This window comes from Paenibacillus hodogayensis (assembly GCF_039536325.1).
Taxonomy (GTDB): domain Bacteria; phylum Bacillota; class Bacilli; order Paenibacillales; family NBRC-103111; genus Paenibacillus_AB; species Paenibacillus_AB hodogayensis.
Genome location: NZ_BAAAYO010000010.1, coordinates 411,332 through 469,002, shown reverse-complemented (window position 1 = coordinate 469,002; position 57,671 = coordinate 411,332). Strand labels below are relative to the sequence as shown.

General features: G+C 55.8%; 46 protein-coding genes, 1 pseudogene and 1 riboswitch. Of the genes and pseudogenes, 38 read left to right on the top strand and 9 right to left on the bottom strand.

The window, feature by feature from the left end:
• Positions 1-66: 66 nt before the first annotated feature.
• Positions 67-3,705, top strand: coding sequence for a sugar-binding protein (locus ABD796_RS21115; protein WP_344911433.1), 3,639 nt, complete (start codon positions 67-69; stop codon positions 3,703-3,705).
• A 191-nt stretch (positions 3,706-3,896) separates the two neighbouring features.
• Here the strand turns inward: ABD796_RS21115 and ABD796_RS21110 are convergent, their stop codons facing one another.
• Positions 3,897-4,088 carry a hypothetical protein gene (locus ABD796_RS21110; protein ID WP_344911431.1) on the bottom strand — a complete coding sequence of 64 codons (192 nt, stop codon included), beginning with the start codon at positions 4,086-4,088 and terminating at the stop codon, positions 3,897-3,899.
• A gap of 821 nt (positions 4,089-4,909) precedes the next feature.
• On the opposite strand from ABD796_RS21110, the gene hisS reads away from it, so the two are divergent.
• The 8 genes from hisS (at position 4,910) to ABD796_RS21070 (ending at position 16,366) form a co-directional block, all read left to right on the top strand.
• A complete protein-coding gene (gene hisS / locus ABD796_RS21105; protein ID WP_344911429.1) occupies positions 4,910-6,175 on the top strand; it encodes a histidine--tRNA ligase in 1,266 nt (421 codons plus the stop codon).
• A 44-nt stretch (positions 6,176-6,219) separates the two neighbouring features.
• The gene (gene aspS / locus ABD796_RS21100; RefSeq protein ID WP_344912912.1) at positions 6,220-7,998 is read left to right on the top strand and encodes an aspartate--tRNA ligase; all 1,779 of its coding nucleotides are present in this window, start codon (positions 6,220-6,222) and stop codon (positions 7,996-7,998) included.
• Between the two features lie 203 nt (positions 7,999-8,201).
• Positions 8,202-8,972 carry a tRNA threonylcarbamoyladenosine dehydratase gene (locus ABD796_RS21095; protein WP_344911427.1) on the top strand — a complete coding sequence of 257 codons (771 nt, stop codon included), beginning with the start codon at positions 8,202-8,204 and terminating at the stop codon, positions 8,970-8,972.
• 239 nt (positions 8,973-9,211) lie between these two features.
• The gene (locus ABD796_RS21090; protein WP_344911425.1) at positions 9,212-10,156 is read left to right on the top strand and encodes an alpha/beta hydrolase; all 945 of its coding nucleotides are present in this window, start codon (positions 9,212-9,214) and stop codon (positions 10,154-10,156) included.
• Between the two features lie 16 nt (positions 10,157-10,172).
• Entirely contained in the window at positions 10,173-11,012 is an 840-nt protein-coding gene (gene nadE / locus ABD796_RS21085) for an ammonia-dependent NAD(+) synthetase (RefSeq protein WP_344911423.1), read from the top strand.
• Between the two features lie 88 nt (positions 11,013-11,100).
• Positions 11,101-11,604, top strand: coding sequence for an RrF2 family transcriptional regulator (locus tag ABD796_RS21080; protein WP_344911420.1), 504 nt, complete (start codon positions 11,101-11,103; stop codon positions 11,602-11,604).
• 342 nt (positions 11,605-11,946) lie between these two features.
• Positions 11,947-13,263 carry an ABC transporter substrate-binding protein gene (locus ABD796_RS21075; RefSeq protein WP_344911418.1) on the top strand — a complete coding sequence of 439 codons (1,317 nt, stop codon included), beginning with the start codon at positions 11,947-11,949 and terminating at the stop codon, positions 13,261-13,263.
• Positions 13,264-13,513: 250 nt separating this feature from the next.
• Positions 13,514-16,366, top strand: coding sequence for a ligand-binding sensor domain-containing protein (locus ABD796_RS21070; RefSeq protein ID WP_344911416.1), 2,853 nt, complete (start codon positions 13,514-13,516; stop codon positions 16,364-16,366).
• 223 nt (positions 16,367-16,589) lie between these two features.
• Here ABD796_RS21070 and ABD796_RS21065 read toward each other — a convergent pair whose 3' ends face one another.
• Positions 16,590-16,907: a hypothetical protein gene (locus tag ABD796_RS21065; protein WP_344911414.1), complete on the bottom strand. Its 318-nt coding sequence runs from the start codon at positions 16,905-16,907 to the stop codon at positions 16,590-16,592.
• Between the two features lie 62 nt (positions 16,908-16,969).
• Between ABD796_RS21065 and infC the strand changes: the two genes are divergently transcribed.
• From infC to ABD796_RS21050, 3 genes are read left to right on the top strand one after another with little or no spacing between them, the layout of a single operon-like run.
• Positions 16,970-17,449, top strand: coding sequence for a translation initiation factor IF-3 (gene infC / locus ABD796_RS21060; protein ID WP_344911411.1), 480 nt, complete (start codon positions 16,970-16,972; stop codon positions 17,447-17,449).
• A gap of 18 nt (positions 17,450-17,467) precedes the next feature.
• Positions 17,468-18,157 (top strand): 3'-5' exonuclease, encoded by a 690-nt coding sequence (locus tag ABD796_RS21055; RefSeq protein WP_344911409.1) that lies wholly within the window; start codon positions 17,468-17,470, stop codon positions 18,155-18,157.
• Complete coding sequence (locus ABD796_RS21050) at positions 18,147-18,587, top strand: GNAT family N-acetyltransferase (RefSeq protein WP_344911407.1); 441 nt, start codon at positions 18,147-18,149, stop codon at positions 18,585-18,587. The genes ABD796_RS21055 and ABD796_RS21050 overlap by 11 nt, the downstream gene beginning before the upstream one ends.
• 128 nt (positions 18,588-18,715) lie before the next feature.
• Here the strand turns inward: ABD796_RS21050 and ABD796_RS21045 are convergent, their stop codons facing one another.
• Positions 18,716-19,696 carry an N-acetylglucosamine kinase gene (locus ABD796_RS21045; RefSeq protein ID WP_344911404.1) on the bottom strand — a complete coding sequence of 327 codons (981 nt, stop codon included), beginning with the start codon at positions 19,694-19,696 and terminating at the stop codon, positions 18,716-18,718.
• Positions 19,697-19,828: 132 nt separating this feature from the next.
• Here ABD796_RS21045 and ABD796_RS21040 point away from each other — a divergent pair, with 132 nt between their 5' ends.
• On the top strand, positions 19,829-20,740 hold the full coding sequence (locus tag ABD796_RS21040) for a LysR family transcriptional regulator (protein ID WP_344911402.1): 912 nt from the start codon (positions 19,829-19,831) through the stop codon (positions 20,738-20,740).
• A gap of 348 nt (positions 20,741-21,088) precedes the next feature.
• Here ABD796_RS21040 and ABD796_RS21035 read toward each other — a convergent pair whose 3' ends face one another.
• The 5 genes from ABD796_RS21035 to ABD796_RS21015 are packed head-to-tail and all read right to left on the bottom strand — an operon-like array spanning position 21,089 to position 23,633.
• Entirely contained in the window at positions 21,089-21,850 is a 762-nt protein-coding gene (locus ABD796_RS21035; protein WP_344911399.1) for an ABC transporter permease, read from the bottom strand.
• 14 nt (positions 21,851-21,864) lie between these two features.
• Positions 21,865-22,611, bottom strand: a complete 747-nt coding sequence (locus ABD796_RS21030; protein ID WP_344911397.1) for an ABC transporter ATP-binding protein — start codon at positions 22,609-22,611, stop codon at positions 21,865-21,867.
• Between the two features lie 12 nt (positions 22,612-22,623).
• Positions 22,624-22,971 (bottom strand): DUF1048 domain-containing protein, encoded by a 348-nt coding sequence (locus tag ABD796_RS21025; RefSeq protein ID WP_344911394.1) that lies wholly within the window; start codon positions 22,969-22,971, stop codon positions 22,624-22,626.
• Between the two features lie 9 nt (positions 22,972-22,980).
• Positions 22,981-23,328: a DUF1048 domain-containing protein gene (locus ABD796_RS21020; RefSeq protein WP_344911391.1), complete on the bottom strand. Its 348-nt coding sequence runs from the start codon at positions 23,326-23,328 to the stop codon at positions 22,981-22,983.
• Positions 23,325-23,633 carry a PadR family transcriptional regulator gene (locus ABD796_RS21015; RefSeq protein ID WP_344912910.1) on the bottom strand — a complete coding sequence of 103 codons (309 nt, stop codon included), beginning with the start codon at positions 23,631-23,633 and terminating at the stop codon, positions 23,325-23,327. The genes ABD796_RS21020 and ABD796_RS21015 overlap by 4 nt, the downstream gene beginning before the upstream one ends.
• 241 nt (positions 23,634-23,874) lie before the next feature.
• Positions 23,875-23,953: riboswitch (ZMP/ZTP riboswitch) on the top strand.
• 192 nt (positions 23,954-24,145) lie between these two features.
• Here ABD796_RS21015 and ABD796_RS21010 point away from each other — a divergent pair.
• The 23 genes and pseudogenes from ABD796_RS21010 to ABD796_RS20895 all read left to right on the top strand — a co-directional run bounded on the left by ABD796_RS21010 (position 24,146) and on the right by ABD796_RS20895 (position 52,419).
• A complete protein-coding gene (locus ABD796_RS21010; protein ID WP_344912908.1) occupies positions 24,146-24,652 on the top strand; it encodes a GNAT family N-acetyltransferase in 507 nt (168 codons plus the stop codon).
• Between the two features lie 35 nt (positions 24,653-24,687).
• A complete protein-coding gene (locus ABD796_RS21005) occupies positions 24,688-25,209 on the top strand; it encodes a shikimate kinase (RefSeq protein WP_344911389.1) in 522 nt (173 codons plus the stop codon).
• A 52-nt stretch (positions 25,210-25,261) separates the two neighbouring features.
• Complete coding sequence (locus ABD796_RS21000; RefSeq protein WP_344911387.1) at positions 25,262-25,693, top strand: GNAT family N-acetyltransferase; 432 nt, start codon at positions 25,262-25,264, stop codon at positions 25,691-25,693.
• A 71-nt stretch (positions 25,694-25,764) separates the two neighbouring features.
• Entirely contained in the window at positions 25,765-26,913 is a 1,149-nt protein-coding gene (locus ABD796_RS20995) for an SGNH/GDSL hydrolase family protein (RefSeq protein WP_344911385.1), read from the top strand.
• A gap of 472 nt (positions 26,914-27,385) precedes the next feature.
• Positions 27,386-27,909, top strand: a pseudogene (locus tag ABD796_RS20985) (DUF6886 family protein).
• A 74-nt stretch (positions 27,910-27,983) separates the two neighbouring features.
• Entirely contained in the window at positions 27,984-28,856 is an 873-nt protein-coding gene (locus tag ABD796_RS20980; protein WP_344911381.1) for an aldo/keto reductase, read from the top strand.
• Positions 28,857-28,948: 92 nt separating this feature from the next.
• On the top strand, positions 28,949-29,836 hold the full coding sequence (locus ABD796_RS20975; RefSeq protein ID WP_344911379.1) for a TIGR01777 family oxidoreductase: 888 nt from the start codon (positions 28,949-28,951) through the stop codon (positions 29,834-29,836).
• A 148-nt stretch (positions 29,837-29,984) separates the two neighbouring features.
• Positions 29,985-30,467 carry a DUF2975 domain-containing protein gene (locus tag ABD796_RS20970; RefSeq protein ID WP_344911376.1) on the top strand — a complete coding sequence of 161 codons (483 nt, stop codon included), beginning with the start codon at positions 29,985-29,987 and terminating at the stop codon, positions 30,465-30,467.
• A 10-nt stretch (positions 30,468-30,477) separates the two neighbouring features.
• Positions 30,478-30,708, top strand: coding sequence for a helix-turn-helix domain-containing protein (locus ABD796_RS20965; protein ID WP_344911374.1), 231 nt, complete (start codon positions 30,478-30,480; stop codon positions 30,706-30,708).
• Between the two features lie 30 nt (positions 30,709-30,738).
• Positions 30,739-31,533, top strand: a complete 795-nt coding sequence (locus tag ABD796_RS20960) for a DUF817 domain-containing protein (RefSeq protein ID WP_344911372.1) — start codon at positions 30,739-30,741, stop codon at positions 31,531-31,533.
• Between the two features lie 256 nt (positions 31,534-31,789).
• The gene (locus ABD796_RS20955; protein ID WP_344911370.1) at positions 31,790-33,403 is read left to right on the top strand and encodes a response regulator; all 1,614 of its coding nucleotides are present in this window, start codon (positions 31,790-31,792) and stop codon (positions 33,401-33,403) included.
• A 2-nt stretch (positions 33,404-33,405) separates the two neighbouring features.
• The gene (locus ABD796_RS20950) at positions 33,406-35,196 is read left to right on the top strand and encodes a sensor histidine kinase (protein WP_344911367.1); all 1,791 of its coding nucleotides are present in this window, start codon (positions 33,406-33,408) and stop codon (positions 35,194-35,196) included.
• A gap of 144 nt (positions 35,197-35,340) precedes the next feature.
• Positions 35,341-36,711, top strand: coding sequence for an ABC transporter substrate-binding protein (locus ABD796_RS20945; RefSeq protein ID WP_344911364.1), 1,371 nt, complete (start codon positions 35,341-35,343; stop codon positions 36,709-36,711).
• A 30-nt stretch (positions 36,712-36,741) separates the two neighbouring features.
• The gene (locus ABD796_RS20940; protein ID WP_344911361.1) at positions 36,742-38,082 is read left to right on the top strand and encodes a hypothetical protein; all 1,341 of its coding nucleotides are present in this window, start codon (positions 36,742-36,744) and stop codon (positions 38,080-38,082) included.
• 43 nt (positions 38,083-38,125) lie between these two features.
• Complete coding sequence (locus tag ABD796_RS20935) at positions 38,126-39,982, top strand: hypothetical protein (protein ID WP_344911360.1); 1,857 nt, start codon at positions 38,126-38,128, stop codon at positions 39,980-39,982.
• Positions 39,983-40,255: 273 nt separating this feature from the next.
• Positions 40,256-41,368, top strand: coding sequence for an ABC transporter ATP-binding protein (locus ABD796_RS20930; RefSeq protein ID WP_344911359.1), 1,113 nt, complete (start codon positions 40,256-40,258; stop codon positions 41,366-41,368).
• The gene (locus tag ABD796_RS20925; RefSeq protein ID WP_344911358.1) at positions 41,365-44,346 is read left to right on the top strand and encodes an extracellular solute-binding protein; all 2,982 of its coding nucleotides are present in this window, start codon (positions 41,365-41,367) and stop codon (positions 44,344-44,346) included. The genes ABD796_RS20930 and ABD796_RS20925 overlap by 4 nt, the downstream gene beginning before the upstream one ends.
• Positions 44,343-45,314: a carbohydrate ABC transporter permease gene (locus ABD796_RS20920; RefSeq protein WP_344911357.1), complete on the top strand. Its 972-nt coding sequence runs from the start codon at positions 44,343-44,345 to the stop codon at positions 45,312-45,314. The genes ABD796_RS20925 and ABD796_RS20920 overlap by 4 nt, the downstream gene beginning before the upstream one ends.
• Positions 45,314-46,159 carry a carbohydrate ABC transporter permease gene (locus ABD796_RS20915; protein ID WP_344911355.1) on the top strand — a complete coding sequence of 282 codons (846 nt, stop codon included), beginning with the start codon at positions 45,314-45,316 and terminating at the stop codon, positions 46,157-46,159. Before ABD796_RS20920 ends, ABD796_RS20915 begins: the two co-directional genes overlap by 1 nt.
• A 14-nt stretch (positions 46,160-46,173) precedes the next feature.
• Positions 46,174-48,291, top strand: coding sequence for a YIP1 family protein (locus ABD796_RS20910; RefSeq protein ID WP_344911353.1), 2,118 nt, complete (start codon positions 46,174-46,176; stop codon positions 48,289-48,291).
• Complete coding sequence (locus ABD796_RS20905; RefSeq protein ID WP_344911351.1) at positions 48,284-50,545, top strand: DUF5696 domain-containing protein; 2,262 nt, start codon at positions 48,284-48,286, stop codon at positions 50,543-50,545. Before ABD796_RS20910 ends, ABD796_RS20905 begins: the two co-directional genes overlap by 8 nt.
• A complete protein-coding gene (locus ABD796_RS20900) occupies positions 50,542-51,423 on the top strand; it encodes a carbohydrate ABC transporter permease (protein ID WP_344911348.1) in 882 nt (293 codons plus the stop codon). Before ABD796_RS20905 ends, ABD796_RS20900 begins: the two co-directional genes overlap by 4 nt.
• A gap of 18 nt (positions 51,424-51,441) precedes the next feature.
• A complete protein-coding gene (locus tag ABD796_RS20895) occupies positions 51,442-52,419 on the top strand; it encodes a carbohydrate ABC transporter permease (RefSeq protein WP_344911346.1) in 978 nt (325 codons plus the stop codon).
• Between the two features lie 127 nt (positions 52,420-52,546).
• Here ABD796_RS20895 and ABD796_RS20890 read toward each other — a convergent pair whose 3' ends face one another.
• Entirely contained in the window at positions 52,547-53,458 is a 912-nt protein-coding gene (locus tag ABD796_RS20890) for a DUF4097 family beta strand repeat-containing protein (RefSeq protein ID WP_344911344.1), read from the bottom strand.
• A 495-nt stretch (positions 53,459-53,953) separates the two neighbouring features.
• Between ABD796_RS20890 and ABD796_RS20885 the strand changes: the two genes are divergently transcribed.
• Together ABD796_RS20885 and ABD796_RS20880 are read left to right on the top strand one after the other, a co-directional pair.
• Positions 53,954-54,409, top strand: a complete 456-nt coding sequence (locus tag ABD796_RS20885; protein ID WP_344911342.1) for a MarR family winged helix-turn-helix transcriptional regulator — start codon at positions 53,954-53,956, stop codon at positions 54,407-54,409.
• Positions 54,409-57,624 (top strand): efflux RND transporter permease subunit, encoded by a 3,216-nt coding sequence (locus tag ABD796_RS20880; RefSeq protein ID WP_344912904.1) that lies wholly within the window; start codon positions 54,409-54,411, stop codon positions 57,622-57,624. Before ABD796_RS20885 ends, ABD796_RS20880 begins: the two co-directional genes overlap by 1 nt.
• Positions 57,625-57,671 lie beyond the last annotated feature (47 nt).

The window sequence follows — 57,671 nt, the reverse complement described above, 5'->3', positions numbered from 1 at the left end:
ACTTCAATGAGCAGGCTAACCGACACGATAAGCTGCTTATATTCGATAATATGGGAGGATGTTATTTTGTATTCAAGACCTATTGTCCAATTGCTTGTGTGGATGCTTATTATTGGGCTGCTGCTGCCTTCTTTTCCGAATGAAGTGAAAGCGGATACATTCGGAGGGATCGTCCCGGCAACGGCAAGCATCCCTTCCGATACCGGGAATAACACAGTTCCCCATACGGTTTATCGTCAAGAACCGCTGCAAGAGTCCGGCGTTTCTCCCCTCTCCGCTTTTGCGTTGAACGGCACGGAGCCGGGGTTGATCGATAATCTGGACCATTTTCAATATTTGTTCGCCCGCAGCTCCAACATCGTGATCGACACGTCGAACCCGCAAAACTTCGGAGGCGATACCAGACGATTAACTCGCAACAGCACGGCGACAGGGTCTTTTACGTACAAGACCGACTACGATCTGGCTTCGTTTACGGTATCCGCCTATTTTTGGATAGGCACGGAGGTGAAAGATTTACAGTTTCTCGCTTCCTCGGACGGCGTCACTTATCATCCCGTTACGGCCCAAGCGTATACGTCCGGCCCTGTGGTGTCCAGCTGGCAAATGTACGTGTACGAAGCTTTTGCGCTGCCGCAGGGAACCCGTTATTTGAAAATCCAGCTAGAGGGGGCGGACAAAAGCTGGACGCCGCAAGTTTCCCAGACGATTCTGAACTTGAACACGGCATCGGTTGCGGCAAGCATCCCATCCGGTACGGCAGTTGACGGCCAAACGGCTCTGCATCTGTCCTCGAATACCGTGGGGGCGCAAATTTATTACAAACAGAATACGGACACGGCCTACCGGCTATACGTCGGAGCGATCCCGATTACGACCCAGACCGTCATCGATACGTATGCGCAAAAAGAAGGACGCGCTCCGAGCTTTGTCAAAACGCTGCGCTATCACTCCAAGGCAGATTGGCAAATCGACCGGTACGGCCAAGTCATTCACGCGTATTTTCCTACGAAAGTGACCGACGATACGCAGCTTCAGCAGGACGCGCTCGACGACCCGGCTTATTACAATAGCCTCGCCATTCCGTCCAACCGGGATGCGTACGGGGGCCTGCAGGGCAGCGCACAGCAGTACGGTCTATCGGGGAAGGGTTATTTCAGCATTCAGCAGGTCGGTGGCCGGCCGGTGATGGTCACTCCGTCGGGGAATGTGTTTTTCAGCTTGGGGGTTAATGCCATTTCCACAAACGAAACCTATACCAAAACAGACGGCAGGGAAAAAATATTCGAATGGATTCCTGGCAAAACAGGTCCGTTTGCCACGGCTTTCCGGCCGGGCAGCACCGACTTCTCTTCCTATATCGCCAATCGCATCCGCAAGTTCGACACCCCTTATAACGAAGAAGCCTTTGTCAAGGAAGGGATGAAGCGGATCAAGGGCTGGGGATTCAATACGGTCGGCGCCTGGTCGGGCAACTATGCGACGGGCGAGGCGGAGCCGCACGTGAAAATGCTTCCGACCTCCAATATGCCTTGGGCCCAAGTGGACGGCTTGCATTACTTCGATATTTTCGCGGACAATGCCGCGCAAAACATTGACGAAGCGTTCGCCCGTTACTTGCCGACTTACCGGGACGACCCGGCTCTGATCGGTTACTTTATGGACAATGAAATTCATTTCCATAAAATCGGCACGGTTATTCCGAAGGCCAAAGCCAGCAAGGTCGCTTCCAAACGCCGGTTCGTGGATCTGCTCAAGGAGCGGTACAACGATAATATCGGCGCGTTCAACAGCAGCTGGGGCACATCGTACGGGGGGTTCGGCGAATTGTACGAAACGGCGCTTACGGTCGTTACTCCGCAGGCGCAGGACGACTTGTACGCGTTCATCCGAATTTACGCGGAGAAGCTGTACGGCACCATTGCGGATGCCTTCCGCCGATACGATCCGAACCATCTGTTCCTGGGGGACCGCTGGCTGAATCAGGCCGCCCAAAATACCCGGCTGCGCGATCTGTTATCGGAAGTGGCCGGCGAATATTTTGATGTCATCAGCTACAATTATTACGCCAAAGATTTGGCCGTCAGCCAACTGCAGGCCATTCATGAAAAATCGGGGAACAAGCCGATCATGATTACCGAGTTTAACTTCGGCACAACGGAGCAGGGACTGAACTCCGGCGTCATCAAGACAGAAACTCAGGAGGAGCGCCAGCTGCGGTACCGCAATTACGTGGAATTGGCCGCGTCGCTCGGCTATATCGTAGGCACGCATTGGTTCAATTATCTCGACCAGCCGGCGACCGGCCGCTGGTGGGAAGGACTTACAGGAGAGCGGTACAACACGGGTTTGATCAATGTGGCGGACCGTCCGTACAAGGGCTTTTTACAAGGGGTCAAGCAAAGCAATGACGATATTTACCGCGTGCTGCTCGGGGAACGAGCGCCATTCCAGCACAGTTTCAATGAAATGGTGCGGCCGGCGAACCGTACGACCGAGATCGCCTATACGCTGCAACCGATCGCGATTAATGGCATCCGTGATGATGCCTACGATTCGTCGCGACAAATTTGGCTGCAAATGGACGATCGGATTACCGGTACTGGCGGGATGTTCATGAAGGCAGGCTTTTCGTTTGCCTGGGACCCTTCAAACCTGTATGTATTTGCCGAAGTGACCGACCCGACGCCCATGATGAATAGTTTTAAGAACGCGAATGTTTGGAAGGGGGACGCTATCGAACTGTTTGTCGGCTCCGAAGCGCCGGAACAAAAGGAAGGTCTGCTCGTGTCGGACCGTCAATTGATCATGAGTGCTGCAAATGACGGAGGGTACTATTGGCAATGGTTTAATACGTCGGGGCAGCATGCCATCGATATGGCGGTGCGCAAACATCCCGCCGGAGACGGTTATTCGCTGGAGGCAGCCATTCCATGGGTAGCGCTGCACACAACCGCCGAAGAGGGACGGCGGCTCCGGTTTGACTTTGGCTTTGACGACAGCGAGGACGGTATCGTACGGAAGCGGCAGTGGCTATGGAACGGCCTGGACGGCAATGCAAGCAATCGGGGCAACTGGGGAGAGGCTACGCTTATTGGCGGTCCTCCGGCCAATCCGGCACCGGGGGTGCCGGGAACGCCCGTACTTGCCCACGATAACGGGCACGACAACGGAATTATGGACGGGAATTATACCGTGAGCATGAATATGTGGTGGGGCTACAACGGCAGTACGTATAAGCTGTACGAAAACGATACGCTTATCGATACGCAGCTTCTGACGGATCTTTCGCCGGCGGCCCAAACGTCGGCTACCACAATCAAAAACCGCAAGAACGGCACGTACCGGTATACGGCGGAGCTTACCAATGCCCATGGGACGACGCGCAGTCAGACGCTAACCGTGCAGGTGACGCAAGCCGCTCCGGCCAAACCCGTTATTTCCCATAATAACTGGGCAGGCGACGGAAGCTTCAATATCAGCATGAATATGTGGTGGGGCACGAACGGTAGCCAGTACCGGTTGTACGAGAACGGAACCCTTGTCGATACGCAAACGCTTGCCGCTCTCACACCGAACGCGCAGACGGCTGTAACGGCCATTACCGGCAACCCTCCGGGCGACTATGAGTACAGGGCCGAACTGATCAATGACGCGGGTTCCGCGTTCAGCGACATCGTTGTGGTCCGCGTAACAAGGCCATAATTGCCGATCAAGAGGGCAGTATTGTTACCGTTGTCAAAATTGTAATACGACTGTAATCTGTTTTTCATCGTCCGTTAATGTGTGGCGCCTATACTAATTAGCGACCCCCTTTTTTCATATATAAAACATGGATAACCTGCGGAGCGTTTCCGCAGGTTTTTTTTTGCTTATTGCGGGTTCTCCGGTCGGGTTCAGTCGGCGGAAGGAGGCCGGGACGCGTTCTGACGATCGCTCTCCGGTTTGTCCGGTCCGTCCGTGTCCGGCTTCAGGGCGTCGAAGCAGGCATGGCAGTACAAGGCTTGGTTTTCCGTGACCCCGTCGAGGAAGCCGTCCCGGCAATAAACGGCGGCTTTGCAAAGGCGGCAATGACCGACAAGCTCCATGCGGATTATCTCCTTATAGCGTTCCGGTCCTTCAAACGACCGTGTCTGTTTCAAGTATAGCACGCGCTGGTGGCGACGTCTTGGGAGAGAACAGGGCAGCATTGGTCCGGATGCCCGCGCTTGCCGCAGCAGGGCAATTGCATGAGACACAGTCCGGCTATGCAGAGAAGGCGGAGGGGAGCCTTTGGGTCCGCAAAAGCGAAGCGGTCGCCTTTGAGATCGGATTCCGCCTGCTATGACCCAAACAGGGAATCCGATTTCAAGTGCGATTGGAGGAGCAAAGGGTCCGTAGCCTTGCTTTGCCGCCGATTTTTCTTAGGCGATTGCCCTGATTGCCGCAGGAAGGCCGCTTGACTTTGCCCGGATCGTCTTGGTACAATCATAACGATAACTTTCACGATTCGGTGATGGGACGGAGTAGTGCGAACCCAAGCCTAGCAGAGAGGGGAGCCCAGGCTGCAAGCTTCCCGGCGATGGACGGACGAATAACATCCCGGAGAACGGACGGGGAACTTCGCAGGAAGGCCGGACGACGTTTGCGCAACAAGTCGAAGCGCAGACGGAGCCTAGAGGAAGCCGGCAATCGTGCGGACAGTAGCCGTATCGCGTAGGGCGGGCGTTAACCGCATTAAGTGCGCGCTTTGCATGCAAGAGACGGATGGCTTTACCTTTTCGTCTCGCGGTCTGACGACCTCTTTGCAGCAGACGCGAATGCGGGTGGTACCGCGGGCATTTCGGCTAACGAACGTCCCGTCCCTGGCAAAGAGCCGGGGGCGTTTTTGTGTTTGCATCGAAACGACATCGACAGAAGGAGGGGGAACATGAGCATTCAAAAGCCGAAAGGGACGCAGGATTTGCTGCCGGGCGTCGTCGAGAAATGGCAATACATCGAGGAAAAAGCGCGGGACGTCTGCCGCCGGTTCAATTACAAGGAAATCCGTACCCCGATCTTCGAGAACACCGAGTTGTTCCAGCGCGGCGTCGGAGAGACGACGGACATCGTGGAGAAAGAGATGTATACGTTCCCCGACAAAGGGGACCGCAACATGACCCTGCGTCCGGAAGGAACGGCCGGCGTCGTACGGGCTTACGTGGAAAACAAGCTGTACGGCGAGCCGGACATCACCAAGCTGTATTACATCGGACCGATGTTCCGTTATGAGCAGCCGCAGGCGGGACGCTACCGCCAGTTCCACCAGTTCGGCATCGAGGCGATCGGCTCCGTCGATCCGAGCCTGGACGCGGAAGTGATCGCGATGGGCTACTTGTTCTACAAGGAGCTCGGACTCCAGGGCGTCAAGGTGGAGATCAATTCGGTCGGTAACCCGTCCTGCCGGGCGGTATACCGGGAAGCGCTGCAGACGTTTTTCGCTCCGGTCAAGGACAAGCTGTGCAAAGACTGCCAGTCGCGCTATGACCGCAATCCGATGCGCATTCTCGACTGCAAGGTCGATACGCAGTACGGGGCGGGCGCGCCGTCGATTCTCGATTTTCTCGACGAGGAATGCTCGACCCACTTTGCCAAGGTGCAGCGGCACTTGACCGACATGGGCATCGAATATGTCATTAACCCGCGGATGGTGCGCGGTCTCGATTACTATACCCACACCGCGTTCGAGTACAAAGCGGCCGGCATCGGCGCGATCGATACGATCAGCGGCGGCGGCCGGTACAACGGTCTGGTCGGTACGATCGGCGGCAGCGCGCTCGATCAGCCGGGCGTCGGCTTCGGCCTCGGCCTGGAGCGGGTACTGCTCGTGCTGGAAGCGCAGGGCGTACAGGTGCCGGGCGTACGACCGCTCGACGTCTACCTGATCGGCATGGGCGAGACGGCGGAGAACGAGGTAGCCCGCCTGCTGTTCGCGCTTCGCTCCGGCGGCTTGAAGGCGGAGAAGGACTATTTGAGCCGTAAGATGAAGGCTCAGATGAAATCGGCCGACCGGTTCGCCGCGAAGTTCACGGTCATCGTCGGGGAAGACGAGTTGAGCCGAGGCACGGCAATGGTGAAGACGATGGCGACCGGCGAACAGGAAGAAATCGAGCTGAGCCGGCTGGTGGAAGCGCTGAAGGCGAAGCTTGCCCCATAAAGGTTAGGATAATCGAACGAATCGATGGAGGATGAGAAAACATGATGCTGAAAACACATCATTGCGGAAGTCTGAGCAAAGCCCATGTGGGCGAAACGGTAATTTTGAACGGCTGGGTGGCGGTCCGCCGCGACCTGGGTGGCGTGCTGTTCATCGATCTGCGCGACCGGAGCGGTATCGTGCAAATCGTTTTCAACCCGGATTTCTCCGGCGAAGCGCTGGCAATTGCCGACAAGGCGCGTTCGGAATACGTGCTGGCGGTAAAAGGCAAGGTCGTCGAGCGCGATCCGGCTACCGTGAACCCGAATCTCGGAACAGGGGACATTGAAGTCCGCATTACCGAGATCGAAATTCTCAACTCGGCGAAGACGCCTCCGTTTTTCATCGAGGACGGCATCGAGATCGACGAGCAGTTGCGCCTGAAGTACCGTTATTTGGACCTGCGCCGTCCGGAAATGCAGAAGACGCTGTACCTGCGCTCGAAGGCGGCCAAAGTATTCCGCGATTATCTCGACGAGAACGGCTTCCTGGAAATCGAGACGCCGATCTTGACGAAGAGCACCCCGGAAGGCGCCCGCGATTATCTCGTGCCGAGCCGCGTTCATGCCGGCGAGTTTTTCGCGCTGCCGCAATCGCCGCAAATTTATAAGCAACTGCTGATGGTCAGCGGCTTGGAGCGGTACTACCAGATCGCCCGCTGCTTCCGTGACGAAGATCTGCGCGCCGACCGGCAGCCGGAGTTCACGCAGGTGGACATCGAAACTTCGTTCCTTTCCCGCGATCAGCTGCTCGAGCTGATGGAGCAGCTCGTCGCGCGTCTGTTCAAGGAGACTGTCGGCGCGGATATCGCCCGTCCGTTCCAACGTCTGAGCTATGCCGACGCGATGGGCAAATACGGCTCGGACAAGCCGGATCTTCGCTTCGGCCTGGAACTGGTCGACGTATCCGACCTCGTGGCCAATTCCGGCGTGCAAGTATTCGCCAGCGTAACGAAGAAGGGCGGCCAGGTGAAGGCGCTCAACGCCAAAGGCTGCGGCACGTGGAGCCGCAAGGAGATCGACGACCTGCTGCCGTTCGCGGCGCGCTACGGAGCCAAAGGCTTGGCTTGGATTCAAGTCAAGGACGGCGAGTGGAAAGGGCCGATCGTCAAGTTTTTCAGCGAGGACGAGATTGCTGCGCTTAAAGAGCGTCTCGGCGCGGAGGAAGGCGACCTGCTGCTGTTCTCCGCCGATACGAAGAAGGTCGTGGCCGACGTGCTCGGCAACCTGCGCCTGAAAATCGGCCGCGATCTCGGCCTCATCGACGAGAGCGTGTTTAAGTTCGCCTGGGTCGTCGACTTCCCGCTGCTCGGCTATGACGAGGAAGCGAAGCGTTACGTGGCCGAACACCATCCGTTCACCCGTCCGTTGGACGAGGACCTGGCTTATTTCGATACCGATCCGGGTCAAATCCGCGCTCAGGCTTACGATCTCGTGCTCAACGGCTACGAGGTGGGCGGCGGCTCGATGCGTATTTTCAAACGCGACGTGCAGGAGAAAATGTTCAAGGCGCTCGGCTTTTCGGCCGAAGAGGCGAACGAGAAGTTCGGCTTCCTGCTCGACGCCTTCGAGTATGGCACGCCACCGCACGGCGGCATCGCCTTCGGCTTCGACCGGCTCGTCATGCTGCTGGCCGGACGCACCAACCTGCGCGAAACGATCGCGTTCCCGAAGACGGCCAGCGCGACCGATCTGCTCATGAACGCTCCGTCGCCGGTCGACGCGAAGCAGCTGGAAGACTTGTCTATCCGTGTCGCCGTTAAGGAAGCCGCCGCGAAAGGCTGAGCGGGCCAAATGTTGGACGCCGATGCACGCATCGGAGCGGATAAGGTTTGATGAGGTGCTTGCCCGGGATGGCGTCTATCGATCGCCATCCCTGCGGCCGATATGCGGAAACCGTCGGCACATCGTGCGGGTGAAGCATGTGCGCCTTCTGCGCCAGCGGCTCGGAAGCCGAGAGGTTGTTACTTCACGTACGGAGGGATATTATGCTCCATCAGTTTTCGCGAACGGAACTGGCGATCGGCCCGGAAGGGCTGGACGTCATGAGAAAGAGCACGGTAGCGGTGCTCGGGATCGGCGGCGTCGGCGCCATGGCGGCCGAAGCTTTGGCCCGTACCGGCGTAGGCCGCATCGTGATGGTCGATAAGGACGTCGTGGACGTGACCAACATCAACCGGCAAATTCATGCGCTGACGACGACCGTCGGACAGCCGAAGGCCGAACTGATGCGCGATCGTATCAAGCTGATCAACCCGGAGTGCGACGCGATCGCGCTGCGGATGTTTTACACCGAGGAGACGTACGAGAAGTTTTTCGAAACGCCGCTCGACTACGTGCTGGACGCCTCGGATACGGTGACGTACAAGATTCATCTGATCAAAGAATGTTTACGTCGCGGCATTCCGGTCATCTCGTGCATGGGGGCGGCCAATAAGCTCGATCCGACGCAGTTTCGGGTGGCCGATATTTCCCAAACGTCGGTCGATCCGCTCGCCCGCGTCATCCGGCAGCGGCTGCGCAAGGACGGTATCCGCAAAGGCGTCAAGGTCGTCTTCTCTACCGAGGAGCCGGTCAAGCCCCGCGAGGACGTTACCCAGCGGATCGTGCCGGACAACGCGCCGGAAATCCGCAAGGCGCAGCAGCCGCCGGCCAGCAATTCGTTCGTGCCGCCCGTCGCCGGCCTTATTATGGTGAGCGTCGCCGTCAAGGATTTGCTGGCGAAGGCTGCAAGTAATCCGGACGGACAGCAGGGCTGACGTCTGGACAAAACCATCCCGCTCCGATCTCCGATCGGGGCGTTTTTTTGTCTATTCGTTCGGCCATCTCAGCACGCCGCCTCTGCCCATTTCCGCCGAAAAGCGCGCCGTTTCCGGCTGCCGTACGGCTTGGCTTAGCCGGGATACATTTGCTATGATAGTTCTATACGGCGATCCGCTTCATCCACCATACGCAATACATCGCCGACAAACCGAGAACAGGCAAAAGGGTGCTACCTATGTACGTGTGGATCGTCGTGATCGTCCTGGCCGCCATAACGGCCGCCAGCTTCTATTTTTACCGCGTTGCCGTAGCTCGCACCGAGAAAAGCTTCCTGGTCGGCAATCCGGATCTGAACAACGTCAGTGGCGCAACGGTCAGCTCGGCCGTCGGCACACCGTCAAGCGGCGAAGCGTGGTGGGGGAAGCAAGCGTTCGCGGAATGGAGTCTGCTGTCCGCCGACGGATTGAAGCTTCACGCCTATTACTTGGCAGCCGCCCGGCCATCGGACAAGACCGTCATTCTGGCGCACGGTTATGCCGGGCATGCCGGAATGATGGGCAATCTGGCCGAAATGTACAGGGACTCGCTCGGCTTTAACGTCCTGATCCCGGACGCCCGCGGACATGGCCGAAGCGAAGGACGGTATATCGGATTCGGCTGGCCGGAGCGTAAGGACTACATCGGATGGATCGATAAAGTCGTCGCATACTCGGGAAGCCGCGAGCAAATCGTCCTTCATGGAGTATCCATGGGAGGCGCGACAGTCATGATGACCAGCGGGGAATCTCTGCCTCCCAACGTTAAAGCTATTGTGGAGGATTGCGGATATACGTCGGTCAAAGCCCAACTGGCTTATCAAATGAAACGGTTGTACCGTCTTCCGTCCGTTCCGCTCATGCACGCGACCAGCTTGCTGACCAAAATCAGAGCCGGGTATTTTTTCGGGGAAGCTTCGGCATTGGAGCAGGTCAAAAAATCGCGCACGCCGACGCTGTTCATTCATGGGGATGCCGACTTGTTCGTGCCGACCAAGATGGTGTACGAATTGTTCGAGAACGGTCCGGCGCACAAGCGGCTGCTCGTGGTGCCCGGTGCGGGGCACGCTCTGGCGCGGCGGGTCGACCCGAAGCGGTACGACTTGGAAGTGGCCCGGTTTATCGGGACCTATGTGAGGCTATGAAGAGGAGAGGTTCGAGATGAGAAAGCTGCAGGAGGACATCATTCAAGCGTTGAACGTCAAGCCCGCCATCGATGCCGGGGAAGAAGTGCGGGGGCGCATTCAATTTATGAAAGACTATATGCTGCAAACGAAGGCTAAGACGCTGGTGCTCGGCATATCCGGCGGTCAGGATTCGACGCTCGCCGGCAGGCTGGCACAGCTGTGCGTTGAGGAGCTTCGCGCGGAAACTTCCGATCCCGCCTACCGCTTTATCGCGGTTCGTCTGCCCTACGGCGTTCAGCATGACGAGGAAGACGCTCAGCAGGCGCTCGATTTTATCAAGCCGGATCAATCGTACGTATTCAACATTCAGGCGGTAACGGACGCGTTCGTGCCCGAATTTGCCAAAGCGACGGGAGAAGCGATCCGCGATTACGATAAGGGTAACGTGAAAGCCCGCATTCGCATGGTCGTTCAATATTTGTTCGGCGCATATGCCGGTCAGGCAATCGTGATCGGCACCGATCATGCGGCGGAAGCGCTCACCGGCTTTTTCACCAAGTTCGGAGATGGCGGAGCGGATATCACCCCGCTGACGGGGCTGAACAAGCGTCAAGGGCGGCAGCTGCTGCAGCATTTACAGGCGTCTGCCCGGCTCTACGAGAAAACCCCTACGGCCGATTTGCTGGACAATAAGCCCGGACAAGCGGACGAGACGGAGCTTGGCCTTTCGTACGAGCAGTTGGACGATTATTTGGAAGGAAAGCCGCTGCCGGACGAAGCTGCGGAGAAGATCGAGACGCGCTTTCTGGCAACCCGGCACAAAAGAGAGCTGCCCGTCACGCCATACGACGGCTGGTGGAGATCGCAGGCGTAAACCGGTTTGTCGGATATCCCGGAAAGCTATATAATAGAAGGCAAGGCGATACAAATACTTCTGGGAACAATCGATGGGAGTGACTGCGATGGGTTCAACGAATAGCCGGGGCAGCGCCGTCGGGCCGCCGCGCTTCGGAGTTGCCGTACACGCGCTCGTATGGCTGACGCGCAGCGGGGGCATGCTCTCCAGCGCGAACATGGCATGCCAGGTGAACTCCCATGCGACCTTTATCCGAAGGGTGCTGCAATCGCTTGTGCAAGCCGGTATTGTCGAAGCGAGGGAAGGACGCGACGGCGGCTATACGCTGAAGAAATCGGCGAGCTGCGTCACCTTGGCCGATATTTACGTAGCCGTCAAGACGGAATGCACCGCCGAAAGCGCCGAGGCCGATGGCAATGTCGGCTGCGGCGAGGAAGCCGGAGATCTGCTGGACGTGGAGCTGTCCAAAATTATGTCCGGCGCCGAGCAGCAGACGATCGATTACTTGCGCCGATTTACGTTGGCCGACGTTATGGAGAAAGTCGATTCCTTCGTCCCGATCGTCGGTAGTCCGAGTCAAGTCTCCAACGATCCGTCCGTCCGGTCGTAACCCGTGTACACTTTTGCAGACGGAAAAGCGTTGATATACGTAGGGAATGCCCTTTCGCGACAGCGAAGGGGCTTTTTTGCGTCGGGTTGATCGGATTTCCGGTATTCGCGGAGCTCTAGCTCCCGGGTACCTTTTTTTTGTCGTGGAGCCCGGTAGCATATAGACATTTTAAAGACATGAAAAAAGCGGTACAGATGCATTGACTACGCTTACAAAAAGCCGTATTTTGAATATAGGGTTAGTATAGGGTTAGAAAAGGAGGGCGGATCGAGAGAACGGCAAGGTATGCGCAGGACTTTGCAAGACCAAATCAGGAACAGTCCATGGGGGGCGACGGGCAATATGGCGAGAATAAGAAAGATCGGGGCGGCGGGAGCGCTGTCACTGCTGCTGCTGGTGACGGCTTGCGGTCAGAAGAACGAAGGAGCTTCCGAGAGCGGTGGCGTCAAGCCGGAGGAGAAGCCCAAAGAGCCGTATACGATGAGGATATTGGCGGCGGGCGTGAAGGCGGAGGAGTTTGACGAACGCTTCCGCGATACTTTGAAGAAGAAATTTCCGCACATTACAGTGGAATATTACGCGGGAGCAAAAGGCTCGACGATCAACGACCTGATCGCCTCCGGCAATACGCCGGACTTGATCCGCACCGACGTGCCGACGCTCGTGAGCGGCTATCTCGATCTGGGTCTCGGCTTCGATCTGAACGAATTTGTGAAAAATGCCAAATACGACTTGAACCGGTTCAACAAAGTGTTCATCGACGAAATTCTCGACGTCGGCCGTACGGGCGCGTTGTACGGCTTGCCGGTGCCGCCGTACTTTCCGCAGGCGCTGTACTACAATAAAGATTTGTTCGACAAATTCGGCGTCGCTTATCCAAAGGACGGCATGACCTGGGATGAGCTGTACGAGCTCGCTAAGAAGATGACCCGGGTGGACGGCGGAGTCATATACCGCGGCTTCAGCTCGCATCCGACGAACCTGCTGCGCGACAATCCGTTCTCGCTGCCGATCCTCGATCCGAAGGCGGACAAACTGGCCGATCCGGCGCGCTGGACGACGCTGTTCAACAATTTGAAACGGTTCTACGAAATTCCGAACAATACGATCGAAAGCACGGCCGCGCTCGACAGCCAGGCGTTCGCCAAAGGCAACGTGGCGCTGATGACGAACCAGCACAGCGTTTACCTGGTGCTTCCGCCGGAGCTGAACTGGGATTTGGTCTCGTATCCGATCATGGAAGGTGCGCCCAAGCTGATGCCGCAGCGCGGCCCGGCCTACTGGTCGATCACCGGCACGAGCAAGCATAAGGAGGACGCCTTCGAGATGATCATGACGATGCTGTCCGACGAGCTGCAGATGGAGGACTCTCGCAAAGGCATTACGACGACGCTCAGCAGTACGGAAGTGCAAAAGGCGCTTGGAAAGGGACATCCGGTCTACAGCAAAAAGAACATGGACGCCATCAACGCCTATCCGCCGATTCCCTATACGCAGAAACGGCAGGCGGGGCTGACGGACATTCCGGGCGTGACGCAGCAAAACCTGCTTAGTCAAAGCTTTGTTGACGTCGCCCAGGGCAAGACGGACGTCAATACCGCCTTGCGCGATCTGGACGAGAAGCTGAAGGCCGAGTTGGCCAAACAAAAGAGCAAGTAAGGCGGCATGGAGGCAGCTTGGCCGTCGGCCAGTAAGGAAGAAGCTGCGGGCGGACGGGTTTTGCCGGCAGCGGACCGGCGCGACGGCGGTTAGACGGGCGGCTCGAGATTCTACGGCAAGCGAGCGACCGGCCTCAGAGCCGCCGACGGAAGCCGGACAGGAGCAAGACGACGCAGGAGGCGCATCGGGGACGGCTGTCTGCCGCAAGGCACGCGGTCATTCCTATGCCATAGATGGGGAGGGATGTATGATGAGCATCAAGTTGAGGGCCACGGCATATCGCAAGGCATGTCGCACAGCCGTCGCGGCCGTCCTGCTGGCGTCCGCGCTGTTGAGCGGAGCGGCTCCGGCGAGAGCCGATACGGAGGCGCCGAATTTGCTGGTCAATCCGGGCTTTGAGATGGCACCGGAGGAGAACCGGCCGATCCCGGGGTGGAATTTGCGGGGAACGAATCCGGCGGGGATCACGATGGAGGTAACCGACAGCATGGGCAGCGAAGGAAGCAACAGCTTGCGGGTCGTCGATAATTCGACGACAACCGCCGTCGTCGCCTACAGCGATCCGATTGAAGTGTCCGCGGGCGATTCTCTGCTGCTAAGACTTCAGGCGGCCCAAACGACTGGGACGGTATATGCCGGCATCCGTACGTACAAGAAGACGACAGACGACGTCGTCAACGCCGCCCTGAGCAACAAATTCGTGACGCTGACGCCCGGTACGGCGTGGACCGAATACAATTTGGAAGCGGACGTGCCGGCGTTGGGCGCCTATGCCCGAGTACTGATCTATTCCCAGAATGCCGGGAAGGGGGCGACGAACGTGGACGATTTGTATTTGAGGCTATCTAATGCGAGCACCGTCGAGTACGAGTTGACCAATCTGGGAGCGTTTATTCACAATATCGATATTGCCCGCGCAGTATTCTACAAGGAGCCGTCGGGCCGCACGCTCGCCTACGCTACCTTGCAGGCGCTTCCGGCCCAATTGCTTGTGATCGATGTGGACGCGGAGACGGTGCTCAAGCAGATTACCGTCGAGGATACGGTATACGGAACGTACTATAAAGGCGAATATTTGCGGGGGCTCGCTGTTCAACCGGATGGAACCGTTTACATGACTGGGACGCCGACGAACCTGTTCTCCTACACGCCCGGAGAAGACAAGGTGCATTTTGTGAAGAAGCTGCCGGGCGCTGCCGTATACGATCTCAAGAACGGTCCGGACGGCAAACTGGTGGGCGGTACCTACAATAAAAATATCGCCTTCGAATACAACACGGTAACGAATGAGCTGGTGCAGTTGGGGGCGGCTACGCCTGACGAGTATTATTTGTACTCCGTCGCTTACGATGCGAATCGCAACGATTATTACTACGGCATCGGCTCCCACGCTCACCTGATCCGGTATGACCGCGATACCGGGACGAAGACGGAAATTCCGCTTCCGCCGCAGTTTGCTTCGGCGCAATTCGTATGGGACATGAGCATCGTCGAGGACAAGCTGTTCATGCGGCTTTCCCCGGGAGCGACGCTGGCCTTTGATTTGCAAACCGGCCAGTTCGAGTCGACGAACGATACGGTCACGTCGCGGCTCGTCTCGCCGCTTTCTCCCGATGACGACAAAATCTACTATACCGCTTATTCGGAGCTGGGTCATTACGATTTCAGCACGAAACAGTATACGAGACTTGGCGTGGATACGGGCTTCGACGTCAACGGTTTCACGTTCGCGCAGCTGAGCGATCCGGCTTTTCCCGGCAATTCGCTCGTGGCGATAGCGGAAGGAAATCTGTTCAAGTACAATCCGGCGACCGGCGCCGTCCGTTCGGTGCCCATTCCGATACTCGGCGAGCCGAGCGGCCTGCATTCCGCAGCCAAAGGCAATGACGGATTGATGCATGTGAGCGCCTTCGTTGTCGGCGGCAATGCGATGTACGACCCCGTAACCGGGGAACGGCGGGAGTATTCCAAGCAATCCGTCGGCGTCGAGCAGACGGTGCCTGGCAGCCAGACCGACCGGATTTACAGCTACAAGGACAAAATTTATTACGTTACCTATACCGGAATGAGGGTATACGAATATGATCAGGCGCTGCCGTGGGACCGCCAGTCGGTCGCCGCGCCGAATCCGAAGTATATATTCACCGCCTCGAATGTCGGTCACCAGGACCGCGGTCTGGCAGGCACCGTGATGCCGGAGGAAGGTAAGCTTGTAATCGGCACGGTGCCGAAATACGGCTTCCTAGGCGGTTCGCTGGTCATCTACGACCTGGAGACGAACGAACGCGAGGTCTATTGGAACGTGGTGGATCAGCAAAGCGTGACGGCCGTCACGTACAAGGACGGGCTCGTGTACGGCGGCTCGAACATTTGGGGCGGACTTGGCATCGATCCGACCGCCACCGAGGCGAAGCTGTTCATTTGGGATGTGGCGAACAACCAGAAGGTGTTCGAGACGGTTCCGGTGCCGGGCAAGAAGGCGATCACCGAGCTGATCGTCGGACCGGACGGCAACATCTGGGGCTCGGCGGAGGGCGATCTGTTCATCTTCGACCCGAATACGAGGCAGGTGGTGCATCGGCAAAATCTCGTGACGCGCTCGTACAGCAGCGCGGTATGGCGCGATACCCAGTTCGTAATCGGGACCGACGGCAACGTCTACGGCACCCAAGCGAACCAGTTTTTCCGCATCGATGCGGTCACGAAGCAGAAGCAATTGATTCGCAACGCGGGCAAAAACAACCGTCTGGCGCAGGACGATTTCGGCCACTTCTATTTGACCGAAGAAACGGATCTGCTGAAAATCACGATACCCGGCTTGATCGCCCAGCCTGTAGGAGCCCGTTTGGAGCTTTCCTCGGCGAGCCTGGCGATTGGGGAAAGGGCGGAGCCGGCGATTACGGGGCTGCTGGACAAGGCGGGGAGGACGATTGAGAAGCTGGAGCGCCGCCATCCGGTATGGTTCACCGACAATCCGTCCGTCGTCGGCTTCGAGAACGGCAAGCTTGTCGGCAAGCTGCCAGGGACCGCCGAGGTATGGGCACAGACGACCATCGACGGGACGACAGTGGAGACGAACCGTGTCGCGGTGACCGTCCACTAAGCCAGGAACGACCTTATTCTCTTTTCAACCCGGGTACAACGGCGATTGGTCGAAAAGGAACGGTTACCGGATCGGCATATCGCCCGATTAAACCCAAAACGGCCGCTTTCAGCTTGCGCTGAAGGCGGCCGTTTTTTGAAGAATGGACTTGGTACCGTCCGAGGTCCCGTCGCACATGACGATGCAGTCTTTGTCGCTGGGCCGCGAAATGGCGCTTCAGGCATCAGCGCGGACGATTGCCGCGTTTGCCGATCTCCTCGGTGACCGTATACGCCAGCTCCTCGTTGCCGAACATCGACAGCACGCCGAGCAGCGTCTCGTCGGGAATGAAGCCGGCCTCGTCCTTGGGTACGGTTAGTTCGATCGTCTGCTGCAGCACCGGATTGGCCGGCTGATCCGGGTAGGCGCGGTTGTACAGCGCAGTCGGATCCAGGTCGTGGTTGACGCACCATTGGGCGAAGACGAGAATCATCATATGCTCGTCCCGTTCGTAATTGCGGATGATTTGCTCTTCCATTTGCTTGCTGTAGCTGTCGCTCATTGAAAAATCCCCTTCAAACCCGTAATATGGATCATTATAACGAAAGTTCGGGGGTATCCACAATGATCATGAACGAAAAAATTAAAGCGTCCGAAGTGCAGCTGACCGGGGTCAATGGCGAGGATCTGGGCATCGTCTCGACCGCGGAGGCGCTGGCAATGGCCCGCAAGCTGAAGGTCGACCTTGTCTGCGAGTCGCTGATGAGCAGCCCGCCGCCGTGCCGGCTAATTGCGTCCGGAGCGGCCAAACAGGCGGCCCAGCAGGCGAGCAAGCGGGACAGGCCTGCCAAGGTCAAGGAAATCCGCCTGACGCCGCGCATCGAAGACCATGACTTCGAGACGAAGGCGGAGCAGGCGCACCGCATCCTGTTGGCCGGCGACTCTGTCCTGTTTACGGTCCGCATTCAAGGCAAGGAGGGCCAACAGGCCAAGGAGCTGCTGGAGCGGCTGATCCGGGAGTTGAAGCCTTCCGGACGTCCCGCAACCGGCATCCAGCTTAGCGGCAAGCAGGCGGCGGTGCAGTTGAACCCGCTATCGATTTAGAGTAAAGGAGGGCTTACCATGGAGATTTCTTTTTTATCAAAGGAAGAGTATACGATACAAGGGGTTTATGTAGAGAATTTGCATAACCGGCCTTATTGTATATTTGACTTGGAAGGAACAGGGATTCATGTTGAGACGGAATACATTACTCAAATCGCCGCTATCTTATTTCAAAATGGGCAGATTATCGGTAAGTTCGATTCATTAGTGAAATCTCCTAAGCTTATCCCGGACGCTATCGAGAAGTTAACCGGAATTACCAATGAAGAAATGCTGCATGCACCGGCTTTTCCCGAAGTCTATAAGCAGTTTCTCGACTTCTGCGGCGAAGCGGTGTTGGTCACTCAGGCTGGTTATGAGTACGATCTCCCGATGCTGGACAAGCATTGCCGAATTCACGGTTTGCAGCTGTTCCCAAATACAGTTATCGATACAAAGGCATTATTTGCAAATGTTCATCGTGAATGGAATGACATCTTTTCGACGGATTATTTGATTAACTATTATAAGATCGGGGATAACGATGTACCCCGCCACAACGCATTAGGCGATTGTATCCTTATAAGCAGAATTTTTCAGAACATTTTACAGGACTACTCGAATAAAGATATGAAAAGCTTCGAGTTGGAGAAGGGTCTGACTATTAAAAGATTCGTTATGCCAAAGAGTGATCTTGACGAAGATAACGGAGGGTCCCATGACAGCTGATATTTCATTCGGGAGCAAAGAAGAGAGCGAATACATCCGAAAAAGATTGATCGAATTTAACTCCAAGCATGTGCATGAGGAGTTAAGCTCCCGTTACGAGGAAATCAATTTGGCTATTAAGAATACGGATGGCCAAGTGGTAGGCGGAATGCTGGCCGTTCTTTGCTGGAATTGGATTGAAATCGATATTCTCTGGATAGACGAATCGTTAAGGGGCAGAGGCTACGGAACCCGCCTGTTGAATCAGATCGAGGACATCGCCAAAGAAAAAAATTGCACCTTTTTAAAGCTGAATACTTTCAGTTTCCAAGCGCCCGATTTTTATCGAAAACATGGTTACAGCGAAGTGGCGGTATTCGAAGATGCTCCGACGGGGAGCAGGCATTATTACTTTAAGAAAGAAATATATCGGCCCTCCGACGAAGCCTAATACACCGCGATTTCGTTTTAGCGCACTGAGGGGGGAGGAACAAGCCCTCAAGACGAAGCTGCCGGCACGATTCGGCAGCCTCTCTGCGCTAAAGGGCATTCATCCGGTATACGAAACGTTTCTAATCGTCAATAAGCCGACCGGGGGTGCTTGCCTATTTCCCGAAGTGTGTCCGGACCAAGCGGAGCACGGACGTGCTTCAATGCCATAAGCACCGCACCGGACACCGCGGACAACGCAGGATCGGCAAGGCGATATTGTTTGTTGCGTCCTGGCTGCAGCTTGGCGGCAAGCGCCGATTTCATATAGGGGCTGTTGATGACGCTGCCGATGCCCGTCACCGCGACACGTTCGCTGTGAAAGCAGGAACCGAGTATTTCTACGCCTACGGCGATTTCGCGGACGGCCTTGTCGCACACGACCCGGGCCAGACGACTCCCTCCATAAGCGGCATCGGTTACGATCGGCGCCATCTGTCCGAACAGCTTGTCGCGCTCTTGGCGGTCTTCCACGAAACCGCCCGCGGCTATGCTGCGGAAATGATCCATATCCCTGGCGTTCCAGTAACGAAGAACGTCTTCAATCATTTGCTGGTCCGACTGGTGAACATGGCCGGCCAACATCTCGAAAACCGAGTCATAGGAAAGAAATCTGGCTGCGCTCGAGGCGTAATGGCGGTAATCGTAATTTCGGCGCTGGGTACCGTCCTCCGTAATGGCGAACAGGATCGACCCGGTACCGGAAACGACTACGATGCCCGGCTCCCCGAGAAACGCACCCGCATGAGCGATGACGGCGTCATTGACATGCTGCTTCGGACCATCCAGCCCTTCTACGGCAGTCAATGCTTCGACCCATTCCAAATCATTCTCGGAGTCGTATCCGGCAATACCCGCACAAAGCCCTTTTACGTTCCACGGATTGCATTCCGCTTTCGCAAGAGCATCCTGTATAGCCGAGCGAACGTTCTGGACGGCGTTGCTATCTTTATGAATGGACGATGCGCCTCCTTCCGCATAGGAAAGGATACGCCCTTGAAGATCGCTGACCATGACCCTGGTGTAAGACCCGCCTCCGTCGATTCCGATTACCGCTTCTTGTACCGCCATGAATGAAACGCCCCCACTACTGTATGATGAATAAGTCTATGATTCTTGTAACCATCTTACCCCGCATGTATCATTAAGGAAAATAATTATATCGGATAACGGGTATTACGGGAGGATATAACCATCATCAATTTGGAGCTTTACCGCATTTTTTATTTCACCGCCGTAGCGGGGTCTATTTCCAAAGCGGCCAAACAACTGCATCTGACACAGCCGGGCGCCAGTTTGGCGATCAAGCAGCTCGAGGATGCTTTGCGGCTGAACCTATTTGTCCGAACACCGAAAGGCGTCGAACTGACGGTTGACGGCAAGATGCTTTTTTCTTTTATCGAACAAGCTTACGGGCTTATTTCGTCGGCAGAGAAAAAAATGGGCGAGGTCGTCAATCTGAACAGCGGGGAAGTGAGAATCGGGGCGAGCGATTCCACCATTCGCTATGTGCTGCTGCCGTCTCTTATTTATTTTCAACAGCATTATCCGGATATTAAAATCAAGCTGGTCACGAGTTCGACGCTTGGCTGTTTGCAGCACCTGAGAGACGGGACCATCGATTTCTGCCTGGTCCGGACGCCCGTAGACGACAACATGATGACATCCGTGAACGTGTTGACCGTACAGGACTGCTTTGTGGTCGGCGAAAAATATAAATTCCTTTCCGACAATACCGTTTCGTTGGAGCGGTTAATCCAATATCCGCTTGTCGTCTTCCCGGACCATATGACCTCCCGAAAAACGCTGGATCAATTTTTCGCCGCACACGGATTAACGATTCAACCCGCTTTCGAGATCGGCAGCCGGGACATTTTGATCGATTTTGCCAAAGCCGGGTTGGGCCTTTCGTGCGTGGTCAAGCAATTTATTAAAGAAGAGCTGGAAGCCGGCACTCTGTATGAAGTGAAGCTGGATCGACCGCTGCCGATGATCGATTTCGGCATCGTCCGTTTGAAGGAAGCTCCGATGTCCGTTGCCGCCAACAAATTTATGGAGATCGTCGTATCTGCGTCCATCCTGCCGGCGGGCGAAAGAATGGTTACAGCGAAATAGCGGTACTTGAAGAAGCCTCGTTGGGGAGTAATAAGTCGAAGCTGCCGGTACGATTCGGCAGCCTCATCATTGTTGTATGATTCAGCTTTCGTGCACCGTTAGTTCAGCGAGCAGAAGATGTCCGTATTTGCTGCAATCGTTAGAGCGAAGATTCCCGGGGAGCTACCAATAGATGAGGTAGGCGAAAAAACAAAGGCAAAAATAATTCGTTCTAAAAAGTACGACATCCACGATTTGACGCCTACTTCAATAAAAAGGGAACAGGCGCCCGTGGCAGTCTGCTCCCTGGTTATCTTTATTCCCCATTACTCTGACATTAAAGGAGTGATAGAACGTCACTGGCAAACATTAAGCTGCTTTCCGTTTGTATGCGCGCACCGCAAATAGATAGGCGACGATCAGTATCCCTAAGCACCACGCAATAGCGACCCAGATATCATGGCCTACCGGTTGACTCGACAATAGTGCACGAATGGTTTCTACGATAGAGGTCACCGGCTGGTTTTCGGCAAAGGCGCGTACGACTGACGGCATCGTTTCGGTCGGCACAAAGGCCGAACTGATAAACGGCAGGAAGATAAGCGGATAGGAAAACACGCTTGCGCCTTCCACCGATGTCGCAGACAGTCCGGCAATCGCCGCGACCCAAGTCAAAGCCAGCGTAAACAGCACGAGTATTCCGGCTACGGCAAGCCAGGACAGTACCCCCGCCGATGAGCGAAAGCCCATAATGAGCGCTACGAGAATGATTACGACAACAGAAATGACGTTGGATACTACCGAGGTAAGCACATGCCCCCACAGCACGGCGGAACGCGAAATCGGCATGGAGTGGAACCGCTCAATGATGCCCCGTTGTTTATCCAAAAACAGGCGGTACGCCGTATAGGATATACCGCTTGCAATCGCAATGAGTAGGATACCGGGCAACAGGTAATTCACATAGTTATCCGTACCGGTTTGGATTGCACCGCCAAACACATAGACGAATAGCAGCATCATTGCAATCGGAGTGATGCAAACCGTGAAGATGGTGTCCATGCTTCGCAAAATATGGCGCATGGAACGTCCGAGCATCACGCTCATGTCGCTGAAAAAATGCTCATTCATTGTGACTTCCCCTCCTATTTACCAATGATTGCGAGGAATATTTCCTCCAATGAAGGTTGTTTTTCCACGTATTCCGTCTTTGCGGGTGGGAACAGCTTCTTCAGTTCCTCCAGCGTGCCATTGGCAATAATCTTGCCCTTATGCAAAATGGCAATTGTATCGGCAAGCTGTTCAGCCTCATCCAAATACTGAGTGGTCAGGAATACCGTTGTGCCACCGTCGGCAAGCTCCTTGACAATCGTCCAAGCCTCCATGCGTGCCTCGGGGTCAAGGCCTGTGGTTGGTTCGTCGAGGAAAATGAGCTGCGGTTTTCCGATCAGGCTCATGGCAATGTCGAGCCTGCGGCGCATACCGCCCGAATAGGTGGACACCTTGCGGTCGGCGGCGTCGTTCAAGCCAAAGCGATTCAGTAAATCATCCGCGACATGACGCGGATTTGTAAGGTGGCGCAGTTTGGCGATCATGATAAGATTTTCCCGCCCGGTCAATATCTCGTCCACGGCGGCAAATTGCCCGGTTAGACTGATCGCCTGCCGCACATTCTCGGGTTTTGACGCGACGTCAAATCCGATTATAGTGGCGGTGCCTCCGTCCTGTTGGAGCAGCGTAGTGAGGATTCTGACAATCGTCGTCTTGCCCGCGCCGTTGGAGCCAAGCAGGGCGAAAATCTCGCCTCGCTTCACTTCAAAATCGACGCCCTTTAGGACTTCTTTGTCCTTGAAAGACTTTCGCAGACCTTTCACTTCAATTGCTTTTTCCATCCCGATCCCCCTTTACTTTTTATCCGTAACCTTTCTCATGGCCTTGTTAACTTCTTGGTCAACAGATTCTTGATAGATGTCGGCGTAAGTTTTGGAATCTTTGATTAGATCGTCGCTGAAAGCCGCTACGTCACTGCCCGTCACTTCGAGCACACCTTTTCCCAAGGCCGCGCCCTCTTCAAAAAGATCGATAATTCCCGAGAGTAAACTTATTCCGTCGGTTAGCTCAACAGGGCCGACCTTAAAGAGATATTTTTGAATTTCTTTATAAACAATCTGATAATCTTGCGGGAGCGCTTTGACGCGCGCCATGTGCGCTCGCCACTCTTTTTTGCCTTCGATCATATCTTGTATTCTCATGTTATCCTCCTATTTGCCTAATTTTTTAGCGATATTATTGTTGAGCTGCTCGCGCCACTTGTCGCGCAAAGACTTTGCCCCCTCTTCGCCGGCCAGCGCTTTACAGAAGCCTGTGATATCGTCACCCAAAACGTCTTGGACACTCTGACCGTCCGCGGCCGTTTCTTCGAGCAGGCCAAGCACACCGTCAAAAATTGGCATGAGGTTGCGACCGGTGAAATCCGAGTGCGACCAAAGATTGACCTTCATTTTCTCCCATGCCGCTTGATAATCGGCTGGCAGCTTGTTTGCTCGCGTTTCAAACGTTTTAAATTCTTTAGTCATGTCACTTCCGGTGATTTTTTCCCAAAAATTCATTGTTGTTCCTCCTTTAACTCGTTAATCTTGGATGATACGAACTGCCATTTTTCCCAGATCCTCCGTAGTTCCTCGCGCCCGGCGTCGTTGATCGCGAAAAACTTTCGCGGCGGTCCCATATCGGAGGGCTTCTTGGTAATCTCCACCAACTTGTTTTTTTCGAGCCGGATTAGGATCGTGTACACCGTTCCCTCCACAACATCTGTGAAGCCGAGGGCGTTCAGCCGGCGTGTGATTTCGTAGCCGTACGTTTCTTTGCGGCTTATAATTTCAAGGACGCAGCCCTCAAGCACCCCTTTGAGCATTTCCGTCAGGTTTTCCAGCACAATCACTCCTTGCTATTCTGTATCACTGGTATCAAGTGATACTTACTACTGCTATAAAGTAACACGTAGTAGCGGGATTGTCAATAGCATGGCTCGGACACGAATGATATATTTTCAACTGCCCGTTTGCTCAATAGGCTCTGGTATAGATAGGCAGCCTCGCCACATTTTCACGAACAGATGGGCAAAAAAGGAAACGACGTGTATAATAAAATACATATCGGGTATGCGCGACTGGCGTAATGTGGATCACCACAAGGGAGCGCATATTGTAAATGCCGTACGCCTGGGCAAAGTATTTGATCATCGCGGATCAGATGCTTTTTTATTTTATTTTCCAAGTGAAGAGAGGGCTGATGCCGGATTGAGAATAGCATTTGTGCGTGGTACAGAAGAAGATGGAGTATCCGTATTATCAAGCCGGCCATTTAAGCGATGTCTATATGAGAACGGTGTGACAGCCGAAGGACAAAGGAGCGGGCAATTTGCAGATGGATTCGGAAGCAGCGGAGCTCTTGATCAGGAGAATCCGCGAGGATGAAATCGGGGAAGTGTCTTTGATTCTGGAAGAGGCGGCCCTTTGGCTGAAACGAGAAGGCAGGGACATGTGGACCGAAAAGCAGTATTCGGTCCGGGGGCTGCTGGACAGCTACACGGTCGCCGATATGTATCTGGGCTTCCTGGACCAGCAGGCCGTTGCGACCATGGTCCTTCAGGAGAAAGACCTCCTATTCGGAGCGGACGATCACAAGCCGTGCTTGTATTTGCACAAGCTTGCCGCAAGAAGGTCGTATGCCCGGACAGGAATGGCGGCACAGATGATAACATGGGCCAAGAGGATGGCCGCTGCGCGAGGCAAACATACCTTGAGACTGGATTGCGCTGCCGACCGGCCGCGATTGTGCGAATTTTATGAGAAGCAGGGCTTTGTGAAAGTTAGGGAGGCTTTGATTCTAAACCAATACCCGACCGCTTTTTATGAAATTCGTATCGATTGACTCTAAACCGAGATTTTACAGGGGTGAAGGAAACGATGAATATCGTACTGATCGGTATGTCTGGGGCCGGCAAAAGCACCTTGGGAGTGCTGCTTGCAAAAGCTTTAGGCATGGATTTCGTCGATACGGATATTGTTATCCAACAACAGGAAGGCAGGCTGTTACAAGATATTATTGATCAGGATGGCATAGAAACATTTATGGAGATCGAAGAACGGATCGTGTCCGAGTTGCAACTGGACCATTGCGTGATCGCTACAGGCGGAAGCGTAGTCTATTCGGAAAAAGCGATGAATGCCCTTCAAAGGGGTGGAACGATTGTTTATTTACATGTCCCTTATGATGAAATTGAAAGGAGACTCTTAAACATAGCAACCAGAGGCATTGTAATTAAGAAAGGAAAACGTCTTAAGGATGTCTACGAGGAAAGAGCTCCTTTATACATGAAGTATAGCGATCAAACTGTTGATTGCTCCGATAAGGATATCGAACTTTGTGTTTATGAAATTATAAAGAATGTGCAAGCAAGACATGGCGAGCATACAACCAACGGGTAACGCTTGGCGCATAACTGGATGCGATGCAATAATCTATAATGGGATGGGGTGAATGAGATTGGATGCAAGGATAAGACTGGCGGGCCCAAGTGATGCAAATGAACTTTCAAGGCTTAATCAAGCGTTTAACGGCGGTGACCCAAGGCCTTCCGCAGACATACTGGAGAGCCTAAATGACAGCGCTGAATTGATTGCTGTAGCAGAAATAGACGGCAGAGTCGTTGGTTTTGGTTGCGCTCAGAGTTTTCGATCATTTTGCTATAACGGGCTTCAAGGAGAGATTACCGAATTATATGTGGAGGAAGACGCTCGAAGAAAGGGCATTGCCGCTTCATTACTGCTTTATTTGGAAGAAAACTTAGAAAAACGCGGAGTGAAAAGTGTTAAAGTACTAACAGGTAGAAGAAACCATGCTGCGATTAAAACCTATGAACAAGGCAACTATCGTCAGGACGATGAGCTCTTATTGACGAAAAAGCTGTAGGACAGATCCGTTTCCTCACGTTTAAGGCGTCGAATGTCGAAGTCAGAACAGACTGGAATGGAGATGAGTGAATGGTATCCTCGAAGCGGGAAGGCCGTTTTACCGATTATATCATCCGTGGCGGGATTAATCCGACAGCGCTTAAGTTGAATAGCGGTCAGCCGGTGACGGTAGCTTTTATCGGGGGATCGGTTACAGCTGGAGCCGGTGCCTCGGATGCAAGTCACAGCAGCTACCGTGCATGGACATGCCGTTATTTGGAGCGCAGTTTCCCCAAGACTGCATTTCGCTTCGTCAATGCGGCTATCGGCGGAACCGATTCCGTTTATGGCGCGTTCCGGATTAAGGAGCATGTGTTCAAGGACGGGCCTGTTGATTTGCTGTTTGTCGAATACGCGGTGAATGATGCCGGAAACCGGACCGAATCGGTCAGAGCGATGGAAGGAATCGTCAGGCAAGCCAAGCGGATCAACCCGAAGATCGGCATTTGCTTTCTTTATTTGGCCAATAAGCCGGGTATCAAGCAATTTTCCGCAAACGGCAAGGGACAGCTCAATATTTTCCACCACGAAGAAGTGGCGGACTATTACCGGATTCCATCGGTACATATCGCCGGGGAGATTTATCGGATGATCGAATCCGGCAAACTGGAATGGGAGCAACTTAGCGGCGATGAGGTGCACCCGAACGATTACGGGTACTCCTTGTACGGCCGATTTATGGAGCATTTTTTGGAAGAAGCTTTACAAGCACGTGCTTCGGAGCCGGCAAACATCGCGGACCTGCCGGCGCCGATAGATCCTTTTTGCTACGAGAACGCGGATTTGGTGTCTCCGGATAAAGCGGCAAATGTATCGGGCTGGCGGACGGTCAATGGCTGGACGACCGAGCGGACGTGCAACTGGACGCCTCCGGCGGATATATTCGTCGCAGAATCGCCGGGAGCCGGATTCCGGATTCCGTTTACCGGCACGGCGGGAGGGATATCGATGCTGGCCGGCATGGACACCGGCGATGTCCAGGTGTCGGTCGACGGGGGAGAATGGCGAGCCGTGCAGCTTTTCGACCGCTATTGTCCGATGTTTTACCGGCCTAAAATTGTTCTATTTGCGGATGGTCTTTCCCCAGGCGAGCATGTCTTGGATGTCAGAATCTCCGAGGAGAGACACGAAGACAGTACCGGTCACGCCATCCGTATTTTGAAGCTGCTCGTCAATTAGTAGCGGGTGGCTCTGTTTCATCGTCAAATTTGAGCGTTATGAGTGGTCTGATCGTGTATGAGCTAGATATATAAGCATGGATAGCAATGGTGCCATTTCTGAGGTGATAGTATTGCAACATATAAAGCTGACAACTGAAACTTTAAGTTTTATAAACCAATTAGGCGAAGAGATTATAGTGAGCTTTAAAGAATGTAATGAGAATTGGATTGCTTGTCACAAAAGAAATAATAATTGGACTGAAGAAGAATACGAGCAGTTTAGTAGGCAGAGTAAATGTATTGGGCATAGGGACTTCTGTGCGAAGCCCCCTTATTTCGAGTTCTTCACGATCCCCTATTCCAAAGTGGAATTAAGGAATCAGAAGAAATTTTTAGCTCTACAGAAAATGATTCTTGATGCTGGGTGGACTACATTTGATTTAAGTTAATGAGCCGATAATGGAGTAATCTGCTTGGACGAGGCTTTCGGGATGGGAGGCGGTCGCGTGAAGTTATTTCATTTTAGCGAGGAAAGCTCAATTGAGATTTTTGTGCCAAGAGTGAAAGAAAATCGGAGGAATATGCCTCCTGTTGTTTGGGCAATCGATGATGTCCATGAACATTTTATTTTCCCAGGGACTGCCCGAGAATTGTTTATTACAGACATAATGAGATTTCTGACGAAGATAACACTACATTTTTTGGAATGACCCAATCGGATACTTTCGTAGTGGTTGAGACTGATTGGTATGAGCGTATCAAGAGTACAACCACTTTTAGATATAATTTGCCTATCGAAACTTTTCAATTGTTTGACGAGTATGCTGGATACTACATATCAACTCAAATAGTAAAACCAATTGAGGTTGAACCCCTCGATAACCTTATAGAAAAACTAATAAGTTTGAATATCGAACTAAGATTTACTCCTAACTTGCATCCACTAAGGAATGCCATTCTAGGCTCGTCTCTAAAGGATTTCGGCATACACAGATTCGCAAATGCTATGGTTTAATGGAATAATATTCAAAATTTTCTGTTGTTTTTCATGGGATGTGGTAATAAAAGTGTTTTTGGGAGGTGTTATGCATGTTATATCGTAAGCTAGGCAATACGGAAGTGATTATTCCTGCTATAGGCCAAGGGACTTGGAAGCTTGGGGAAGAGAAATATAAGGAAAACGACGAAATAAAAGCGCTGCGTTTTGGCATTGAAAACGGGCTTACCCTTATCGATACTGCCGAAGAATATGGCCATGGGGGAGCGGAAAGGGTTGTTGGACAAGCCATCCAAGATGTAAGAAATGATGTATTTCTGGTGACGAAAGTTTCTGCCAAAAACTGTTCGTACAAAGGTGTTCTGAGAGCAGCAGAGTCAAGTTTAGAGCGTTTGAAGACAAATCACATTGATTTGTATTTACAACATTGGCCCAGTCAGCAATACGATATTTCGGAGACGATGGGGGCTATGGCTGAATTAGTTGGCAAGGGATTGGTTAAATATGTCGGGGTAAGCAACTTTTCCGCTCATTCCATGCAAGAAGCTCAATCCCATTTAGGCCATGTCCCGCTGGTCTGCAATCAAGTAGCCTACCATTTGAACGATAGAAGGATAGAGAGTCAGATTTTACCCTACGCCAAGAAACATGGAGTGGCGATTATGGGGTACTCGCCTTTTGGATATGCTCCTCGTGTATTTGGCGGGAAAGGATTTCCGGAGGTCGGGTCACAAGGACGAATTTTATTGGAGTCTATAGGGGCAAAACACGGCAAGTCGGCGTACCAAGTGGCGTTGAACTGGGTGTTAAGGCAGGAAGGATTGGTTACGATCCCGAAAGCCGCGAACCAGGAACACATCTTTGATAATTTAAACGCCATAGGCTGGGAGCTGGATAAAGATGATTTGGCTCGGATCGAGAGAACCTTCCCAAGGGAAGGAGGCATAGCGGAATCCATTTCCTAAAGAGGACCTACGAAAGTTAGAACTACTGGATGTGCCGAAGGGAGGCTATGATAAGGAAAACGCGGGGTTTTGAGTGACTGGGGGCTATGAGGTTGAGCAGAAAGATTGTGTTGGCCGGAGGAACGGGCTTTATCGGGAATTATTTTATGAAGAACTTTGCAGCCCGCGGTTACGAAGTAAAGATCATCTCAAGAAAGCCCGGGAATATAGCTTGGAGCAATCTTCACGCGATCACGGAAGCGCTGGAGGGGGCTGAACTGTTAGTGAATTTGGCAGGGAAGTCCGTGGACTGCAGGTATAATCAAAAGAATAAGGACGAAATTTTAAGATCCCGAACAGAGACAACAGGTTTACTTGGAAAAGCATTGCTTTTATGCGACAATCCGCCCCCGCTTTGGATAAACTCCAGCACAGCGACGATCTATAGACATGCGGAAGATCGCCCTATGACGGAAGAGCATGGGGAAATCGGTTCGGGTTTTTCTGTTGATGTAGCCAAAGCCTGGGAGCATGCTTTCTTCTCCTTTACGCTTCCGAAAACGAGGCAAGCAGCCTTGCGAATATCTATTGTTTTGGGGAGAGACGGCGGAGTCATGAGTCCATTGAAAAACTTGGCTGCCTGCGGACTTGGAGGTGCGCAAGGGCCGGGGCATCAGAGGTTTAGTTGGATCCATGTGGACGATTTATTGCGAATTGTCCTATTCCTAAAGGAACATAAAGAATTAAACGGAATCTTCAACTGCGCTTCGCCTAACCCCGTTACAAACCGTGAACTCATGAAACAACTGCGCTTGGTCATGAACAAAAAGGTCGGTATGCCCCTCCCCGGATGGTTATTGGAAATCGGCGCTTGTTTCATCCGAACAGAAACGGAGCTCCTTCTGAAGAGCCGTTGGGTGATCCCCCAGAGGCTTCAAGAGCATGGATTTTCTTTTCAATTCAACGATATTCACGAAGCTTTTCAAGACATTTGCAAGTAGTGACAAGCAGAGGCCCCGCTTCTGCTTTTTTTCTTTGTCTAAAGTTATCTAAAATAATAAAAACACAACTATAATCAATAATTATTTATTGTTAAACGATAAAAATCGTGTTAAGATCAAAATGAAAAAAACAAGTGAGGTGCATGTTATGGAACGGGGAACCACACTCTTTTTAAAGCTGGCTGTTGTTCTTATGGGAATTCCGGTTCTTGCTTTGTGCCTATTTCTGGTGCCCGAGATTGGGAATTATGTGGCACAATTGTATCCCGATATGACGTATCTGAAATATCTCGTTTTTATTGATTTGTATGCAACGGCAATCCCTTTTTACTTCGCTCTGTACCAAGCCTTTAAACTTTTAAGCTATATCGACAGGAACGACGCTTTCTCGGAATTATCTGTTACAGCCTTAAAAAAGATAAAATACTGCGCAATCACAATCAGCGGCTTGTATGTATTGGGTCTGCCGCTCTTTTATCTCATAGCCGAGAGAGACGACGCCCCGGGTGTCATCGTGATCGGATTGGTCATGATTTTTGCTTCCCTGGTAATTGCAGTCTTTGCGGCCGTTCTTCAAAAGCTATTGAAAAATGCCATAGATATCAAATCTGAGAACGACCTGACGGTCTGAGGTGAATAATATGGCGATGATAATCAATATTGATGTGATGCTGGCTAAAAGGAAAATGAGCGTAACGGAACTTTCCGAGAGGGTTGGAATCACAATGGCCAACCTGTCCATATTGAAAAATGGAAAGGCAAAAGCGATCCGATTTTCCACTTTAGAAGCCATTTGCAAAGCATTGGACTGCCAGCCCGGAGATATTCTGGAGTACAAAAGCGACGACGACGCTCGAGGATCAAATGGATAGGTGTGAATATCGTTGTGTGGTGAGAAGAACATGAGGGTATGGCTGCAGTTTGTTCGTTTTGGTTGGGAGCAGGCGCTGTCTTGTCTGTTTCCCGTTGTTATTTTCGCTTCGTTGGCTTTAACGCAGCATGTCCAGATCCCGTGGCTTCCGAGGTATGACGCGCTGCTGCTCATTTGCCTCGCCATGCAATGGTGGATGGTCCGTTCCGGCCTGGAAACGCGCGATGAAGTGAAGGTAATTACTTTGTTTCACTTGATCGGCCTGGCCCTTGAGTTGTTCAAGGTACATATGGGTTCATGGTCGTACCCCGAGGAGGGGTACTCGAAGGTATTCGGCGTTCCGTTATACAGCGGATTCATGTACGCGAGCGTTGCGAGTTACCTTTGCCAAGCGTGGCGGCGGTTGAAGGTCGGATTGGTTAGATGGCCGCCTTTCCCGGTGGTGGTACCGCTTGCTGCGATGATTTATTTAAACTTCTTCACCCACCATTTTTGGATCGATGTTCGTTGGTGGCTGTCGGCGCTTGTGCTGCTCGTATTTTGGCGGACATGGGTCACGTATGAGGTCGGCGGAACGCGATATCGGATGCCGCTTGCGCTCTCTTTCGCGCTGATCGGATTCTTTATCTGGGTGGCGGAAAACGTCGCTACTTTTTTCGGAGCTTGGGAATATCCGGATCAGTCCGTGTCGTGGAGAATGGTCCATTTCGGCAAGGCGAGCTCCTGGCTACTGCTGGTGATTGTCAGCTTTTTGATCGTAGCGACGTTAAAGCGGGTGAAGGATCGACAAGTTTCTGATTCAAAAGAAGCGAGCATCCAAGGATAATTGCTCGGGACGCGTCATTTCTATAGCGGCAGTTTAGGATTCGTCCTAGGCTGCCGTTTGTCTTTTTAAGGCGAGGTAAACGGTTTAAAGGAATTCGCAAAAATGTCCATTCCGACAGCGGAGCCCGGTCTGGTACAATCGTACATAGGCGTTCCGGTGCCGGAATTTTTTGGCGCCGAAGGGACGAGGCCTGATCCGACATTTTTATGTAAACGGTATCATTACCACAACAATGCGATGGATCGGAGGAATGGCAATGACCGTCAAATTGCTGCTGGCCGACGATGAATTGATTATTCGCGACGGCATCCGGAACAAGATGGATTGGTCCGGCATGGGGATCGAACTGGTCGGGGCGGCCGAGAACGGCAAGGTTGCGCTCGATATGCTGAAGAACGGGCCGGTCGACATCCTGCTTACCGATATTCATATGCCGTACATGGACGGCATTCAGCTGTGCCGGGAGGCGCGCAAGCTTCACCCCAATATCAAGATCGTGGTGCTGTCCGGCTACGAGGAGTTCGAGTTCGCCCAGCAGGCGCTCGAATTTTCCGCAATGAAGTATATGCTGAAGCCGTTCACAAGCCGGGAGCTGGAGCAGATCGTACTTCAGGCGAAGCAGGAGGTTACCGGCCACCGACGTGCCGAATCGACGCTCCAGCTGACGATGAAGCGTCTGCAGGAAAGCTTCCCGCTGCTGCGCGAGAAAGTGCTGACCCGGCTGGTGGAGGGGCGCATGAACGAGCGGGAGGCGCGACAGAAGCTGGATTCGCTGGAGATCGCTTTGACCGGCGAACGTTTTGCCGTATGGGTCGTCGAGCCGGAGACGGTTACGATCCCTTCCGCCGGCGCGCAGAACGGCGTGGATGCCGGAGAGCTGCTGCTGCTCATGCTGCGGGACGAGATCGAAGGCTTTATGCGCAACCGGAGACGGGCCGTCGTATTCAGCGGCCTGAACGCGAATATCGTGTGCATTGTCGAAGGGGACGACGGAGAGCTGCCCCATCTGTTCGACTTGCCGGAAACGTTGAAGGCGCACGTATTCGCGAGTCTGGATATGCCGGTATCCATCGGCCTGGGCGGCGTCAAGCTCGGTCTGGAGGGGATAGCGGGCTCCTACCAGGAAGCGTTGGAGGCGCTCGAGTACCGCTTTCTGATCGGCGACAACAGCGTTATTCCGGTTGACTATATCAATTTCGAAGACGAGCCGGACCAGGTGACAATATCCGAGAAGCATATCGAGAAGCTGACGACGGCGGTCAGACTTGGCAATAAGGCGGGCATCCGAGGCGAGCTTGACGCGGTGTTCGGCGCTATCCGCGGCAGCGCCGGGCTGCCGATTTCGGACATCAAGCTGTACATGAAAGAGTTTCTCGCCGTGGCGCTCCGGCAACTGCTGCAATCCGGCGTACGCCTCAAGGAAATATACGGCAAGGACTTCGACCCGTATTCTACGGTCGATCATTACCGGACGATGGACGACATGCAGCGCGGGCTGCGGACGATGTTTGCGGAAATCTCCGACTTCGTGCGCGACAAGCGGGGTAACAAGACGCGCTCCGTCATCCAGCGGGCCGTCGAATACATAGACGTTCATTACCGCATCGAGGACCTGTCCATCAACCGGTTAAGTGAGGAGCTGCAGATGAATACGTCCTATTTCAGCCGGCTGTTCAAGCAGGAGATGGGCTGCACGTTCACGGAATATTTGACCCGGACGCGCATCGAGAAAGCCAAGCATCTGCTGCGCGGCACGACGATGAGGGTGTCGGAGATCACCTTCGAGGTTGGTTTGAAGGACCCGTTCTATTTCAGCACCCTGTTCAAAAAGGTGACCGGCGTCAATCCGACCGAGTACCGGGAGCAATGAGCGTGCCTAGGGACAATTGGTTCGTCCGCTTGCTCGGCACCCGTATCTTTTTTCGAATCTTTTTGATGACCGCGGTGATGGTCACATTCGCCCTGACGGTCGGCGCTTATTTCTCGCTGTCGCTATTCTCCGAGAAGATGGAGCAGAAAGGGACGGAGAATATCCGCAACATTTTGGAGCAGACGAACAAGCTGATCGATTCGCGCATGGATATGCTGCTTCGCATTTCGAACCTGATTCTGAACGATCCGGCGATCGGCGAGCTGGCCTCCGAACGGCTTCTGCAGGACGAACGGGACAAGGAGCGAATGAGCGGCGCCATCGGGAAATATATCGACTCGGACCCCGGCATCGTATCGGTCTTTTTGCTTAATAAGGAAAGGGGGCTGTTTATCCCCTCCGACGATTTCCGTTCGGACGCCGACAATGCGGAGGAAACGAAACGGCGCTATTTAAGCTTCTCGAACAATCGGTACTCCAAGGGCTTGACCTGGATTCCGACGCATCGTATCGATTATTCGAGCGAGCGCCATGCCGACGAAAATGTGCTCAAGCTGACCAGGGAAGTATTCGATTCCGCCGTCAGCGCTTACCGTGGAACGGTTGTGGTCAACATTGCCGAGGAGAGCGTTTACAAATATTTGAAAAACGTCGACGTGCCAACCGGCACGATCTTCCACGTGATCGACAAAAACGGCATCGTCATCTCCGGGACGGAGCGCAGTGGTGTAGGCAAGTTCGAGTACAGCTATACGTATATGCAGGCCGTGCTGCAAAAGGAAGGAAGCTTCGTCCGCGACTACCGGGGCATCCCTTACTTGTTCGTGTTCAACAAGCTGGAAAGCGTGGACTGGGTCATTATCGGCGCTATTCCGGTCTCCGAGCTGGTTAGCGACCGCGACCGCATCATGCGGGGGCTTGCCGTCATATTGCTGCTGGTGCTTGGGGCATCGTTGGTCGGTTCGCTCGGTATCGCCTATTCGATATCCCTCCCGATCAAGCGGCTGGCGGCGGTCATGCGCAAAGTCCGCTCCGGCTTCTTCGACGTCAAGGCGGAGATTCGTTCCCGCGACGAGGTCGGCATGCTTGGCGAAAGCTTCAATGAGATGATTGTCCGCACGAACGAGCTGCTGCATCGGCTTCAGGAAAGCCATCACAAGGAAAAAAACGCCGAAATCCGCGCGCTGCAGGCGCAAATCAATCCCCATTTTCTGTACAATACCCTCGCTTCGGTCGTCTGGCTGGCCGAAAACCGCGATTTTGACAAAATTACGGATCTCGTTTCCAAGCTCGGCCGGTATTACCGGCAAAGCCTGTCGCGCGGCATGGACATCGTCACGGTAAGGCACGAACTGGAGCATATCGGCAATTATTTGGCCATCGAGCAGATTCGGTACGGGACGAAATTCGCCTACGATATCAGCGTGGAGCCGGCCGTATACGCCCATAAATGTCTGAAGCTGCTGCTTCAGCCGCTGGTGGAGAATGCCGTCCATCACGGCATTATGAACAAGGAGGGCAATGGCTGGATCCGGGTGGACGGCTGGAAGGACGCCGACGATATCGTGCTCCGGGTCATCGACAACGGCGGCGGGATCGCCCAGGAGCGTCTGGACGAGATCAACGGCTGTTTCCGCTCCGGCCGGTCGCTGGAGCTGCCTCATTCCTATGGCATCAAAAACGTGAACGAAAGGCTCCAACTCGTGTACGGGCCGGCCTACGGGCTGTTCTATTCCTCGGAGCAAGGGGTGGGAACGACCGTGCTGATCCGCTTTCCCGCACGCTATGAGTAAGCGCTGTCACGGCGGTAAACAAATTCAAGGAGAAGTAAAGAGCTTCAATTCCAAACCGCTTCGCGGTGCGATAGGCTGGAAACAGCCGGGAGTCAGCGCGTTCCGGCAAAATCGGGGGCAACACCAATACGGGAGGTATTCCATGTGAGTAAGGGGCAGATGTTGAAAAAGCCGGCGGCGGTTATGCTGGCATCCATGCTGGCGGTAACGACGGCGGCATGTTCATCGGGCACGTCAGGAGCCGACGGGGGCAAAGAGAGCAAGCCGGAGACGAATAAGCCGAAAGACCCGATCACGCTCGTCATCAAGCATACCACTTACGATACGTTCGATCAGGACTTGGCGCCGGCGATCAAGAAGTATCAGGAGAAAAACCCGCACGTGACGGTCAAGGTGGACATGGTCAAGCCGAATCAAGGGGAGAACATCATTACCGCCAACACCGCCCTGTTCGCTTCCGGCGAGCAGATCGACATTCTTCGCGTCAGCCCTAACGTAGGCGCCGGGGAATATGCGGCGAGAGGCTGGGTCGTCCCGCTGGACGAATACATCAAGAAAACCGGCGTGGATATGACCAAATATTACCCGTCCCTGCAAACCCGCGGCGTTTACGGGGGTAAGCGCTATGCCATGCCGTGGATTCACTCGCAATTCATGATTTTCTACAATAAAGACATGTTCCAGAAATTCGGCATCCCGGAGCCGAAAGTGAGCTGGACGTACGAGGATATGCTTAACGCGGGCCGCAAGCTGATCGAGAACAAGGTGCATGCCTTCGAAGCGTCGCTGCCGAATATGCTGCATATCGTCGGCGGGGCATGGGGAGGAACGACGTTCAACCCGAACGGCAGCCAGATGACGCTGGATAGTCAGGGAGCGCTTAAAGGCTTCGACTTTTTCCGCGACATGGTCGTGAAGGACGGTTTATCTCCGGGCAAGGTGACGCAGGCGAAAGGATTGGCCGGCGGCCCCAGCTTTGCCAAAGGAACGTCGGGCATGTCGTTCACTTGGTTGAAGATGAAGCAATTCGACGAAGCCGGCTTGAACTACGGCGTCGTGCCTGCGCCGGTCGGACCGGGCAAGCAGCAGGGCTACGGCGCGCTTGACGGCATCGCGTTGTCCTCCACGAGCAAGAACAAGGAAGAGGCGTGGAACCTGATTAAATTTTTGGCCTACGACAACGAAGGTCAATTGGAGCAGATTAAGCAAAAAATTACGATCCCGGCTTTCCCCAAGGAAAAAGAACAAATTGAGGCGTGGGAGAAGACGATCAACAAAAAAGACGTCACCGATGCGATTTTGTACCAGGTCGAGAAGACGAACGACGAGGGCGTCGGCATGATGAACAATATGCCTGGAACCGAGGTCGCTTTCGAAGGATTCATTACATGGCTCGGACAAAATCTGTTCAACGACAACTTCGACGTATACACCCAGGTGCCGGCGAAGGTGAAGGAATTCAACGCGCAGTGGAACGACCTGCAAAAAGAAGCGGAAAAGCAAATGAAGAAATAGCAAGGAGAAGTGGCGAGGAGGGAATGGGATTTGTCAAAGATCGCGAAGAAGGCGAAGCCGATCGTGTTGTCCTTGCTGGCCGGCACCTTGCTGGGGGCGACGACCGTTCACGGCATGGACGCGGGCCAGCCGGTCGGCTCGATCGTCGGGGCAGGCAACTTTGCCAACGGAAGCACGACCTACGCCAGCCAATTCCAGGCGCTGAACGACATCGGAGCATCCATGGCCCGAATCAACATGTACCCGAACTACTACTACGCGGGCGGCGCTCCGACGCCGGAGCGGCTCGACGCCCTTATGCTGCAAGCTTACGAGTACGGCATTACGCCGATGCTGCTGTTCGAATATTACGGCTCGTATGCGAGCCAAGGAACGCCGCTCGGCGATTACGACAAATGGTACGATATCGGGCATGACTTTGCCGAACGGTTTCGGCCGAACGGGACATGGGGGCAGGAGCACGGCATCGCCGATTGGGGCATTACGGTGTATGCCGCGATGAATGAACCCGACGTCGAGAACGTGATTCCGAAGCCGGCCTACCACGATGCTCTGGAGGGTCTGGCGGACGGCATCCATTCCGTCGATCCGGCGCTGAAGGCGATCCCGGGCGGATTCGCCCGGCAGAACAGCCACAGCGATTACACGTTGAGGGGATACGGGCCGGCGATAGCCGATCTGTGGAACGACGGCAAGCTGGACGGCATCGATCTGCATACGTATTTCGACTATCAATACGCCCCTATGGAAGGGATGTACAAGTTTTCCGCGCAGAGCAATTTCGATTCGATCAAAAGCGTGTCGGGCATTACCGCGGACATTCATTTTTACACAACCGAGTTCAACTACAAGAAGCGCGGCGTGACCGAGGAGGAAGCGGCCAAAGGGTTCCTGACCGCGTTCTGGGACAGCGTGGGCGTCGTGAAAAAGGACGGACAGACGTCGGCTTCCCGCCTGGCGTTCCCATGGAGCTTGTTCAAATCGCAGGCAGCCGACCCTTTGTACGGCCTGAATACGAGTCTGACCCCGTGGACGCCGACGGCGCGCGGGCAGACGCTGGAGCGCGCTCTTGCCGCCGCGGAGGGCATGGCGCTCGTGTCCGCCGACCCGAAGCAAACCGGAGAATACGTGCTGGAAGGCGCAGGCAAGAAAATGTGGGTATGGCAAAATCGGCCTTACTGGACGAATCATCCCGGCACTTCCTATACGGTTTCCGGCATTCCCGCGGGCTCCGACCGGCTGGAGGTGATCGGCTGGGACGGCATCAGGCAAACGCTGCCCCTTTCCGGTCAAACCAGCTATACGGTTACGGGTCTTGCGGAAAACGAAACGTACATGATCGTCGCATACGAGGGGCCGGATAACCCATAAAGCGCTATTCCATAGCCAAACAGAGGAGCGATAAACGGAAGCCATGAACAAGGACATAGAAGCAGTCTTCACGCCGCAGACCGGAAACGACGCGCAGGATCAAGCTTTTGCCGCCCGGGGACGGCTGCTGCTGGAGCGGACGATCCGGTGCCCGATCCCGGACGACGACGTGCCGAGAAGGCGGATGTTTCATGCCATTGCCCGGCTCGGGCTTGGCGTGGAGACCGATACGGCATTGCGGCATATCGCCGAGTCGAACGACGATCCGGGTAACGCGGCGATGTTTTTCCGCCACGCCAATATCGACGCGATGCTCCGGTTCGGGCATACGTACGACGGGACATTGAGCGGAAAAGTGAAGGAAAGCATGACGGCAGCCGACCATTACAGCCTGCAGGGCGGCACCGAAAATCACCGCATTATGAACGCCGTGGCCGGTTATTTGACTGGGCAAGCCTGGCCCGATTGGGAGCGGGCCGCCGACGTCCGCAGCCGCTGCGCCGAATATCTGAATCGGTATTTCACGCGTATTACGCATTACGGGCAAGGCGAATTCGATTCGACGACGTACAGCATTTTCTATATCAACACGCTGGCAACGCTGTACGATTTCACGCTCGATCCGCAGCTGCGGAAGAAGGCGGGCATGGCGATCGACTGGCTGCTGGCGAACACCGCCGGCGATTGGCTGAACGGTATATTCACCGGAGCGCATTCGCGGGACTATCACCCGACCGAGACGTTCACGAACGCGGCTGCCGGGACGACGGGAGCGTGGCTTTATTTCGGGGGACGCGAGCCGGACTTCGCGAATGGCGAATGCCATTATGCGGCCATCAACGCTTTGTCCGCCTACCGCGCGCCCGCGGGCATCGTCGGCCTTGCGCAAAACCGTGATGTTCCGTTCGAGCACCGGGAAACGCACGATGTGATCGGCACCGGCGAGACGACGAACGACAATCACCGCACGAGCGAAGTGGCGGGAGCCGCAGTGCGGATCAAGGGCTATGGTTACGTGAGCCGCGCCGGCGTATACAAGTACAATTATGTCACTAAAGGATTTACGCTGGGCAGCATGGCGGACGGCAAGCAGGGCGACGTCGTCATGACCGGGCAAACGCGGCGCTGGTCGCTGGATTGGGATTCCGACAAGCCGTCGGGCGTCCTGTTCTTCAATCATCCGTTTCCCGATTTTGGCCGCGCGGAGGAGCGTTACGTCGAGAAATGGATCGGCTCCTCGCCTTACGAGCAAATCGTTCAGAGCAATGGGGCGCTGGTCTCGCTAGTGAACATACCGGCAGGAGAGACGTACCAGTACGGGCCGCGCGATCCGTTTCCGTCCGACCGCGATCCTTATATCGACGGCTTTATCTCCGGAACCGCCATTCTCGAGCTTGCGGAGGATGCGTCCGGCTGGCTGTTCGCCCATGGAGGCTCGGTCCTGATCGCCGTGCGGCCGCTCCGGCCTTACCGGTGGGTGGAAGACGGCAGCGGTCACCGCCGCTTGCGCAGTGACGGGCTGAAGAACGGAGTCGTCGTCGAGGCCGTCGACCCTGCAGGCTTCGCGGAGCAGGAAGACGCTGGTCTGGACGAACAGACGGCTATCCGCGTCGCGCTCGACCGGTTTCGCGAGCAGGTGCTGGACAGCACGAGGCTGGACGATTCGGCCATCGATGCGGCTGTGCCAACGATCTCCTATACCGCCTTGTCGGGCGACGTGCTGCGCATCACGTATGACGGGGAACGCTCGATCAACGGCGACCCCGTCCGGTACGAGCGCTGGCCGCTGATCGGCAATCCGTTGCTGCATTCCGCTGTCGGCAGCGGCTTGATGGAGCTGCGGGACGGAGCGCGTACAACGGTATGGGATTTCACGGAGTGGACCGTTACGCAGCAGTAGATTATTACTTTCCTTACGCCCAGTCGTGCCTGCGGACGCTCTTTCGAGCGCCGCAGCCGGCCGGGCGTCTTTCTTTTCCACCCCCTGCCGCCTGTACGCTATTTTCCCTCGCTTTCCTTCCCTCCATGGCCTTCCCGTCCGACTCGAATCGACATCCGGTAAACAGATTCAAGCAATTCAAAAAATCGTCTATTCGTCCCGCTTCCGCCGTTTGCCATAATGGGAGTAAGGCTTAAGCCTCTTAAATGGCAACGACGGAAGAGGAGGTTCTCTATGGCAAACGTGCTGCTCCATCATGTCTGGAAACGTTATTCCCACAGCTCCCAAGCCGTAGTGAAGGACGTTCATTTGGAAATCGACAATAAAGAGTTCGTCGTATTCGTCGGCCCGTCCGGCTGCGGCAAGTCGACGACGCTGCGCATGATCGCCGGGCTGGAGGAAGTGAGCGAGGGCGCGATCGCGATCGACGGGGAAGTGGTCAACGATCTGCCGCCCAAAGCCCGCGATATCGCCATGGTGTTCCAAAATTACGCGCTGTACCCGAACATGAACGTATTCGAAAATATGGCATTCGGGCTGCGGCTCCGCAAGGCGGGCAAGGCGGATATCGAAACGGCGGTAAAAAAAGCGGCGCGCACGCTCGATATCGAGCCGTTTCTCGAGCGCAAGCCGCGGCAGCTGTCCGGCGGCCAGCGGCAGCGGGTCGCCCTCGGGAGGGCGATCGTGCGCAGCCCGAAGGTGTTTTTGATGGACGAACCGCTGTCCAACCTGGATGCGAAGCTGCGCGTTCATATGCGCGCGGAAATTATAAGGCTGCACCGCGATCTGGAAACGACATTCGTCTACGTCACCCATGATCAGACCGAGGCGATGACGATGGGAACGCGCATCGTAGTCATGAAAGACGGCGTCGTGCAGCAGGCCGACACGCCGGAGCGGGTGTACAACTCCCCCGCCAATTTGTTCGTCGCCGGCTTTATCGGCGCTCCGCCGATCAATGTCATCCCGGGGAGAATCGAGGAAGAGGACGGCGCGCTGTTTTTCCATACGAAGCGGCATAAGCTGCCGATTCCCCCGGCTGCCGCGCGCGAGCTGCGGCGGGAGGCCGCAGGGCTGCGGCATATCGTGCTCGGGCTCCGGCCGGAGCATCTCGGCCTGAAGGGCCCGCGGGCGGACGCATCCGCCTTGATGACCGGCGTGGTGGACGTCGCCGAGCTGATGGGGGCGGACCGCTACCTGTACGTGAACACCGGCGAGCTGACGCTGACGGTACGCACCGACGCCCGCAACCGGGTCGACCCCGGCGAGCGGGTGGAGATTGCGGCCGATATGGATTATGCTCTGTTTTTTCATCCGGACACGGGAGAAAGGATTGGGAACCGGTGAATGGAAAACGATTGTGGAAAGCGGCGCTCGCCCTGCTGCTCGTCGCCGGGCTCGCCACCGGAGTCGCGTTGACCGCTTCCGGCGAGGACGGCTCTGCGGGCCTGAGCGCCGAGGAACGTTACGGAGAGGCTTTTCTGTACTACGGCGGCGGGCCCAATACTTATGCCGCCAAGCTGCGCGACTGGCAGAAGCAAGGCTACCGCGACGTATCGCCCGGCATCGCCGTGACGATTCCGGCCGCGGATTATACAGCCGCCTCGTCGGAGGCGGCGCTGTCGACGGCGGCGCTCGAAGGGGTGGCCCGCGCGCTCCGCTGGGACAGCGGCAGCGGATACGCCGAGTACCGGTTTACCGTTCCGGAAAGCGGGCTGTACCAATTGGGTGTATCGTATTATCCGATGGCGAGCGGAGATAACGACAACCGGTCGGATATCATCCGCAGTCTGACGATCGACGGCGCGCTGCCGTTCGACGAGGCGCGGCTCATTACGATGAAGCGTCTGTGGAAGGACGACCCGTATCCGCCGCTCAAGGACGAATACGGCAACGAGATTCGTCCGAAGCAGGAACAGATCCGCGAGTGGATCCAGTGGGACGTCTCCGATTATATGAACGATTATCCCGAGCCGCACCGGTTTTATTTGGAGAAGGGCGACCATGTCATGAGGCTGGAAGGCGTGCAGGAAACGGCGGCTTTCGACCGGTTCGTCTTCAAATCCCCCGAGCGCATATCCGGCTATGCGGAAGTGAAAGCGCAGTACGAGCGGGAAGCGCAGGCGCAGCAGCCGTTCCTGACGATGATCGAGGCGGAGCGGATGGAGCGCAAGTCGGACCCGGTCGTGCAGATCGCCATGTCCACCTCCTCGATCGTCAGTCCGGAGGCGAAGAGCACCGTCCTCTACAACATGATGGGCGGATGGAGATGGGGACGCCGGGGAGCATGGGCGGAATGGAAATTTACGGTGCCGGCGGACGGCTATTACCGGATTTCGCCGGCTTACGAGCAGAAGTTCGTCCGCGGACGGAACGTATACCGCACCGTTTCCATCGACGGAGCCGTGCCTTATCGCGAGCTGCTCGAAGTTCCGTTCCGCTACGGAGAATGGCAGGGAGGCCCGCTAGTCGACGACGACGGGGACGCCATACTGTTCAAGCTGTCCGAGGGCGAGCATACGCTGCGCATGCGGGTCAACGTATCCCCGCAGCGTCCGGCGATCGACGCCATCGAAGCGGCGGTCAAGCAGCTGCGCGTCATCGGCGACGACGTCCGGATGGCTACCGGCGTAGCGAACGAAAGTTTGATCGACAAAGGGATGAACTGGCGGCTGAACGAGTCGATTCCCGATCTGGGGGACCGGCTGGACGGGGTTATGACGGCGCTGCGGCTGACACGCGACTATTTGCAGGAGCGCAACGGGGATAAGCTGGAAAGCGGCTACAGCTTTACGAGCGTCATCCGCGATCTGCAGTCGTTCAAGCAGGACCCGAACCGGCTCGCCAACAATCCGCAGCGGTTCGGCTCGCTGCAGGAGCAGCTGTCTGGCATGGTCACGAGCTTGATCGAGCAGCCGCTCTATCTGGACCGGATCGCGATTTCCACCCCGCAGCAGAAGCTGCCATCTTTCCGGGAGACGTGGTGGAACGGGCTGAAAAACTCCGTCGTCCGTTTTGCATTGACGTTTACGAACAATTTTGCCGAACAGGGCAGGAAGGACAAGGACGCCATCAACGTCTGGGTGCAGCGGGGACGCGACTACGTCAACCTGATCCAGGAGATGGTCGATCAGGACTTTACCCCGCAAACCGGTATCAAGGTCAATGTCAATCTGATGCCCAACCCGCAAATTCTGATACTCGGCAACGCGGCAGGCATTCAGCCGGATGTCGCGCTAGGGATCGGGGAAGGGACGCCGATCGATTTCGCCATGCGGAACGCGCTGGTCAATCTGAACGCCTTTCCCGATTACGCCGAAGTGACGAAGCGGTTTTTGCCCGGCGCGCTCGTGCCGTTTCATTACGACGGGGGCGATTACGCTTTGCCCGAGGTGCAATCGTTCAACATGATGTTTTACCGCAAAGACCTTTTGCCGAAGCTGAACATTTCCGTGCCGCAGACGTGGGAGGACGTATATGCCATGCTGCCGACCTTGCAGCAAAACCGCATGAACTTTTATTTGCCGCCGGAAGATCTGCTTCCGTTCCTGTATCAGCGCGGCGGGGAGTATTATTCGCCGGACGGCCTCAAATCCGGTCTGGACAGCCCCGAGGCGTTCGACGCATTCCGGCAGTTGACCGATTACTTCGTCGTGTACGGGCTGGACCGGCAGGCGAATTTTTACCAGCATTTCCGCTACGGCACGATGCCGATCGGCATCGCCGATCTGAATACGTATTTGCTGCTGACGGTTGCGGCGCCGGAGCTGACCGGCCAATGGGGCATCGCGCCGATTCCCGGCACGCTGAACAACAAAGGCGAGAACGTGCGCTGGGCCGGCGGAGGGCTGCAGTCCGGGGTGCTGTTCCGCTCCAGCGAGCGGCAGACGGACGGCTGGGAATTTCTGAAATGGTGGACGTCGGATGCGGTGCAAACGCAGTTCGGCGTCGATTTGGAGACGATCAACGGGTTGGAATACCGTTGGAATACGGCCAATATGAACGCTTTCCGCAAGCAGATGTGGCCCAAAGACGATTTGACGCAAATTTTGGAGCAGCTGCGCTGGTTCAAGGACGTTCCGCGCGTCCCGGGCGAATACTTCACGGACCGGCAGTACAAGTTCGCCTGGAACAAGACGGTCGTGGACGGGGCAAGCTCGCGCGACGCCTTGGAAACGGCGGTGTTCGAGATTAATAAGGAACTGTTCCGCAAGCAGCGGGAATTCGGCTTCATCGACGAGCAGGGGCGCGTTGTCAAGAAGCTGGACGTTCCGATGCTGAGCAAACCGTGGGACGGAAATACGGGAGGCGGAAGCAAGCCATGAGTCAATTGAACGCGATTACCGGCAAACGGGCGGCTTCGGCCGTCCCGACCGAAAGCCGTCTGCGCACGTATATGCGGGAGCTGTGGGCGGACCGCTACTCGTATTTGTTCCTCGCCCCATTCGTCATCTGCTTCACGCTGTTTATCGTCATTCCCGTCGTCATGGCGATGCTGCTTTCCTTGACCCACTTCAACGTCATCGAATTTCCGAAGTGGGCGGGGCTGGCCAATTACCGCGACTTGTTTACCCAAGACGACGTGTTCTACAAATACGCCATCCCGAACACGTTTATTTACGCGTTCATATGCGGTCCCGGCGGATATGCGCTGAGCTTTATGCTGGCCTGGCTCGTCTCGCAGCTGCCGGCCCGGCTGAAAGGGGTTTACACGCTCGTGCTGTATTCGCCCTCGATGACCATGGGCGTGGCGATGGCCGTCGTCTGGATGATTATTTTCAGCGGGGACCGGCTCGGCTACTTGAACAGCGTCCTGCTGGAATGGGGGATTCTGGACAGTCCGAAGCTGTGGACGAAGGATAAGGAACTGCTCATGCCGATCATGATCGGCATTACGCTGTGGTCCAGCATGGGGGTCGGCTTTCTGGCGATGCTCGCCGGCATTTCCAACGTCAACAAGGAGCTGTACGAGGCCGGTAAAATAGACGGAATCCGCAACAGACTGCAGGAGATCGGCTATATTACGATTCCGAGCATCAAGCCGCAAATGCTGTTCGCGGCGGTCATGACCGTCGTCGGGACGCTGAAATCCGGAGGGCTTGGAGCCCAGCTGTCCGAAATGAATCCGACGCCGCAATACGCGGGCCATCTTATTCTGAATCATGTCGACGATTACGGATTTATCCGTTACGAAATGGGCTACGCGGCGGCCATCTCCGTCGTGCTGCTTGTCGTGATGTACGCCGTCAACCGGCTGTTCACGAAATTGTTCGACAGCAAGGGGGAACTGTAATGCGGCGGATGGACGGTTTTCAGAAAGGCCTGCTCGTCTTCATGACTTTGCTGGCCATCTTCATGGCGATGCCGATCGTTTACATTTTCAACCATGCGTTCAAGCCGTATCACGAGCTGTTCGCGTATCCCCCGACGTTCTGGGTGCGTTCGCCGACGCTCGACAATTGGTTCGATCTGATCACCGCGGCGCAGCAATCGTTCGTGCCGTTCACCCGCTATTTGTTCAATAGCGTCGTTGTCGCCGGATGTATGGTCGCGGCTACGGTACTGATCAGCAGCATGAGCGCTTACCCGCTGTCGAAGCACCGCTTCAAGGGGAAGAAGCTGCTGTTCTCGGCCATTGTCCTGTCGCTGATGTTCGCGCCGGAGGCGGTGGGCATTCCGCGTTATCTGGTGATCAGCAAGCTCGGGCTGATGAACCATTTCCTCGGCCATATCGTGCCGAGTTTGGCGATGCCGGTCGGAGTGTTCCTGATGAAGCAGTTTATGGACCAGGTGCCCGACGATCTGATCGAAGCTGCTAAGCTGGACGGGGCGCGGGAGTTTACGATATTCGCGCGAATCGTCATGCCGGTATGCATGCCGGCCGTAGCGACGATCGCCATCTTGACGTTCCAGGCGACGTGGGGGGATGCGGGCCCGTCCGCGCTGTACATGCAGAACGAGACGCTGAAGACGCTGCCGTTCTACATCGAATCGCTGACCAACGGGCTTGCCAACGCGGTAGCCGGGCAAGGACGGGCGGCCATGGCGACGATGCTGATGTTTTTGGTCAACTTTATCATATTTCTGACGCTTCAGAAGAAGGTCATCGACACGATGGCGCATTCGGGCATCAAGTAGAAAGGGGACGGACTATGAATGCCTTACGCTTCGTGCCGCTGCTGGTCCTCGCCGTTCTGGCCGCCTTCGTGAACCCGGCGCCGGCGGCGGCGGACACCGTTCCGTTCGCGTCGTACAGTGTCGACGAGCAGGGCGCGGTCATCGGCCTGAATCCGGCCTACTTGCCCGTGCGTCTGCTCGGAAACGATCTGCCTCTCAAGGCTGACGGCAAACCGGACGGATTCAAAAATCCGGAGGACGTGTTCGTGGACGGGCACGACCGGATCTATATTGCCGACCGCGGGAACGGCCGGATCGTCCAGTTTGACGAGAACGGCGCCTTCGCCCGCTATATCGGGCATTTGCCGGGCAAAGGCAAGCTGAAAGAGCCCGAAGGCGTGTTCGTCGACCGCGCGGGCTCGATCTATGTGGCGGATACCGGCAATTCCCGGATCGTCCGCTATTCGCCGGAGGGTGAGATGCTGCGGGAATACAAGGCGCCGGATTCCGCCTATTTGCCCAAGGATTACCGCTTCGTTCCTTCCAAGCTCGTCGTAGACGCCCGGGACAATCTGTACGTCGTCTCGAAGGGCTCTTACCAAGGGATGCTGCAATTGGGCCAAAACAACGAGTTTTTAAGCTTCTACGGCAAAAACCGGGTCAAGCTGAGCCCGGTGGACCGGCTCCAGCGGCTGTTTTATACGAAGGAGCAGCGGGAAAGGCTGTCCGACGTGCTGCCCGGCTCGATCACGAACGTGACGATCAATGCGCAGGGGTTTTTGTATACGACGACGATGTCGATCGATACCGAGCAGATCAAGAAGCTGAATTACGCCGGCCAGAACATTTTGCCGGAGAAGGAGTTTTTCGTGCCGAGTCCCGCGAAGAGCGGTCCGGCCATCGCCTCGTATTTGTTCCGCGACGTGGCGGTGAGCGCGCAGGGGATGATTACGGCGATCGACGCGAAAACGAACACGATCCTGCAATACGACGCCCAAGGCAAATTGCTGTATACGTTCGAGGGAGAAGACGACCGAGTACTGCGTATCGGCAAGCTGAAATCGCCGTCCGGACTGGCGCTGACGTCCAAAGGGGACCTGCTCGTTACCGACAATACGACGAACCTCGTGCACCTGCTGCGCCCGACTCCGTTCTCCAAGCTGGTGCTGGAGGCGACGTCGCTGTACGCGGAAGGGAAATACGAGCAGAGCGAGGAGCCGTGGAGGCGCGTGCTGCAGTTGAATGAATCGTACAGCCGCGCGCATCTCGGGCTCGCCAAGCTGTCCTTCAAGAGAGGCGACTGGGACGTCAGTATGGCCGAATACAAGCAGGCGCTGGACGGCCAAGGATATTCGGACGCCTTCTGGCAAATGCGGATGCTCTGGCTTCAGAAACGGTTTACGCTCATTGCCGTGTCGCTCGTGTCGTTGGCTGTCGCCTTCTGGCTTGTCCGGCGCGCCATCTTGCGGCGCATGCCCGCTGCCGCTAACGGGGGCGGCGGCATCCCGGGGTTCACCCGTTTTGGCGTCGCTTCCCTAGGGCGGGAAGCGGCCCGTTTCGGCAGCGTCCTGAAGCGCCCCTTGGCCGTCTTCGAGGAGCTGCGGGACAGCAAGACGGGCACCTGGACGTTCGGTTTCCTCGTCCTGGTCGCTATCCTGCTGTCCAGGCTGGGGGAGGCGTTGTTCACGGGGTTCGTATTCCACCCGTTTCCGGCCCATCTGGCGGATCCGTTCCGCATCGGAACCGTACTGCTCGTTCCGTTGCTGAGCTGGGTCATATGCAACTATTTGGTCAGTACGCTGTACCGCGGGGAAGGGACGTTCAAGGACGTATTCGTGGGCACGATGTACGCGCTTGCCCCTTATGCGCTGTTTACGCTGCCGCTGGCTCTGTTCTCCAATGGCCTGACCGCCAGCGAAGGCGTCATTTACCATTTCGCGCAAAAGGCGGTGCTCGTCTGGACGGCGCTGCTTCTCGTTTTCAAGGTGCAGATTATCCACAACTATGACGTCAAGGAAACGGCCGTCAACGTGCTGCTTACGCTTGCCACGATTGTCGTGCTTTGGTTCGCCATATTCGTACACGTTACGCTCAGCTTCGATTTGCGGGATTTCGTCGCCAAGCTGTGGGAGGAGTTGATTTATCGTGGCTGAACGGCATCATGCCAATCGCTTTGCGGCGAGAACGGCCGGACTGCTCCTGCTCGCGTGCTGTTTCGTTCTGCTGGCCGGCTGCGGAGTTGCCACGGTCAAGCGCGCCGACGGGACGGGGTTTGCTGCTCCGCAGGGCGAACCGCTGACGGGCGGAGCTTTGCTGGAGAACGAGCGCCTAAAGCTCGAAGTGGAGGGGCAGACCGGAAGGATTACCGTCACCGACAAACGGAACGGGCACGTGTGGAACGGCGCGGCGAGCAAAGAGGAAGCGGCGGCGCAGGAAGTGGCCGGAGACTACAAGGGCCACGTCCAATCGCCCTTTATCGTCGAATATCACGATGTCGGGGCTAAGGCCAATAATACGTTCAAACGGGGCAATGTCCAGTCCGAGCAGCCGGAGGTGCGCCTGTACCGGAGCGGCGAGCGGATCGAAGTCGCCTTCAACCTGAGAAACGGCGACTTGCGTTTTTCCTTCCTCCTCGGGCTGTCCGGTTCCAACCTTATCGTCGATATCCCGGGGGAGCGCATTCACGACAACCCCAAGACGGCCGTATTGAAAAGTATCATGCCTTATCCGTTCCTTGGCGCCGTATGGGGCAAAACCAAGTCCGGCTACATGCTCGTTCCGAGCGGCCCCGGATACCTGATCGATTTCTACGACCGCAATTATCCGTACGACAGCGCCTTCAACGAGATCGTCTACGGGGAAGATCTGGGGGTCAATCTCGGCGCCGGAAGCCCGATGCCGGTGCTGTATCCGGTGTTCGGCATCAAGCAGGACGACAACGCTTTCCTAGCCGTGCTGGATCGCGGCGGGGAGTACGGCAAGCTGTCGGCCACGCCGAGCGGGCTGAACACGCCGTTCAACTGGGCGGCCGCCGAGTTTCTGTATTTGCCGGACGATTATTTGAAGAACGCCTACTCGACGCAGGCGAAGCAGTTTATCGAGGACTATATGAAGCATGAGGACCGGCGGATGGTTTATTCGTTCCTCGCCGGAGAGGACGCCGATTATGTCGGCATGGCGAAAGCTTACCGCACCTATCTGACGGAAACCGGGGGGGCAAAGAAGCTTGCTCCGTCCGGGAAGGAGGATCCGTTCACGATTACGGTCTATCAGGCGAACGAGGAGCGGGGCATGCTCGGGCGCAAGGCGGTCCCGGTGACGACCTTTGCGGAAGCGCGCCGCATCGTTCAGACGCTTTACGACAAGGGCGTCCGCTCCATGAACGTGGCTTTGCGAGGCTGGAACGACGGCGGCGATTTCCCGGGAAGCTGGCCGAAGCGTCTGCCGCCGGAGCCGAGCCTGGGCAAGCCCGAGGAGCTGAAGGCATTGTCGGACTATGCCGGATCGATCGGCGCGCCGCTGCTGCTGTACGACAATTACTTCGACGCCACGGGGCGAAACGCCGGCTTCCGACCGAGAGAGGACGCGCTGCGCAACCTCAGAACGGGAGTCGTCGAAACGAAGATAGCGTCGTTCCGGCAGTACCGGCTTCGTCCCGAAGCTTCGCTCGGGTACTTGCGGGATTCGCTTCCGACTTACGGCGAGTGGGGCATATCCGGTCTGGTGCTGAACGCGTACAGAGGGAAGACGCTTAGCTCCGACTTCAACAAGAACGGCGTCTCCACGCGCGGTCAAGCGATTGCCGCGCAGCAGGAGATGCTTGATTCGATCGGCGGCGCGTTGGGACGCGCGGGCATTCAGATGGCGTACGCTTATGCGGTCGGCCACGCGCAGCTGATGCAGGGCTTCCAGATCGGCCCCGGCTACGATGTTTTCGCCGGCAAGACGGTTCCTTTTTATCCGATGGCCGTACACGGGCTGGCGGGTTTTTCCGGCAAAGAAGCGAACCTGCTTCCCGATCCGCAGACCGATCGTCTCCGGCAGATCGAATACGGAGCGCTGCCGGCATACATCGTGACGCAAGCTCCGGCCTCCGATCTGCAATATACGAGCGTCCGCTCCACGCTCGTCAGCGCGCGGTTCGATATTTGGCAGGATGAGATCGTGCGGGAATACGCCAAATACCGAGATTCGATCGGCTCGGCTATGCATTTGTACATCGAGAATCACCGGCAGCTCGCCGAGGGCGTGTACGCGACGACCTACGAGGACGGCCGGCAGGTTATTGTCAATTATACGGACCGGCCGTACCGGTACGCTTCCGTCGACGTTCCGGCGCGCGACTACGCGGTAGTCGCCGCCGGACGGGCGGCCGATCAGCCGGCAGAGGGGAGGGGGCTGCGATGATGCCCGTCAAGCGCAAACGTCTTCGGCTGGATACCCGCAAAGCGTTGGAAGGGTATATGTTCATGTCCGTATGGATCGTCGGGTTTCTGGTATTTATGGCGTTCCCGCTCGTCTATTCGTTCGTCATCAGCTTTTACAAGGTGAACTTTCTCGGCTCGGAAATCCGCATGGACTTTGTCGGGCTCCGCAACTTCCAGTACGCGTTCCTGAAGGACGAGAAGTTTCCGACGCTGCTTCCGCTGTACATGAAGCAGACCGTGCTGATTTTGTTCGTGATCGTCTTGTTTGCCTTGATCGTCGCCATTCTGGTCAGCCAGAAATTTCCCGGCCGCGCCATTTACCGGGTCATTTTCTTCCTCCCGGTCGTCCTTTCCAGCAACAGTATCCTGAACAGGCTGGAAGAAAGCGGAGGCGGCAAGCTGGCGATTCTCGAGCAGTTCGACGTCGCCGGTTGGCTGACGTTTTATGTTTCGGCCGGGCTGGCGGAGCCCCTCATCGGCGTGCTCAATAACTTTGTGCTCATTTTATGGTATTCGGGCGTACAGGTGCTGATTTTCGTAGGGGGCATGCAGACGATATCCGCTTCGGTGTATGAAGCGGCCCGCATCGACGGCGCCACGCCGTGGGAAAGCTTCTGGAAAATTACGCTGCCGGGGCTCGCGCCATTTATTATGCTGAATCTGATCTATACGACGGTGGACCAGTTCACGTCGCCGTTCAGCGATTTGTTGACCTACATCGCCCAGGTGCGGACGAATCCGATAATGGGCTTCGGTTATTCGAGCGCGCTCGGCTGGATCTTTTTCGCCTTCGTGCTCGTATGGATCGGGTTCATGCTGCTCGTCGGCAGGCGATTTGCGTTCGACCGGGGAGAATAACGGAAAGGGGGAAGACGAATGATCGTCGACAAGGCCGAATTGATGCAGGCGGTGAGGCGGCACGGAGGAGGCAAGACGTCGATCGGCCGCACCGTCGGCAAACGGACGAAACTGCTGCTTCTCGGCCGCGACATCCGCGAAGGGCTCGTGTATAAAATATTTCTGTACTGGATTTTGACCAACGTCGCCGTGCTGTATATGCGGCCTTTCCTGTACATGATCAGCACGATGTTCAAGAGCAAGACCGATCTGATCGACCCGACCGTACAGTGGATTCCGATCGAATGGGATGCGTCCAATGTATGGTTCGGCCTGGAGTTTATGAAATATGTGGTGACCGGTCTGCATTCCTTGACGATTGCGGGCGGAGCGGCGGTGCTCCAGGTGCTGTCCTGCTCCTTGACCGGCTATGCGCTGGCCCGGCTCCGGTTTCCGCTGCGCGGGCTGTGGTTTTTCCTCGTGCTACTGACGTTTCTCATTCCGCCGCAGACGATTTTGATTCCGCTTTATATCCTGTACCAGAAGCTGGAGATGCTGCGCACGCCGCTGCCGTTTCTCGTGCCGGCCTTGTTCGGGCAAGGGTTGAAGGGCGCCTTGTTCGTCATCATCTTCCGCCAGTTTTTCCGCACGCTGCCGAAGGAGCTGGAGGAGGCGGCCCGCATCGACGGGGCAAGCGCCCTCCGTCTGTTCATCAAGGTCATGCTGCCGCTGGCGCGGCCTGCCATACTTGTCGTCTTCCTCTTTTCGTTCGTCTGGCACTGGAACGATACGTACTTGCCTTCGTTGTTTCTGGGCAAAGATTACGCGACGCTGCCGCTTCAGCTCGATAATTTGCAGTCGGCGATGGGAGACGTGCCTGGCTATGTGGATACGAACATAACCGAGCAGGTATATATGGCCGCCTCATTCTGGTTCGTGGCGCCTCCGCTGCTGCTGTATTTGATCGCCCAGAAATGGTTCGTGCAGGGCGTCGAACGGACCGGAATCGTCGAATAATACGAGGGGAAGGGCTGCTGCCGGGTCATGCCTCCGGGAGCTGTCCCTTTCTTCGCCTCTACGCGCAAGGCGCCTCCGAATCCGCCGTACATACGGGGAAGGAGGCGCCTTTTGGCGTGTCGTTTGATTAATGGCCCAACTTGAAGTTGCCGGAGCGGGTGGAAACCTTGAGCAGCGTTTCGCCGCTGCCGAACGAGCCGGCAATGCGGTTGCGGTCCTCGTTCTGCTCCTCGTACTGAAACCCTTTCCAATCGATCGCGCCGTGTCCAGAGCCTCCGCGATAGTCAACGGCCAACGAAGCGGGCTCGCGATCCAGCGAAACGGTCACGTTGCCGCTTACCGCGTTCAGCTCGGCGTCGTGCGGCCGCTCTGCGAAGCGTACGCGAATGTTGCCCGAGCTCGTATCGGCTTTCAGCTTCGCTTCCCCGTTCTCCAGCTTTATATTGCCGCTTCCCGTACGGGCGTTCAACGTCTCGGCCCGGAAACCGTTCGCCTGCACGTTGCCCGATTTCGTCTGAAGCGTGATGGCGGAGGCCTTGCTGTCGGCAAGCTCGATATTGCCGCTGCTCGTCGCGGCTTCGAGAGTGGAGGCATCGATCCGGTCGACCGTAATATTGCCACTGGCGGTTTTGGCTTTCAATTCATTCCATTGCTTGTCGGGAAGCTCGACGGTCATTTTGACGGCGTCGACCCGAAAGCCCAGCGAGAAACCGCTTGCCGATTCAATGCCGATTCGCAGTGTGTCTTTGTCCATATGGGACTTCAGGCTGTATTGATCGGCTACATTAGGGGTTGCTCTGCCCTGCAGTCGCACTTCGATTTTATCGGAGTTGCCGCGGACGATCCGCACGCTTTTGCTGTCCGTCTCCACCGCGATGCGGGACACTTTGCCGGCGTCGAACGATTCGGCGATTTCGACCGGCTTAGTACCGAACCAGTGCCAATCGAAGGAAAAGCCTTTTCCCGGCTCCCACATCGAGAGCGCGATCCATACGAGCAGGGCGATCAGAACGAGGCCCGATAATTTTATTTTTTTCATTGCTTGTCGTCTTCCCTTCTACTTATCTCGGCCGGCGCCCCTTCGCGCCGGTCCTTTTTTGGTTTCCGATCCATACTGGCGCAGCCGTTTAGTTGTCTCCTCATCGGAACTTCCGATCCGGAGAGTCGCTTGTTTACGCCGTTGTGTATCAGTGTAGCAGGAGAACCGGCCTTCGGACAACGGACCGTCGAAGGAGAGGTGATCCAGACCTGAGACCGGGGCGGGATGGAACCTCGGCCGGGGAGCAACAGCGGCCAACAACGCAAGCGGAGGGATGGTGAAAAGGGAAAGGCCATCCATCGTCCAGCTTGGCCTGGCTTGGTGCTTCGCGTTAGTGCCTTGCTCGGTGCATCACTTGGGAGTTTCGTTTAGTGCTCATAGTCAACAGATGTATTTGACGGTCAGGCCGATGATATGCTACACTTCCTACATGAAAAATAGTTCTATTATGAAACAGTTCGTCTAGCGAACAAGTTGTTGAGAGGAGCAGTAGACATGTATGAGGATATGCTGCACCGGATTATAGACCGGTACGAGCAGGCGGCTTTTACGGTGAATCGCCGGTTGAACGTGCTGATGAGAGAAATGATGCCAGACGATCTGACGATCGACCAGTTTTCCATTATGAGGTACTTGTGCGCGCATGGCACCTGCACGTCCTCGGAATTGTCCGACACGTTCTGCGTAGGGAAAAGCTCGATTACGGCGATTATCGGCCGGCTGGCCGATAAGCGGTTGATTGCGAGAATGCCCGACGACAAGGACAGGCGGGTCATCTATTTGAAGCTGACCGAGGAAGGGAAGAGTGTCGTCCGGTTGATCGAGCAGAAGGTGCACCAGCTGCTCAGCCGGCTGCTGACCCAGTTCGACCCGCAGGAGGCGGAGACGTTCATCGGCACCTATGAGAAGCTCGCCAGCGTACTGAGCGATGAGAGGGGTATGGCAAAATGATGAGAGCAGTCATCAAGATGAGGTGGCTCGTGCTGGTGCTGTGGCTGGCCGGGGCTGTCACTTTGTTTCTGACCGCGCCGAATATGGCCGACCTCGTCCGGGACAAAGGGCAGATTAAAGTGCCCGACGGCTATACCTCGACCAAGGCCGAAGCTCTGCTGAAGGAAATGAATGCAGGGAAGGAAAGTTCCGGCGGAGAGAAGGCGCTGTCGTCCGTGCTCGTCTTTCATAAAGACAGCGGCCTGACGGCTGCCGATCTGACGGAAATCCGCAGCGGCGTCGACAAGTTGAAGAACGGCAAGGACGCTTACGGCGTCACGTCGGTCACGACCCACTTCGATATGAAGGAACTGGAGAAGCAGCTAGTTGCCGAGGACGGCAAGACGATGCTCGTGCTCGTCGAGGCTTCGTCTCACAACCGTACGCCGGGGGAAGTGCGGCAGTCGCTGTACGATGCGGTTTCGGGCGTCTCCGTCGATCACTACTATACGGGAAGCTGGCTCATTAACGAGGATGTGATCGAGAGCTCGCAAAGCGGGCTGAAAAAAACCGAGGGCATTACGGTCGTATTTATTCTCGTCATCCTATTCGTCGTGTTCCGGTCCCTGATAGCGCCGTTTATCCCGCTGCTGTCGGTCGGCCTCACGTATCTGGTATCCCAGTCGGTCGTTTCGTTTCTCGTCCATTATTTCGATTTTCCGTTATCCAATTTTACGCAAATCTTTCTTGTCGCAGTGCTATTCGGGATCGGCACGGACTACTGCATTTTGCTGATCAGCCGGTTCAAGGAGGAGCTGGCCCATCGCGGCGACAAAACGGAGGCGATCGTCGAAACGTACCGTACCGCCGGCAAGACGGTGCTGTACTCCGGGCTTGCCGTATTGGTCGGCTTCGCTTCCATCGGGCTGTCGAGCTTCGTGCTGTACCGTTCCGCCGTGGCGGTGGCGGTCGGCGTGGCCGTGCTGATGCTGGCGCTGTTTACGCTGGTGCCGTTTTTTATGGCGACGATGGGCAAGGCTATTTTCTGGCCGGTCAAAGGAACGCTGGAGCACAAGCCAAGCAAGCTGTGGGGCGTTGTGGGCTCGTTCTCGCTGAAGCGTCCGATCTGGGCGCTGGCGGTGATCGCTATCGTGGTGGTGCCTTTCCTAACGGCGTACAAAGGCTCGATCTCGTTCAATTCGCTGGATGAACTCGGGAGCAAATACAACTCGGTCAAAGCGTTCCAAATGATCTCTGACAGTTTCGGGCCCGGCGATTCGCTTCCGTCCACCGTCGTGATCAAGACCGACAAGCAGTTGGATTCGGCCGAAGGGCTGGCCGCCATCGAGCAGGTGTCCCGCGAGCTGGCCAAGGTCGAGGGGGTCAAGACGGTGCGGAGCGCTACACGCCCGACCGGAGAGCCGCTGCCGGATTTTCAGGTGACGAAACAGATCGGCCAGGTCGACGACGGCCTCGGTCAAAGCACGGACGGACTCGGACAGATCGGCAAAGGCTTGTCGGAAGCGAGTAAGGCGCTGAGCGACAACAGTCCGAAGCTGAACGAGGCGGTCAAGGGGGCGGAGCAGCTAACCGCCGGCACGACCGAGCTGAAATCCGGCGTCGTCCAACTGGGCGAGGGGCTGAAGCAACTGGAAAGCGGTCTGCGAGACGGCTCGAAGGGAGCGGAGCAGCTGCGGGCCGGTCTCATAGAGGCGCAGACGAGCGCGGAGCAACTGGCTGCGGCAAGCTGGCAGCTGCTGGCGGGCTACCGGGAGGCCGGCGGCGGGCTCGGTCAGTTGAACAAAGCTTATGGAGAAATAGCCGGACGTCAGGCGCAATTGGCAGAAGGGCTAACCGACCTTGGCAAAGGACTTGAAGGGCTGAAATTGAAATACCCGCAGCTTGGCGACGATGCCGATTACAAAAAGCTGGTTGGCGCCTTAACCGGGCTACAAGCCGGAGCGGCCGGCATTGGCGACGGGTTGAAGCAATTGAACGCGCAGCTATCTGGCATCGAAGTCGGAATCGCGAAAGCGAACGGCGGCTACGAGCAGGCCGCAGGCGGGCAATCCGAGCTGGCAGCGGGACTCGGACGGTTGGCGGAGGGGATCGCCCAACTGCGGGCGGGAATCGATCAGGCTGCGGCCGGCCAAGGACAAATCGTGGCGAAAATTCCGCAGATCACCAAAGGGTTCGACAGCCTTACGGCCGGCCAAAGTCAACTGCAAGCGGGCTTCGCCGATCTGAACGGCCAGCTCGGCCAACTGACGAGCGGCTTGGATCAGAGCGTCGGCGGGCTGGAGCAGGTAACCGGCGGCTTGCAGTCGGCGCAGACGTTTCTGAATGAGCTGTCGGGCGCGTCGAACAAGCAGCTAACCGGCTGGCATATTCCGAAGGAAGCGATTGCCAATGCCGATTTTCAAAAATCGCTTGATGTTTACTTGTCCAAGGACCGCAAATTCGCCAAGCTGGACGTCGTGTTCAGCGGCAACCCGTACGATACGGAAACGCTCGGCAAAACGGGCGATTTGAACGAAGCGGTTAAACGCGGGCTGCAAGGCACCGGGTTCGACCAAGCGGTCTTCTCCGTAGGCGGCGTAACGAGCATGAACAGCGACCTGAAATCGGTATCCGATAGCGACTATTCGCGGACGATGATGCTGATGCTGGTTGGCATAACGTTGATTTTGATCCTTTTGTTCCGTTCGATCGTGATGCCGGTTTATCTCATTTTGTCGCTGCTGGTCACATTCTATACGTCGATGGCGATCACGGAGGTCATCTTCGTGCGGATACTCGGCTATGCCGGAATCAGCTGGGCCGTGCCGTTCTTCGGCTTTGTCATGCTGGTGGCACTTGGCATCGATTACAGCATCTTCCTGATGGACCGGTTCAAAGAATACCGTCATATGGCGCCGGGAGAGGCAATATTGCTGGCGATGAAAAAGATGGGAACGATCATTATGTCGGCCGCCGTCATTCTCGGCGGAACGTTCGCGGCGATGCTGCCGTCCGGCGTCATGTCGCTGCTGCAAATCGCGACGATTGTACTGTGCGGGCTGTTCCTGTACGCGCTTGTCATGCTGCCGCTGTTTATCCCGGTTATGGTTCGCATGTTCGGGCGGGCCAACTGGTGGCCGTACATGGATGCGCAGAAAGACGAAAGGAATTCAGGGAAACGCCAGATGCGCGGCGGGCTGGCCAGCGTGTCGTCCCATACGGATCCTAACGTTTGATTCGCGGAGCGGTCGGCTGATATAATAATCGAATAAAGCCCGGGCAG

Excerpts from the sequence above, each read along its gene's own strand:
- ABD796_RS21110 (WP_344911431.1), bottom strand. The coding sequence starts at position 4,088 with ATGGAGCTTGTCGGTCATTGCCGCCTTTGCAAAGCCGCCGTTTATTGC.
- hisS (WP_344911429.1), top strand. The coding sequence starts at position 4,910 with ATGAGCATTCAAAAGCCGAAAGGGACGCAGGATTTGCTGCCGGGCGTC.
- aspS (WP_344912912.1), top strand. The coding sequence starts at position 6,220 with ATGCTGAAAACACATCATTGCGGAAGTCTGAGCAAAGCCCATGTGGGC.
- ABD796_RS21095 (WP_344911427.1), top strand. The coding sequence starts at position 8,202 with ATGCTCCATCAGTTTTCGCGAACGGAACTGGCGATCGGCCCGGAAGGG.
- ABD796_RS21090 (WP_344911425.1), top strand. The coding sequence starts at position 9,212 with ATGTACGTGTGGATCGTCGTGATCGTCCTGGCCGCCATAACGGCCGCC.
- nadE (WP_344911423.1), top strand. The coding sequence starts at position 10,173 with ATGAGAAAGCTGCAGGAGGACATCATTCAAGCGTTGAACGTCAAGCCC.
- ABD796_RS21080 (WP_344911420.1), top strand. The coding sequence starts at position 11,101 with ATGGGTTCAACGAATAGCCGGGGCAGCGCCGTCGGGCCGCCGCGCTTC.
- ABD796_RS21075 (WP_344911418.1), top strand. The coding sequence starts at position 11,947 with ATGGCGAGAATAAGAAAGATCGGGGCGGCGGGAGCGCTGTCACTGCTG.
- ABD796_RS21070 (WP_344911416.1), top strand. The coding sequence starts at position 13,514 with ATGAGCATCAAGTTGAGGGCCACGGCATATCGCAAGGCATGTCGCACA.
- ABD796_RS21065 (WP_344911414.1), bottom strand. The coding sequence starts at position 16,907 with ATGAGCGACAGCTACAGCAAGCAAATGGAAGAGCAAATCATCCGCAAT.
- infC (WP_344911411.1), top strand. The coding sequence starts at position 16,970 with ATGATCATGAACGAAAAAATTAAAGCGTCCGAAGTGCAGCTGACCGGG.
- ABD796_RS21055 (WP_344911409.1), top strand. The coding sequence starts at position 17,468 with ATGGAGATTTCTTTTTTATCAAAGGAAGAGTATACGATACAAGGGGTT.
- ABD796_RS21050 (WP_344911407.1), top strand. The coding sequence starts at position 18,147 with ATGACAGCTGATATTTCATTCGGGAGCAAAGAAGAGAGCGAATACATC.
- ABD796_RS21045 (WP_344911404.1), bottom strand. The coding sequence starts at position 19,696 with ATGGCGGTACAAGAAGCGGTAATCGGAATCGACGGAGGCGGGTCTTAC.
- ABD796_RS21035 (WP_344911399.1), bottom strand. The coding sequence starts at position 21,850 with ATGAATGAGCATTTTTTCAGCGACATGAGCGTGATGCTCGGACGTTCC.
- ABD796_RS21030 (WP_344911397.1), bottom strand. The coding sequence starts at position 22,611 with ATGGAAAAAGCAATTGAAGTGAAAGGTCTGCGAAAGTCTTTCAAGGAC.
- ABD796_RS21025 (WP_344911394.1), bottom strand. The coding sequence starts at position 22,971 with ATGAGAATACAAGATATGATCGAAGGCAAAAAAGAGTGGCGAGCGCAC.
- ABD796_RS21020 (WP_344911391.1), bottom strand. The coding sequence starts at position 23,328 with ATGAATTTTTGGGAAAAAATCACCGGAAGTGACATGACTAAAGAATTT.
- ABD796_RS21015 (WP_344912910.1), bottom strand. The coding sequence starts at position 23,633 with ATGCTCAAAGGGGTGCTTGAGGGCTGCGTCCTTGAAATTATAAGCCGC.
- ABD796_RS21010 (WP_344912908.1), top strand. The coding sequence starts at position 24,146 with ATGGATTCGGAAGCAGCGGAGCTCTTGATCAGGAGAATCCGCGAGGAT.
- ABD796_RS21005 (WP_344911389.1), top strand. The coding sequence starts at position 24,688 with ATGAATATCGTACTGATCGGTATGTCTGGGGCCGGCAAAAGCACCTTG.
- ABD796_RS21000 (WP_344911387.1), top strand. The coding sequence starts at position 25,262 with ATGAGATTGGATGCAAGGATAAGACTGGCGGGCCCAAGTGATGCAAAT.
- ABD796_RS20995 (WP_344911385.1), top strand. The coding sequence starts at position 25,765 with ATGGTATCCTCGAAGCGGGAAGGCCGTTTTACCGATTATATCATCCGT.
- ABD796_RS20980 (WP_344911381.1), top strand. The coding sequence starts at position 27,984 with ATGTTATATCGTAAGCTAGGCAATACGGAAGTGATTATTCCTGCTATA.
- ABD796_RS20970 (WP_344911376.1), top strand. The coding sequence starts at position 29,985 with ATGGAACGGGGAACCACACTCTTTTTAAAGCTGGCTGTTGTTCTTATG.
- ABD796_RS20965 (WP_344911374.1), top strand. The coding sequence starts at position 30,478 with ATGGCGATGATAATCAATATTGATGTGATGCTGGCTAAAAGGAAAATG.
- ABD796_RS20960 (WP_344911372.1), top strand. The coding sequence starts at position 30,739 with ATGAGGGTATGGCTGCAGTTTGTTCGTTTTGGTTGGGAGCAGGCGCTG.
- ABD796_RS20955 (WP_344911370.1), top strand. The coding sequence starts at position 31,790 with ATGACCGTCAAATTGCTGCTGGCCGACGATGAATTGATTATTCGCGAC.
- ABD796_RS20935 (WP_344911360.1), top strand. The coding sequence starts at position 38,126 with ATGAACAAGGACATAGAAGCAGTCTTCACGCCGCAGACCGGAAACGAC.
- ABD796_RS20930 (WP_344911359.1), top strand. The coding sequence starts at position 40,256 with ATGGCAAACGTGCTGCTCCATCATGTCTGGAAACGTTATTCCCACAGC.
- ABD796_RS20920 (WP_344911357.1), top strand. The coding sequence starts at position 44,343 with ATGAGTCAATTGAACGCGATTACCGGCAAACGGGCGGCTTCGGCCGTC.
- ABD796_RS20915 (WP_344911355.1), top strand. The coding sequence starts at position 45,314 with ATGCGGCGGATGGACGGTTTTCAGAAAGGCCTGCTCGTCTTCATGACT.
- ABD796_RS20910 (WP_344911353.1), top strand. The coding sequence starts at position 46,174 with ATGAATGCCTTACGCTTCGTGCCGCTGCTGGTCCTCGCCGTTCTGGCC.
- ABD796_RS20900 (WP_344911348.1), top strand. The coding sequence starts at position 50,542 with ATGATGCCCGTCAAGCGCAAACGTCTTCGGCTGGATACCCGCAAAGCG.
- ABD796_RS20895 (WP_344911346.1), top strand. The coding sequence starts at position 51,442 with ATGATCGTCGACAAGGCCGAATTGATGCAGGCGGTGAGGCGGCACGGA.
- ABD796_RS20890 (WP_344911344.1), bottom strand. The coding sequence starts at position 53,458 with ATGAAAAAAATAAAATTATCGGGCCTCGTTCTGATCGCCCTGCTCGTA.
- ABD796_RS20885 (WP_344911342.1), top strand. The coding sequence starts at position 53,954 with ATGTATGAGGATATGCTGCACCGGATTATAGACCGGTACGAGCAGGCG.
- ABD796_RS20880 (WP_344912904.1), top strand. The coding sequence starts at position 54,409 with ATGAGAGCAGTCATCAAGATGAGGTGGCTCGTGCTGGTGCTGTGGCTG.